Source organism: Bacillus spongiae (assembly GCF_037120725.1).
GTDB classification, from domain to species: domain Bacteria; phylum Bacillota; class Bacilli; order Bacillales; family Bacillaceae_K; genus Bacillus_CI; species Bacillus_CI spongiae.
This window is the reverse complement of sequence record NZ_JBBAXC010000015.1, coordinates 25,478-83,148: the sequence shown is the minus strand read 5'-3', so window position 1 is coordinate 83,148 and position 57,671 is coordinate 25,478. Positions and strand designations below refer to the sequence as shown.

50 protein-coding genes, 1 pseudogene, 2 riboswitches and 2 other annotated features (1 of these 55 cut by a window edge) are annotated in these 57,671 nt (G+C 35.4%); of the genes and pseudogenes, 15 read left to right on the top strand and 36 right to left on the bottom strand.

Features of this window, described 5'->3' with window-relative positions; translation table 11 throughout:
- The 3 genes from trpE to WAK64_RS16895 form a co-directional block, all read right to left on the bottom strand.
- Positions 1-397, bottom strand: the beginning of a protein-coding gene (gene trpE / locus WAK64_RS16905; protein WP_336588174.1) for an anthranilate synthase component I. Its footprint begins 1,001 nt before the window's first position; only the first 397 of its 1,398 coding nucleotides appear in the window; it begins with the start codon at positions 395-397; its stop codon lies off the left edge, out of view.
- Positions 398-460: 63 nt separating this feature from the next.
- Positions 461-703 (bottom strand) — a binding site (T-box leader).
- Positions 704-761: 58 nt separating this feature from the next.
- Positions 762-1,014: a binding site (T-box leader), on the bottom strand.
- 54 nt (positions 1,015-1,068) lie between these two features.
- Positions 1,069-1,710, bottom strand: coding sequence for an MOSC domain-containing protein (locus WAK64_RS16900; protein WP_336588203.1), 642 nt, complete (start codon positions 1,708-1,710; stop codon positions 1,069-1,071).
- A gap of 7 nt (positions 1,711-1,717) precedes the next feature.
- Positions 1,718-2,560, bottom strand: coding sequence for a GNAT family N-acetyltransferase (locus tag WAK64_RS16895; RefSeq protein WP_336588173.1), 843 nt, complete (start codon positions 2,558-2,560; stop codon positions 1,718-1,720).
- Between the two features lie 302 nt (positions 2,561-2,862).
- Between WAK64_RS16895 and WAK64_RS16890 the strand changes: the two genes are divergently transcribed.
- Positions 2,863-4,686, top strand: coding sequence for a terpene cyclase/mutase family protein (locus tag WAK64_RS16890; RefSeq protein WP_336588172.1), 1,824 nt, complete (start codon positions 2,863-2,865; stop codon positions 4,684-4,686).
- Positions 4,687-5,211: 525 nt separating this feature from the next.
- Here WAK64_RS16890 and WAK64_RS16885 read toward each other — a convergent pair.
- The 3 genes from WAK64_RS16885 to WAK64_RS16875 form a co-directional block, all read right to left on the bottom strand.
- Complete coding sequence (locus tag WAK64_RS16885) at positions 5,212-5,661, bottom strand: YhfM domain-containing protein (RefSeq protein WP_336588171.1); 450 nt, start codon at positions 5,659-5,661, stop codon at positions 5,212-5,214.
- A 378-nt stretch (positions 5,662-6,039) separates the two neighbouring features.
- Positions 6,040-7,431, bottom strand: a complete 1,392-nt coding sequence (locus WAK64_RS16880) for a sensor domain-containing diguanylate cyclase (RefSeq protein ID WP_336588170.1) — start codon at positions 7,429-7,431, stop codon at positions 6,040-6,042.
- Positions 7,432-7,852: 421 nt separating this feature from the next.
- Complete coding sequence (locus WAK64_RS16875) at positions 7,853-9,196, bottom strand: FAD-binding oxidoreductase (protein ID WP_336588169.1); 1,344 nt, start codon at positions 9,194-9,196, stop codon at positions 7,853-7,855.
- A 586-nt stretch (positions 9,197-9,782) separates the two neighbouring features.
- Here WAK64_RS16875 and WAK64_RS16870 point away from each other — a divergent pair.
- Complete coding sequence (locus WAK64_RS16870) at positions 9,783-11,075, top strand: right-handed parallel beta-helix repeat-containing protein (RefSeq protein ID WP_336588168.1); 1,293 nt, start codon at positions 9,783-9,785, stop codon at positions 11,073-11,075.
- Between the two features lie 300 nt (positions 11,076-11,375).
- Here WAK64_RS16870 and WAK64_RS16865 read toward each other — a convergent pair whose 3' ends face one another.
- The 3 genes from WAK64_RS16865 to WAK64_RS16855 all read right to left on the bottom strand — a co-directional run bounded on the left by WAK64_RS16865 (position 11,376) and on the right by WAK64_RS16855 (position 14,349).
- A complete protein-coding gene (locus WAK64_RS16865) occupies positions 11,376-11,885 on the bottom strand; it encodes a MepB family protein (protein ID WP_336588167.1) in 510 nt (169 codons plus the stop codon).
- Positions 11,886-12,565: 680 nt separating this feature from the next.
- A complete protein-coding gene (locus WAK64_RS16860; RefSeq protein ID WP_336588166.1) occupies positions 12,566-14,101 on the bottom strand; it encodes a right-handed parallel beta-helix repeat-containing protein in 1,536 nt (511 codons plus the stop codon).
- A gap of 11 nt (positions 14,102-14,112) precedes the next feature.
- Positions 14,113-14,349 carry a hypothetical protein gene (locus WAK64_RS16855; protein ID WP_336588165.1) on the bottom strand — a complete coding sequence of 79 codons (237 nt, stop codon included), beginning with the start codon at positions 14,347-14,349 and terminating at the stop codon, positions 14,113-14,115.
- A gap of 152 nt (positions 14,350-14,501) precedes the next feature.
- Here WAK64_RS16855 and WAK64_RS22475 point away from each other — a divergent pair.
- Positions 14,502-14,591 (top strand): annotated as a pseudogene (locus tag WAK64_RS22475) (DDE-type integrase/transposase/recombinase); the annotation flags it as partial.
- Positions 14,592-15,045: 454 nt separating this feature from the next.
- Here WAK64_RS22475 and WAK64_RS16845 read toward each other — a convergent pair.
- Positions 15,046-16,515, bottom strand: a complete 1,470-nt coding sequence (locus WAK64_RS16845; protein WP_336588164.1) for a S8 family serine peptidase — start codon at positions 16,513-16,515, stop codon at positions 15,046-15,048.
- 756 nt (positions 16,516-17,271) lie between these two features.
- On the opposite strand from WAK64_RS16845, the gene WAK64_RS16840 reads away from it, so the two are divergent.
- Together WAK64_RS16840 and WAK64_RS16835 are read left to right on the top strand one after the other, a co-directional pair.
- On the top strand, positions 17,272-17,826 hold the full coding sequence (locus WAK64_RS16840; RefSeq protein ID WP_336588163.1) for a PadR family transcriptional regulator: 555 nt from the start codon (positions 17,272-17,274) through the stop codon (positions 17,824-17,826).
- 108 nt (positions 17,827-17,934) lie between these two features.
- A complete protein-coding gene (locus WAK64_RS16835; protein WP_336588162.1) occupies positions 17,935-18,429 on the top strand; it encodes an anthrone oxygenase family protein in 495 nt (164 codons plus the stop codon).
- 488 nt (positions 18,430-18,917) lie between these two features.
- Here WAK64_RS16835 and WAK64_RS16830 read toward each other — a convergent pair whose 3' ends face one another.
- The 4 genes from WAK64_RS16830 to WAK64_RS16815 all read right to left on the bottom strand — a co-directional run bounded on the left by WAK64_RS16830 (position 18,918) and on the right by WAK64_RS16815 (position 20,912).
- Positions 18,918-19,460, bottom strand: a complete 543-nt coding sequence (locus WAK64_RS16830; protein ID WP_336588161.1) for a histidine phosphatase family protein — start codon at positions 19,458-19,460, stop codon at positions 18,918-18,920.
- Positions 19,461-19,796: 336 nt separating this feature from the next.
- On the bottom strand, positions 19,797-19,898 hold the full coding sequence (locus WAK64_RS16825) for a YjcZ family sporulation protein (protein ID WP_336588160.1): 102 nt from the start codon (positions 19,896-19,898) through the stop codon (positions 19,797-19,799).
- A 101-nt stretch (positions 19,899-19,999) separates the two neighbouring features.
- Entirely contained in the window at positions 20,000-20,188 is a 189-nt protein-coding gene (locus WAK64_RS16820) for a hypothetical protein (protein ID WP_336588159.1), read from the bottom strand.
- Positions 20,189-20,537: 349 nt separating this feature from the next.
- Positions 20,538-20,912 (bottom strand): ASCH domain-containing protein, encoded by a 375-nt coding sequence (locus WAK64_RS16815; RefSeq protein WP_336588158.1) that lies wholly within the window; start codon positions 20,910-20,912, stop codon positions 20,538-20,540.
- A gap of 328 nt (positions 20,913-21,240) precedes the next feature.
- Between WAK64_RS16815 and WAK64_RS16810 the strand changes: the two genes are divergently transcribed.
- A complete protein-coding gene (locus WAK64_RS16810) occupies positions 21,241-22,884 on the top strand; it encodes a M4 family metallopeptidase (RefSeq protein ID WP_336588157.1) in 1,644 nt (547 codons plus the stop codon).
- Positions 22,885-23,143: 259 nt separating this feature from the next.
- On the opposite strand, the gene WAK64_RS16805 is transcribed toward WAK64_RS16810, so the two are convergent.
- Positions 23,144-24,178 carry a serine hydrolase domain-containing protein gene (locus tag WAK64_RS16805; RefSeq protein ID WP_336588156.1) on the bottom strand — a complete coding sequence of 345 codons (1,035 nt, stop codon included), beginning with the start codon at positions 24,176-24,178 and terminating at the stop codon, positions 23,144-23,146.
- A 286-nt stretch (positions 24,179-24,464) separates the two neighbouring features.
- On the bottom strand, positions 24,465-24,827 hold the full coding sequence (locus tag WAK64_RS16800; RefSeq protein WP_336588155.1) for a DUF6176 family protein: 363 nt from the start codon (positions 24,825-24,827) through the stop codon (positions 24,465-24,467).
- A gap of 555 nt (positions 24,828-25,382) precedes the next feature.
- Between WAK64_RS16800 and WAK64_RS16795 the strand changes: the two genes are divergently transcribed.
- The gene (locus WAK64_RS16795) at positions 25,383-25,517 is read left to right on the top strand and encodes a hypothetical protein (protein WP_336588154.1); all 135 of its coding nucleotides are present in this window, start codon (positions 25,383-25,385) and stop codon (positions 25,515-25,517) included.
- Between the two features lie 194 nt (positions 25,518-25,711).
- Here WAK64_RS16795 and WAK64_RS16790 read toward each other — a convergent pair whose 3' ends face one another.
- Together WAK64_RS16790 and WAK64_RS16785 are read right to left on the bottom strand one after the other, a co-directional pair.
- A complete protein-coding gene (locus WAK64_RS16790; protein WP_336588153.1) occupies positions 25,712-25,837 on the bottom strand; it encodes a YjcZ family sporulation protein in 126 nt (41 codons plus the stop codon).
- A gap of 240 nt (positions 25,838-26,077) precedes the next feature.
- Positions 26,078-26,362 (bottom strand): hypothetical protein, encoded by a 285-nt coding sequence (locus WAK64_RS16785; RefSeq protein ID WP_336588152.1) that lies wholly within the window; start codon positions 26,360-26,362, stop codon positions 26,078-26,080.
- 170 nt (positions 26,363-26,532) lie between these two features.
- Between WAK64_RS16785 and WAK64_RS16780 the strand changes: the two genes are divergently transcribed.
- The 4 genes from WAK64_RS16780 (at position 26,533) to WAK64_RS16765 (ending at position 32,913) form a co-directional block, all read left to right on the top strand.
- A complete protein-coding gene (locus WAK64_RS16780; RefSeq protein ID WP_336588151.1) occupies positions 26,533-27,252 on the top strand; it encodes a class I SAM-dependent methyltransferase in 720 nt (239 codons plus the stop codon).
- 382 nt (positions 27,253-27,634) lie between these two features.
- On the top strand, positions 27,635-28,153 hold the full coding sequence (locus tag WAK64_RS16775) for a hypothetical protein (protein ID WP_336588150.1): 519 nt from the start codon (positions 27,635-27,637) through the stop codon (positions 28,151-28,153).
- 1,312 nt (positions 28,154-29,465) lie between these two features.
- Complete coding sequence (locus WAK64_RS16770) at positions 29,466-31,016, top strand: hypothetical protein (protein WP_336588149.1); 1,551 nt, start codon at positions 29,466-29,468, stop codon at positions 31,014-31,016.
- Between the two features lie 346 nt (positions 31,017-31,362).
- Positions 31,363-32,913, top strand: a complete 1,551-nt coding sequence (locus WAK64_RS16765; RefSeq protein ID WP_336588148.1) for a hypothetical protein — start codon at positions 31,363-31,365, stop codon at positions 32,911-32,913.
- 41 nt (positions 32,914-32,954) lie between these two features.
- Here WAK64_RS16765 and thiE read toward each other — a convergent pair whose 3' ends face one another.
- From thiE to ku, 3 genes are all read right to left on the bottom strand, one after another.
- On the bottom strand, positions 32,955-33,581 hold the full coding sequence (gene thiE, locus WAK64_RS16760; RefSeq protein ID WP_336588147.1) for a thiamine phosphate synthase: 627 nt from the start codon (positions 33,579-33,581) through the stop codon (positions 32,955-32,957).
- A gap of 52 nt (positions 33,582-33,633) precedes the next feature.
- Positions 33,634-34,422: a bifunctional hydroxymethylpyrimidine kinase/phosphomethylpyrimidine kinase gene (gene thiD / locus WAK64_RS16755; RefSeq protein WP_336588146.1), complete on the bottom strand. Its 789-nt coding sequence runs from the start codon at positions 34,420-34,422 to the stop codon at positions 33,634-33,636.
- A 254-nt stretch (positions 34,423-34,676) separates the two neighbouring features.
- Positions 34,677-34,789: riboswitch (TPP riboswitch) on the bottom strand.
- A 119-nt stretch (positions 34,790-34,908) separates the two neighbouring features.
- Positions 34,909-35,733 carry a non-homologous end joining protein Ku gene (gene ku, locus WAK64_RS16750; RefSeq protein WP_336588145.1) on the bottom strand — a complete coding sequence of 275 codons (825 nt, stop codon included), beginning with the start codon at positions 35,731-35,733 and terminating at the stop codon, positions 34,909-34,911.
- Between the two features lie 96 nt (positions 35,734-35,829).
- On the opposite strand from ku, the gene ligD reads away from it, so the two are divergent.
- On the top strand, positions 35,830-37,650 hold the full coding sequence (gene ligD, locus WAK64_RS16745) for a DNA ligase D (protein WP_336588144.1): 1,821 nt from the start codon (positions 35,830-35,832) through the stop codon (positions 37,648-37,650).
- 71 nt (positions 37,651-37,721) lie between these two features.
- Here the strand turns inward: ligD and WAK64_RS16740 are convergent, their stop codons facing one another.
- The 8 genes from WAK64_RS16740 to WAK64_RS16705 all read right to left on the bottom strand — a co-directional run bounded on the left by WAK64_RS16740 (position 37,722) and on the right by WAK64_RS16705 (position 47,058).
- The gene (locus tag WAK64_RS16740; protein WP_336588143.1) at positions 37,722-38,156 is read right to left on the bottom strand and encodes a hypothetical protein; all 435 of its coding nucleotides are present in this window, start codon (positions 38,154-38,156) and stop codon (positions 37,722-37,724) included.
- Positions 38,157-38,809: 653 nt separating this feature from the next.
- Positions 38,810-39,691, bottom strand: coding sequence for a phosphotransferase (locus WAK64_RS16735; RefSeq protein WP_336588142.1), 882 nt, complete (start codon positions 39,689-39,691; stop codon positions 38,810-38,812).
- A gap of 276 nt (positions 39,692-39,967) precedes the next feature.
- On the bottom strand, positions 39,968-41,215 hold the full coding sequence (locus WAK64_RS16730; protein WP_336588141.1) for a MerR family transcriptional regulator: 1,248 nt from the start codon (positions 41,213-41,215) through the stop codon (positions 39,968-39,970).
- A 412-nt stretch (positions 41,216-41,627) separates the two neighbouring features.
- Complete coding sequence (locus WAK64_RS16725) at positions 41,628-41,951, bottom strand: hypothetical protein (RefSeq protein ID WP_336588140.1); 324 nt, start codon at positions 41,949-41,951, stop codon at positions 41,628-41,630.
- Between the two features lie 453 nt (positions 41,952-42,404).
- Positions 42,405-42,656, bottom strand: coding sequence for a DUF7660 family protein (locus WAK64_RS16720; RefSeq protein ID WP_336588139.1), 252 nt, complete (start codon positions 42,654-42,656; stop codon positions 42,405-42,407).
- A 400-nt stretch (positions 42,657-43,056) separates the two neighbouring features.
- Positions 43,057-44,049 (bottom strand): diaminopimelate epimerase, encoded by a 993-nt coding sequence (gene dapF, locus WAK64_RS16715; protein WP_336588138.1) that lies wholly within the window; start codon positions 44,047-44,049, stop codon positions 43,057-43,059.
- 254 nt (positions 44,050-44,303) lie between these two features.
- Positions 44,304-45,578 carry an EAL and HDOD domain-containing protein gene (locus WAK64_RS16710; RefSeq protein ID WP_336588137.1) on the bottom strand — a complete coding sequence of 425 codons (1,275 nt, stop codon included), beginning with the start codon at positions 45,576-45,578 and terminating at the stop codon, positions 44,304-44,306.
- Between the two features lie 193 nt (positions 45,579-45,771).
- The gene (locus WAK64_RS16705) at positions 45,772-47,058 is read right to left on the bottom strand and encodes an NCS2 family permease (protein WP_336588136.1); all 1,287 of its coding nucleotides are present in this window, start codon (positions 47,056-47,058) and stop codon (positions 45,772-45,774) included.
- 259 nt (positions 47,059-47,317) lie between these two features.
- Here WAK64_RS16705 and WAK64_RS16700 point away from each other — a divergent pair, with 259 nt between their 5' ends.
- Entirely contained in the window at positions 47,318-47,545 is a 228-nt protein-coding gene (locus tag WAK64_RS16700) for a hypothetical protein (protein WP_336588135.1), read from the top strand.
- 982 nt (positions 47,546-48,527) lie between these two features.
- Here the strand turns inward: WAK64_RS16700 and ribH are convergent.
- The 6 genes from ribH to WAK64_RS16670 form a co-directional block, all read right to left on the bottom strand.
- Positions 48,528-48,992 carry a 6,7-dimethyl-8-ribityllumazine synthase gene (ribH, locus tag WAK64_RS16695; RefSeq protein WP_336588134.1) on the bottom strand — a complete coding sequence of 155 codons (465 nt, stop codon included), beginning with the start codon at positions 48,990-48,992 and terminating at the stop codon, positions 48,528-48,530.
- A 14-nt stretch (positions 48,993-49,006) separates the two neighbouring features.
- Complete coding sequence (locus WAK64_RS16690) at positions 49,007-50,197, bottom strand: bifunctional 3,4-dihydroxy-2-butanone-4-phosphate synthase/GTP cyclohydrolase II (protein WP_336588133.1); 1,191 nt, start codon at positions 50,195-50,197, stop codon at positions 49,007-49,009.
- Positions 50,198-50,209: 12 nt separating this feature from the next.
- Positions 50,210-50,875, bottom strand: coding sequence for a riboflavin synthase (gene ribE, locus WAK64_RS16685; protein ID WP_336588132.1), 666 nt, complete (start codon positions 50,873-50,875; stop codon positions 50,210-50,212).
- A gap of 1 nt (position 50,876) precedes the next feature.
- Positions 50,877-51,968: a bifunctional diaminohydroxyphosphoribosylaminopyrimidine deaminase/5-amino-6-(5-phosphoribosylamino)uracil reductase RibD gene (gene ribD, locus WAK64_RS16680; protein WP_336588131.1), complete on the bottom strand. Its 1,092-nt coding sequence runs from the start codon at positions 51,966-51,968 to the stop codon at positions 50,877-50,879.
- A gap of 106 nt (positions 51,969-52,074) precedes the next feature.
- A riboswitch (FMN riboswitch) is annotated at positions 52,075-52,209 on the bottom strand.
- Positions 52,210-52,514: 305 nt separating this feature from the next.
- Positions 52,515-54,065 carry a gluzincin family metallopeptidase gene (locus tag WAK64_RS16675; RefSeq protein ID WP_336588130.1) on the bottom strand — a complete coding sequence of 517 codons (1,551 nt, stop codon included), beginning with the start codon at positions 54,063-54,065 and terminating at the stop codon, positions 52,515-52,517.
- 72 nt (positions 54,066-54,137) lie between these two features.
- A complete protein-coding gene (locus tag WAK64_RS16670) occupies positions 54,138-54,752 on the bottom strand; it encodes a TetR/AcrR family transcriptional regulator (protein WP_336588129.1) in 615 nt (204 codons plus the stop codon).
- A 718-nt stretch (positions 54,753-55,470) separates the two neighbouring features.
- On the opposite strand from WAK64_RS16670, the gene WAK64_RS16665 reads away from it, so the two are divergent.
- Both WAK64_RS16665 and WAK64_RS16660 read left to right on the top strand, forming a co-directional pair.
- Positions 55,471-55,941 (top strand): helix-turn-helix domain-containing protein, encoded by a 471-nt coding sequence (locus tag WAK64_RS16665; protein WP_336588128.1) that lies wholly within the window; start codon positions 55,471-55,473, stop codon positions 55,939-55,941.
- Positions 55,942-56,172: 231 nt separating this feature from the next.
- On the top strand, positions 56,173-56,547 hold the full coding sequence (locus WAK64_RS16660; RefSeq protein ID WP_336588127.1) for a DUF1330 domain-containing protein: 375 nt from the start codon (positions 56,173-56,175) through the stop codon (positions 56,545-56,547).
- A gap of 245 nt (positions 56,548-56,792) precedes the next feature.
- On the opposite strand, the gene WAK64_RS16655 is transcribed toward WAK64_RS16660, so the two are convergent.
- The coding region (locus WAK64_RS16655; protein ID WP_473700450.1) for a fibronectin type III domain-containing protein at positions 56,793-57,671 on the bottom strand (879 nt) is incomplete at its 5' end.

Below are 57,671 nucleotides of genomic sequence, written 5' to 3'. Positions count from 1 at the left end.
CTGGCATTCCTAATTGATCTTGAGGCACACCCCCAATTTTTTCCGTTTGACGGATAACATCGTACGCAACATAGCCAACTCCTCCTCCAATAAAAGGAAAGGGTAACGAGATATTCTCGCATTTTTTTATCGTTTCAAATAAAGTTCTAAGAAGACTGCCTGTTTTTTCAACTCGTTTATTGTTTATCGTAATTTCTGATTCAGGCCCTACTCCCTTCACTTCTCCATAAGGATTTCGCCCAATAAAGGAATATCTACCACTCTCTTCATGTTTAGCGGAGCTCTCTAAAATAAATTTTTGTTCACCGGTAATTTTTTGGAATAATTGAATTGGAGTATATAAATCGCCTGCTAGCTCGATCAAATCATACTGTATCATGTCTGTTGGTTGTGTCATTGTATTTCCTCCTATTTACGTTCGAATATATATAAAAAATCCTCCATAAACACAAATGTGCTTATGGAGGACGAATAGACCGCGGTGCCACCTCTCATTGGAGTATGTATATACTCCCTCTTTTAGGTACGGGACAAATCATCCGATACCCTATCCTTTTAACGGTGGAATTCCGGGCCTTCCTACTCTTGTTCAAAAAGCCTCTCGTAAGTCCATTCCATTCCATGTATCGTACTAAGCTCTCAGCTATACTTAGTTCTCTGTAACGCGTCCATGGAATATACTACTCTTACTCAACAATTTACTTTATTCAGTTTAGGTAACGTGTCATTTTCTTTTAAAAAACACAAAAAGGGTCCCCATCCTAAAGGATGAGGAACCCGTGGTGCCACCTTTTTTTATGATCAAACATTCATTTGATCAACTCCATCGGTATCAGGGCGAATTGCCGTTAATACCAGTCTCTTGTAACGATGAGACATTCGCCAAAGCCTACTCCAATTGTTTCGGTTTGGAAGCTCCGAAGTCCATTCACTTTCTTCTCCACACTGGTTCGCACCAACCACCAGCTCTCTTAAGCTTCAAAAAAAGTTACTACTCTTCATCTACGCTATGTTATGCCGATTTAAGATGTATTTATCATAGACCATTTTTTTTTCGTTGTCAACAACTTAATTCGACATTTTTTTCATTTTCGCTTCAATCTTCTTCTTCCAATCCTCTGCAAGATCAGGTTGGTCAAGAAGGCGTTGCAACTCATTTTTATCGTTATTTTCATGAAAAAGAATTTGATTGGCACGTAATATACTAATTTCATTTTCCTTACGTTCCACTAATTCAATAGGCGATTGGAGAGTTATCTCTCCTCCTTCTACTACACGAAAAAAATAACCTGTGTAGCCTTTTTCAACAATATACTGTAATAATTTCGGCGATTGATTAAACTTAGAAATCGTCGCACAAGGAATTCTTCCTTGTGAAACTTGTAAAAGACAATCACTCACCTTATAGATGTCGCCAATCATCACGTCCCGTTCCCTCATACCACACAGTGTCATATTTTCACCGAAGGCAGGCAGGACAAGAGAATGTCCCAAATACGATTTCCAAAAAGCATAATGCTCAAAAGGGTAGGCACAAATGACTCTATCTACACCCCCATGGAATGTATGGTTAGCGACATCATCCCCAACGATTCCATGTTTACTTACTTGCAGTACTTTTACCGGTTCTTTTTGGATTCCTGATTTGTATGCTTGATTTTTATATGTTAACTGTTTCGGTAGCCCGATGGCTAATGAATGAATGTTCATTTTCACTTTATGCAAACTCAATATGGACAGAGTCACATACTGGTTGATAGCCTATTTCCATATATATTTTATTGGAGGTTGGGTAGTTTAAATCAGTATATAACGTGCAAAAATCGTATTTCTCTAATAGTTTCAAAGATAACGACTTTACGACTGAACTACCGTAACCCTTTTTACGATAGGCGTCCGGTGTATAAACAAAGTTAACACTACAACCTTTTTCTGTATGTCTTGCTCTCCTTGCCATCGACACAGGAACCCCGCCAACTTTCCACAAGTATACCGATTCCTCTTTCTCAATCATCTCCACCGCTCGTTTTTGTGCGTCTTCAGGAGTGATTTCGCCTTCACCTGTATCCTCAACAAACCCTATAATCCAGTTGGCAACGAGGTCTATATCTTTTCGATTAGCAAGAATAAACTCTCCTTCTGACAACGGAATGTCTGTAACTTGATGAAGATCATAAATTCTTTGTTGCATTTTCGTCTGAAACGGTTTACCTGTAATCTGCTCCCACTGCCCCGCAAAATGAATCGCACAATTCTTTTCAGCTACGACTCCCGGAATAGAGATCTTTTTCTCGAGAAGGTAGTGAATCATTTTTTGATGAACGTCTATTTCTCTTCCTTTAGTACAAGTTAGAATCAGTGCATGGGGAGGTGTCATCACGTAGACCCCTATAAGTTCTTCCTCATAAACAGCTGCTAAGAAAGCATCTGGATAGCGATCATATTCAAGCATTTGATTAATAATACCAATCGGCAAATTATTCTTTGCTTCATTTTTTAGTAAATAATCATAGACTTCATCCTTAAACGTTTTAGGATCTTCGAATTGTTTGATTTTCATATTTTTCACCTCAAGAAATTACATTCGACATTTATTATATTTTTCCTGTTCCATTCAATTATTTTATTGTACCATACTAATTTTCAGTATTATCAAATAATTAATTACTATTCCAAATTTCATTTTACCTTTAGCTTACGAACATTCATTATATTAAGATGATTTTTTGCGTATTGTTCATTCAAGAAAAACACTTTTCAGCATGATTCATATGATGGTAGTAGTAGCAATAGAATACTACCTATTTATGTCGATTCTTATTTAAAAGAATCGTTCACTCTTATGTAAAGGATTGGTTTGGTTTGATTGATAAAAATCGTTTGTTAAAAGAGATCCAAAAACGTGTACAGGTGATTAAAGAAAAACAATCGGAAAATGGTGCCTGGTATTTATGTAGTGATCCCGGGGTATTGTATGACTCTTTTTTCGTCATGACGTTAAGAGCCATCGACCATTCTGATGAAGCGTTTATCCAAGATATCGTCGAATATATTTATACTCAACAAGATGACAATGGTGCCTGGAAATTGTATGAAGATGAAAACCCAGGAAACTTAACCTCTACTCTCTCCGCCTATAATGCGCTCCTCTCTTCAGGATATTTTAAACAAACGGATGAAAATATGAAAAAAGCAGAAAAGCAAATTCTTTCAATGGGAGGAATAAATAATGCGCATTTTTTAGCTAAAGCAATGTTAGCAGCTAATAGTCAGTATAAATGGTGTTTACCCGTCCCTATCTATAGTATTTTCATCCCACAAACTTTCCCCTTAAATTTTTTTGATTTAAGTTGCTATGCTAGAGTTCATTTTGCTCCGATGATGATTTTAAATACAGTGAAACCTCCTGTCAGAGCGGAATCATCTCCAGATTTATCCCACCTCATTCTCCCTTCATCGAACGTTAAAGAAACATTACTTTCCTATCGACCTTCGCGAAAGTTTATCCACCCGATTAAAAGAAGTGCCTTATCTAAAACAGAAAAATATATTCTTGAAAGGATAGAACCAGATGGGACTCTTTATAATTATACGTTAGCAACTTTTTTAATGATTTATAGCTTATTAGCACTTAACCATGATCCATCTGATCCACTTATTCTTAATGCCATCTCATCGATCAAAGCAAACGCTTGTCAATTAAACGGTCTTAAACATATAGAGAATGCGCCCTCAACCATATGGGATACTGCTTTACTTAGCTATAGTTTACAAGAAGCAGGAGTTCTACGTGATGATCCTGTAATCGATCAATCTGTAAATTATTTAATTCGCTATCAGCAAACCGAGAAAAGTGATTGGGCTATTCATAATCCCAATATTGCTCCAGGCGGATGGGGATTCTCTGAGAATAATACAAAGAACCCTGACATTGATGATACGACGGCAGTGCTCAGAGCAATCTACTTACAATCGAAACAAAACCCAAATATTATGAACCAATGGCAAAGAGGATTACATTGGGTGCTCTCTATGCAAAATGACGACGGGGGTTGGCCAGCTTTCGAGAAAAATGTGGACAACTTTTTAATTGGTAAGCTACCTATCCAATATGTGAAAGAAGGAGCATTGGATGCCTCCTCTGCTGATTTAACCGGTAGAACACTTGAATTTTTAGGGAATTATGTACATTATACGAAGGATGATCTGTTTATTCAAAAAGCCATCGAGTGGTTAAAGAAAGAACAAGAAATGGATGGTTCATGGTACGGAAAGTGGGGCGTTTGTTATATTTATGGTACATGGGCTGCTATTACAGGATTATGTGCCGTCGGTGTTGATAAAGACGACCCAACTATCCAAAAAGCGAAAAATTGGTTGCTCTCAATTCAACAACAGGATGGAGGATGGGGCGAATCCTGTTCTTCTACTATTAGGCGACGATATACTCACCTTCCCTACAGTACGATTACGCAAACAGCTTGGGCATTAGACAGTTTAATTGCTATCCATGATTACCCTACAGACGAAATAAATAAAGGAATCGACTGTTTAATGAGCCATACAATCAATTATACGTATCCAACAGGCACAGGATTTCCCAACCTAACTTATTTTCATTACCATAGCTATAGCGATATCTTCCCTTTATTAACGTTAAGTCATTATTATCAGAAATATTACTAATAATGGTTGGCACCTATGACTACCTGAGTTTATGGTAATAATTTCATAGATTGTAGAGAACTCCCTCCTCTCATTTTCCTCTAATTGAAAAAAATACCCTACCCGATGTATTTTATTCCTATCCCCTAATTTCACTTCCTATAGATTTTAGACAAACAATGGGGAATGACCATACGAATTAGGTCATTTTCCTCTTTGACAAAAGCTCTACTATTTCCATGCACCTAAAAAGTCGTCACTCCAATTGCGTTAAATGATTACATTATCTTGCATGTATTTCTCAAATTGCAAACCGGTTTAAATGTTGGTTATTGACTTGTCTTGAATTTACCGCTTTAAAGGAGTTGCGACAAGTAGTTAGACGATTACTTAAACTGGTAAGCTTGAATTAGACAAGCATTTATCCTTTGAAAATAAGTGAAATGAAAGCTTATTTCAGCGTGACGTGTCAAAATCAAATAACACAACAGTTCTCATGCTAAGAAGTCCATTATAAAAGACATTAAACAAAAGGTCTTTTAATTTCTATTTAACTAACGCAATTAACTTATCAGTCATTTCTTTTGGAACAGTATAAATTGTAGTGGTTTCATCCGTATTCATTAAGGTACTTTTTTGTCCCTTTTCACCTAACCACAAATGAAAACTTTGCTGATTATCATTTGTGTAGACGACATCCAAATAAAATTCAGGATTAAGGATATTCACGTCGCCCGGCTCTTTCATTGCTGCTGAAAATATACTTTTAAATGTTTCAAAAACTTTATCTTCTTCAAAAACCGTTGGATTGACTCCTTTTGACTTTGAAATACTAATTTTTTCAATTTCACCTTCTATTATTAAGTTATCATTGTCTTCTGATTTTAAGTCAGATATATTTGGTTCTGTTTTCTTAGTAGGATTTTCTTCGGATTGGCACCCAAAAAGAATAACAGACAATAATGTTATAGATAAAAACAGGATAATCTTTCTCATTTTGTAACCTCCAAATCGTCATTTACTACTATTCAAATTAGACGAAGAAAACCATTTAAAGTTTCAGTTAATTGTATTTTATCAGAAAATTATTTCCCATCCATTTTAGTCAAAAACAACACGAAAACAGCCTTACTTAAAAAGGAAGGTTCTACTTATTCTGACCATTGGATATTGAATGGTAAAGATTGTGTTCTCTCCTTTTCATCTTACTAGCATAATTACTTCGATATCTATCATCATTTACTTAATTCAACAAACTACATGATAAAATAATAATCTGCTCATAAGTGAGCAGATTATTATTTACTTCATTTTCCTTTTCAAAAAAAGCACTAAATGAATACACCTTATTTTATAAATAGACATATGCTTTCCTCAGATTCCGAATCCATAGTTAGCTATTTCTTTGTAAAATTCAACTTGATTCTTTCCTAGTGACTTTGCTCGGTACAAAGCCTTATCTGCTTGTACCATTAATGTATCTAAATCGGTTCCATCGTTTGGATAAATACAAACCCCTATGCTACTTGTCGGAAAGAAGGGTTGCCCTGCGATCTTAAATCCTTCAGAAAGATACTTTTGAATCCTTTTGATTACTTGAAGAATATCCTTCTCTTGTTGAAGGTTTGGTAATACAAGCAGGAACTCGTCACCACCTAAACGGGCTAGTATATCTGCTGTTCGAATGGACTGTTTGATGGTCTGACCAAATAGGCGAATAAATTCGTCACCAACATCATGACCATAACGGTCATTCACCTTCTTAAAATTATCTCCATCAATATAACACAATGCCATACTTGCATTGGCATTATCTACATTTTCTTTCATGTCCTCAAATACACTTTTTACGTACCGTCGATTGGGAAGTTTCGTCAAACTATCATGGTAAGCCATGAATTTCAATTCTTGTTCCAGCTTCTTACGGTCTGTTATCTCTCTTGAAACATATACGATAGACTCGATGGTACCTTGTTGGTTATAAATCAAATTTGCCTTCATTTCTATCCATATCTCGTTCAAAGTAGACGTTGAGAGTAAACACTCAAAAAGGCTATCTTCTTCATGATTTATCACATTCAATACATATTGATTCCATCCATCCCGAAAGGTGGACATGATAAATTCATTCCAGTTTCGACCAATCATCTGCGTAACATTATACTCTAGTAACTTTTCATGTGAAGAGGATGCATAAGAAATCTCCCCTTCTCTGTTCGTAATCATAATGAGATCATGAGTATTTTCTGTAATAAGTCGATACAATTCTGCTTGTCGTTGAACCTCTGAGTCGTCATCTTGATTCTCCATACTATCTGGTTGAAGTGAAGTGTTTACGGGAATCCGTTTTCTTTCAGCAGGAATGGAATAGATCGTCTCTTCATCGCCATCCTTTTCTAAACGTTGTTGCGGTGAAAGGTTTCTAATGATGGCAACGATATAGAGACATTTCCCCTCTACAATAACCGGTGAGAGTGATATTTCAGCAGCATGATAATGAAAACATGAACCTTCATATGTATGGGCCTTTTGAGTAGTAAAAACATGATCAAATAGCTTCTCTATCCGTCTTTCCCTTTCATTTGGAAAGACTTCTTCCACTGTTTTGCCTCGTAACGGTTCTCCAAACCATCTATTCGCTTTCTCATTCGCAAAGTAACATTGATAAATAGAATCAGCTCTTTCGATTATATAAACAAAATCGTCCATTTGATCAAATAACAGTCGACACCCTTCTGGTGAAGGTAATTGATTTAATTCACTCATGCAGATGCCCCCTCGTACCGCTATAAGTAATTGTTTAGCGTGATGATGACGGTTTTGAAAAGCTAATTACTTACTATTCATTATGGATTATGAGCCTTTAATTCATTCACCCATTCATTTTTAGGACGGTTACCTCTTCTCTATCCTTCACGTCTCTATCCTTCACCAGCCTACCCTATCCTTTTGGTTGTACTTGAACAGGCAACATCTATTCCTTTTTTCTTTATGTACCTACATGCCACAAAAAATCATAATCGAAAAAAACCCTTAACCCACTTATTCCTGTTTAAGATATGCGAAAAAAGTATCCATTTTGAAATCATTCAAAATGGATTATACTGTCTATTATCATATTGGATCACATCATTTTGAGTCCTTCCTTCTTTACCTATTATGGAAAAACTGTTATTGATGTTTGATTTTAACAAGAAGAAGCAGGAGGAATACTTTGGGCAAAATTAAAAATATTATCAGGATCATATTTTGCTTTGACCTGTTGAAGTCGTTCAAAGTTATCACCATAGTATTCTTGACCATAATTTTTTAGTCCTAAATCTGGTACATTGACATACGAACCGATTACATATGGGCTAAGTTCTGTTCGTGTTTGTTGAACTAATTCAATGTTTTTCTCAGCTTTTGATTCCTTTGTCCATTTAGCATTCCATTCCATATAATATTTTGTACTCCGCCAGAAGAAAGCAGTCTGATTAGTTGGGATACTATTCATTTGTCCACCTGAATTAAGGAAGAAGAAATTAGATGTTCCTGTTGTATTTTCGAGGAATTCTCGAATGGTGTTAAGTCCTTCATCAGGCAAGGACAGCTCAACCCAACTAGAAGACCACGCAGAGTTTTCGACGTCAAATAACGGTTCATTAGGAATCCAAAACTCTATAGCTTCTAGTAGTGTAACCTCTTTAACCAAAACCTTGATAGGCGTTCCAATCGCAGTTAGAGGAGCAATCAATTTTTCTAGCTCTGTTTTTCCGCCTAAAAAAATCCCCCTTGAACTTAGTAATCCATTCTCTTCAGAAAAGACCTCTAAAACGGAACCTAATCTTACATCAACAGTTGGCGACCATTGTTGCCAACCATCGATTACTTCCTCTAATTGTTCCCACGGCCATATTACTTCATAAATCCCTACTTGAAAAGGAGCTGAGCGGACTTTAAACGTATAGGATGTAATAATTCCAAAGTTTCCGCCTCCACCACCTCGGATCGCCCATAATAGGTCAGGATTGTTATCTTCATCAACAGTCAGAACGTCACCATTTGCATCAACAATCGTGGCTGCTATAATATTGTCTGAAATTAAACCCGTTGTCCGCTGAACAGCCGTTATTCCACCACCCGTACTGATTCCACCTATTCCAACGTTTGGGCTGTCTCCAAAAGGAGCTAATACCCCCTTCTGAGCAAGTGCCTTCACAAGAGGTCCTACACGGATTCCGGCTTCAACCGTAGCCGTTCCATTTTCTTTATCCAGTTGGATGGTTCTCATTTGACTAACATCAATGACCATTCCTCCGTTTACTTGTGAAAAATCCTTCGCTAGTGAGTGTCTGCCACTCCTCATCCGAATCGATACATTATTCTCGCGTCCCCACTTTACTGCATTAGAAACATCTTCAATTTGCTGAGCAAACACAAACACGATGGGAAATGCGTTAGTAAAAGGATTCCAATTCATACGTGCTTGATCATACCCAGGGTCATTAGGATAAATTACCTTTCCTGTTAATTTTGTTTTTTTATCCATTGTATTCACCTCTAAATTTGATTCATCAATAATCTACTTATTCATTAAAAAACCCTCATTACATATAAGATATGGGTATTCATTCATTCGGTGACCTCTCATGATTACATGAATTGAATAATAAATCTTAACTTCCTCGTTTAGGTAAAATTTTATAGTTAATATGTCAAATCAATTTCGTTGCTATGGTTAAATATCCGTTCTCTTTTTCAATTGTCCCTTTTGTTTGAACGACATTGATTAATTTTTAGCTACATCTGTACAGACAAAATGACGAACAAATCGCACACAAAAAGGTTCTTAATGTAAGTTGTAAGGAAAGTATTCTCAACATGGTTATCTTGATGAAAAGGAAAACACTTAAGTAAACATTCAAAGTAAAGAGGGTTCGGTAAGGGCAATAGACGAATCGAAAATGGAAAATAGGGTGTGGGATGTAATATAGGAAAAAATTCCATGATTGTGAAGAGGCGTTTGTTTGTTGAGCAAAAAATGAAAGCAGAATACCTCTCACTAAAAGGAACGTAACAATATTTTTCTTCATAATGTATAGGAGTGTAATGTATGTAAAAAGTGAGGTGAAAAAGTGGGTGTTTCAACACGAAAAAATTTATTGTTGCTGTTTATAGCGATTGTTATTCTCTTCTTTTTAACTGTCTTCACTATTATTGGAATAGTCATTTTTAATGCAAAGACCATTGTGGTACCTGATGATGTTGATGGGATTAATCTTGCTTTGGCCGAAGCTGAGGAAGGCGATATTATCTTAGTAAAAGCCGACGGCGGTCCATATTTTGAAGAGGTCTCCATTGATAAGGATAATATAAAGCTGATTGGGATTGGGAAAGAAAAGCCTATTATCAATGGAACTAACATGTTAGGAGTAGGAGTAGAGATTAATAATTCTAACGTGCTCGTACAGAATTTTATTATTCAAAATTTTGCTACTGCCATTCGTATTTTTGATTCAAATCACAACATGATTAAGGAAAATGACGTTAGGGGCAATGGTTTTGATGGTGTATTAATAGATACTTCAAATAGGAACATAGTGAAAGGAAATCATATTAAAGACAACGGTGACGATGGAATTCTCTTAGCCAGTTCAGACATCAATATGATTAAAAAAAATAACATAGAGGGTAATGATCAAGGGATATTAATAAATAATGAATCCATGAACAACGTCATGGGTGGAAATGAGGTAAAAGGGAATACAAATGAGGGGATCAGCATAGAAGAAACCTCTACTAACAACACACTTATAGGGAATCAAGTTATGGATAATGGATTGGATGGTATTAGCTTACAAAATTCACTTAGCAACCTATTTATAAAAAACACGGTTAATGATAATGATGTTCATGGAATAAGTTTAGTCAATTCAGTTCGTAACCAATTTAAAGGGAACACGGTTAATGCTAATAGAGTTGATGGGATTTTATTAACCTCCTCTAACGACAACGTCTTGAAAGGGAATACAGCTAATAATAACGAAACAGGCGATGGAATTTTTCTCTCAACTTCTAACGGTAATACGATTAAAGGGAATAAGGTGAATGGGAATGGTAGTAGTGGGATTATCTTATCCCTCAATTCAGATACCAATATGGTTTTAGATAATTTCGTCCTAGATAATGGAAACAATGGGATCTTCCTAAACGTATCTAATGAAAACTTAATTCAAGGGAATAAAGCAAATGATAATGATCTTACTGGTATTTTATTAACCTCAGACTCGAACGGCAATGATGTCTTTTTTAATCGTGCATTTGGTAATGACAATTTAGATATAAGAGACCTTAATGTAATGCCACCTCTTAACACCTTTATAGGGAATATTTGTGATTTTTCTAGTCCCCCTACTATTTGTGAATAGCATCCATTCGGGTGCTTTTTTGGTTGACGTCGGATTCATGACGCGAAGCTAAACACTTATCATTACTGGTTTAACTTGTACTCAACATTACGATATGTCTTAGTGCTTCTAGATATTTAATGGTTATATCTTTGACCTTCTTTACTAAGTCCTCTATGTATTTTTGATGCTCATATAATTTATTATTTGCAAGACTATTTCTAAAACTCACTCTCCGCCAAACGCCATTATCATAGAAAATTCAAAAAATATAATTTGAGAGTTAAATGAAATAGAGAATAATTTGTTTTAGCGACTCCATTACTGAGAATACAGTTCTAGTATTTTTTGTATGGGTAAATTATCAGTATTACTCATATCAATAAAATAAGGTAGCTGCCATTCTTGTGTTTTAATCGCTACTTTGCTCGTCGGACTATCCCAACTAGGATAAACTCTCATTGCCATTTTGCCATTGGTAGTATTTGTTTTAAAAATATTTTGTTTATAAAGAATTCCTTTTGGGAAAATAAATTGACCAAACTCATTAATATTCATCGAGGTATTAATAACCAATAAATCAGGTGCCTGTTCATATGAAAAGGGTTGATTTTTATTATTTTCATCTTTTTCCCAAAAGGAAACAAACTGACCTACTTTAGTGGGTGTTTTTTTTGCGATTCTAAAGCGAACTGACCTAGAAGCTAGTTGAAATGTTCCAGCACCATAATTAGAATTTTGTTTTTCTTCTTGAATCGATTTTAACGTTAAATGATTAGGTTCATAAATAATTTCATTTAAATGAGTTAATGCTTTTAAAAAACCTGTCACTTCTCTCCTCCTCAATTTTTCTTTTATTTAATAGGTTCGTTCCCTCTCATTGAATGTTCTCTATCCCTTTAGATAGTACGGTTTTGATTCTTATGACTAGGAGTTGCCTAGTTCTCTTCATCTTGCTTACCTAATTTATAATAAAAGGTTATATTATAGCGCTCTTACACAAGCCAAAGTGCTTCGCTAGGTCTATTCTTTCATGCTATCGTTTTCAATTACTATCCCTTACTCACAGCAATTCACCTAACTTCATTTCGGTCTCTAATTATCCTTATGTATTCCTATAGCCTATTCTAGATTTAAGGTGCTCTTTAAGTATACATCTTTCTGTTTGTTAAAGTGTATAAATAAGCGAACGTTTGAGATCAACTTTATGTATTATGCAGATTGATTAGATAATAGAATTTTAAAGTTTAAATAAAGTTCAGTGTATGGTTCTAGTACAATTACTGAAAATTTTCTCAGCTATTGAAAAAAACACCCTACCCGATTAAAGTTCATTCGATTAGGGTATTTGGGTTATAAAAAATGCTAATTGACTTATTTTCTGTGTCAACTATCTGGGGGATATGAGAAAATCCGTGAATAGAAAATTTTCAATAGATCCCTTTTGGATTACTTAAGATGAGTTGTCATTGACCTTTATTAAACTAACAAAAAAAAGAGCCTGTTGACTCTTAATTTGGACAATCCACTGGTCCAAACGATGTCCCACACTTATTTCCTTGAAAGATATTATTGTCATCATCTTGAATATCAAGGATGAAATTGAAGAATGCTCGATTGTTAAGTACTTGATTGCCCGTTGAGTCAACATCTAAAAATAACCCGACAGCTCCATTAGAAAGAATATGATTTTTCTCAATCGTATTATTAAGACTTTCTTCAAACATAATTCCGTCACCTTCGTTTTTTGTAATCGAATTATGGCTGATTACATTCTCTTGCGCAAGTGTTCCGTCTTCATCTTCTGTAAATCTAATCCCAATTCCATTTCGATGGATAGTATTGTGATTAATGGTGTTGGCAATGGCACCCCCAAAAAGAATACCTTCTTCAATGTTTCCAATAATTTTATTATTTATAATCTTAATTTCTTGATCAAAGGTTTCTAGATCGTTCCGAAGAAAGATACCAATTGTATTTTCCTTGACTACGTTTCGTTTAAACATGATATTAAAGGTTCGATCCGCAATACGAATTCCATTCCGCTGATTGCCAATCATTTTGTTATTCATCACGAGATGATCCAGAGTATCTTCATCTACAAGGAGCCCATCCTCCCCATTGTTAAGTAATCGATTACCTATGACAATATTATTCTGAGTATCATCATCGATAATAAGACCTGTCTCTCCATTTTCAATAGCTACATTCCCAATCAGAATATTAAAATCTCCATCAATTTTAATGCCGTCTTCATCTATTGTTCTAATCACTTTATTTCCAATTAATATATTTTCACTCCCATCAACTTCAAATACATCCTCACCTGTACTATCAATAATCTTATTTGCAATAAAAATTTCCTGGTCTTGAGCGTCAATCCCTGTATCATTTCTTTCCATCACATTCCCTAAGGTCAGACTATTAGGAGAGGAGATAAGAATCCCAAAAACTTCATTATCATTACTTTCATTTCCAATCACGATATCCTTTTCGGAAAGGTCGATTCTTATGCCATCGAGGTTCTGATTGGTTTTATTGCTTAACACAAGATTTCTCGATGATTCGAATGCGAAAAACCCAAATTCTCCATTGCTTATTAACTTATTTTTCACAAAGAGATTCAGGTCGGAGGAATTTTCAACAATGATTCCATTTCCACCCCCAAATCCATCGAAAATGTATTCTTGAATCGTTAACCCTTTCACTCTTATTCTTGATGAATTTGAAATGGATATCCCGTTACTTCCTGCAGGTAACGTGGAGCCATCTAAAACCGGTTTTCCGATCCCGATAATGGATATCCCCGTTTTATTCATAATTTCCACCGGTTCTGCGTAAGGACTTAACGAGTCTGTCACGAGAATAATATCTCCAGGCTCCGATTGATCCACTGCAGATTGAATCGTGGTAAACTCAAAGCCATCTCCTACTATAAGGACCTTCTGTTGGAACAAGAAAAATCCTATTATGAAGAAGATGATTAACAGAAAGGAGAACAAGAATAAAACAAGAATTGGTTTAATTTTAACTTGTTCCCAATTCATCTCTTCACCTCCTAATGCTTGCCGCGACGTTTAGACACACACGCCCTCACTAATTGCCAAATCAGTACTAAAATAAATAGTAGGATGATGAGACTTAAAATAAGAACGACAATAGCAGCTATACTCCAAAAAAGCTCAATAAGCACTAATGAAATGCCAATCACGAAAAAAAGACCTAATGAAAATAAACCAACAGCTATACCTGCACCACCACAACCACTGCAATGTTTTGAAAATTCATCTCCCATTCAGTTATCCCCCTTAAAAACATTCATTTTTTGCTCCGTAAATATTATGTGAGGAGGCCTTGTACCATTCGAGATATTTATTCATTTCCTCTCCTATAGATTCAGATAGTAGATGTTAATAAAAGAGGGAGCTTTATAGGAGCTACATACAAGTGAAAGTAAAAGGAGCCTGGATGTACCCTTATCGTGCAGTGGATTCAGCAGGGCATATGATTGATTTTTACCTAAGTGAATCAAGAGAATAACAAGCAGCTAAGCGACGTTTAAGAAAACCTCGGCTAGTTCTCATGTTAGTAAATCTCATGTGATCACGGTGGATCAAAATTCTGCGAATTCTGCAGTGATTCAAGAGGTAAAAGAAGAGGGAAAGATACCAGGAGGCATTCCCATAAGACAGAAAAAGCACCTCAACAATAGGGTCGAACAAAGTTACCATTTTTTTTAAAAAAGCGAGTACGCTCCTTGTTGAAGTTTAAGTCATTAGAAACAACTACTTCAATATCAAATGTCGTGGAGACGATACATATGGTTAGAAAAGGACAGCTTCACCCACAGGGGAAGACTGTCCAAAATGAAGTTGATTTTATCCATACCTTTTTAAGGATGGTTTTATAAATGGTTAATAGCTCTGAAATAGATAGTCTATTTCTCTACTAAATTGTTACTGCACCAGAACCCTTTTTGGTACAACAATCCCTATTTCTTTACATCCATCAATGCTCGATAAGCATTGGCTTCCCCAGAACCATATAAAGCATCTTGACCTGGTTTTCCGTAGTCAATAGCTGTTTGTTTAATAATTGCCGATACTTGTGAAGGTGTAAAATCAGGGTTTGCAGCTTTAATGACACCCGCAATCCCAGCTACTTGAGGAGCAGCCATCGATGTACCCGCCTCATAAGCATAAGGCATAGCAGGCATACTTAAGTAGGTTGGCCATGTACTAAGGATTAAGTTTGTAATATCCGCTGTGGCTGGATCAAAGGTTTCAGCATATTTAGCACCAAGGTCTCCTCCAGGAGCTGCTACATCAATCGCACTATGTCCATAGTTGGAGAAAAAGGCAAGTTCCTGTTTGGACCATTTGTTCGAAGCAGACACATTGATCACACCAGGCATTTGTGCCGGTACAACAGTTGTTGGTCCCTTGAATGAGATTCCGAATGGTTCGTAAGTGACGTTTAAGAAATCACTAACCTGCTTCTTGTCATCCAAGTTCAAGCTTTCATTCCCACTCGCTGCTACTACTATTACATCATTCTTCAGAGCGTATTGGATCGCGCGTTTCCATAATAACGTATCAGCCGTTGTTTTATAGGTTTCTCCTTGGATGATTGTTTTCGAAGAGTTATAAAGTCGAAGAGACATATTAATCACGTCTACATTATCGTTCGTAGCTGAAATAATGCCATCAATAATAAAGGATGGAAGAGTCTGAGGAAGTTCCGAATAGAATACGCGATAGGTACGAATCCCTAAGTCTGGTCCAACCCCTTTGACATTTCCATTTGCTGCAATGATTCCAGACACATGTGTCCCATGTCCATTTCGGTCCACGATGTCATTCGGATCTCCGGTTTCCGTTGCATCCATTCCGGGAGGGACGAGGTTTTGTCCACCGAGAAGATTCTTCTGCAAATCTGGATGTGAAGGATCAATCCCTGTATCTATAACCCCTACTACCGCTTTGTGTACAATTTCTCCCTTATCATTTTCATATCCACCAGTTTCAATTTCATACGATTTCTCATTATTCGTTACCCTTTGAATGTCCCATTGCAAGTCCCATAGATTTCCTTGCTCATTGATGAATGCTTTTTGTGAAAGGTTCGGAATCGTTGCTGGTTGGTTTAATGCAAGTGGCACTTCTTCATTGGCAACTTCAATGGATTGCACTTTTTTTAGATTACTTAGAAAGGCAGGTTCATCGGACTGTGCTTGGATCCCTCCCACTTCTGGGAGTACTTTCACCACTTGCCCACCTGCTTTCTCGATTATTTCTTCATATTCCTTTGGCAACTCGCTTTCAAATGCAATCACATACAGGTTTTTCCCCTGTTTTTCCGTTACTTGTTTTTCTGCAGCTAGGCTAAATATTGCTCCTCCTGTTACGAATCCGGTTGCTAATGTCACGGAAATTAAGGTTTTCACAAAAACTTTATTCATGATTTTCCTCCTTTTTCACATGGAATTTATCAACTTTCTCTATACAATTTTAATATAAACTACACTTTTTATTCCATTTTTGGAAATGTACTTTACGAGAGTTTAATCATTCGCTAGTGTTGATTTAAGATACTGTTTGATCGAAAATCTTGTTGAAATATTGGCAGGATTTTTTCTTTTTCAATATGCCCCCTTATAGTAGACACATGTAAAAAGAGCTTTAATCTGTTGCTAGGAAGGGGGATCAATTTAAAACCTAGTAATCTTTTCAAAATTATCGATGGTTTTCTAAACATCTCATTCTATACAGCTACTTTGTCATCTAGCTAAAATATTAAGAAGTGGATACTACAAATAGTAAAACGTAAAGAATGCCCTTCAGAAAAGCAGATTGAGGATGACAAACTAAAGCAGAAAATAGTAGTTTGCCATTAAAAATATAAGGGTATCTATGCTTTAGATGAATACAAGTTTGGTTAACGAGGACATATGATGTTCACATTAATCACAAAAAAGTTCCACGATTACTAAGCGAACTAGGGTTGAGTACCATGATCAAGATCGTTTATTTGTGTATTTGACCAGATTGTTTAATAGCGTATAAAATAGCGTGCTTCTGAAGTAAGAGAACCCACTTGTATTTATTTAAATACACTTAAGATAAGTTGACTGGTATGAGATGGAATAGTATATTAAACGCATATTCATTATTTAAATTTGAGTAGTTCACTTTTAGTAGTAGAAGGAGTAATGATTATGAATAAAGCACAGTTTATTGTATTAGGTATCTTGGAACAGTTAGGACAAGGAAGTGGTTATGACATTATACAAATGTATGAGCTAAAAAAAGTAGATCAGTGGTTAGATGTTAAAATAGGTTCAATTTATCACGCAATAAAGCAGTTAAACAAAGATGGATTTATTCATGAAGTGGAAAAAAAGCAAGCAGGAAAATACCCAGAAAAAACAATATATACTGTAACAGAAATGGGAAAAAAGCGATTTGATTTGTTGCAGGAAAAGGCATTTTTAGGATTGTTTCCTGACTTTTACGGATTTAAATTAGCATTGAAATTTAATGAAAGACGTACAAAAAATGAAATTAAAGAATATGCAAATATGGCAATTAAAATTATTGATGAAAAACTTGGAGCTATGGCAGAACATTTGAATTCACTGGACTCAGAGAATCCTCAATATCAATATGATTCTTTTTTTATCCAGCATGAGAAACGTTTATTTGTAGCTGAAAAAGAGTGGATTCAAGATGTAGTTAGAAATATTGACTTTATTATATCCGTACGTAAGTGAACTTCAATAAACAGAGAATAGAAGATCAAATAATGTACATTGACAATCTATTCAAATTTGAATATAATTGCATTACTAATCAAATTTGAATAGATTGGGGTGATGTTTATGAAAACAAGCTATTTTGAAAATGGTACTTTGGCGATAGCGTTATTCATCATCGGAATTATGTCAGGTTTTTTCTATACTTACACCATTAATGTGAATTTAGCAATGCTTGAAGTGAGTGGTGAAATATATGCTACTGTACAGTCTTTGTTTAATGAAAATGTTCGTCACTTTATATTTTTTATCTTTTTCTTTGGAGGTGGGCTGGCATCTGTCATTGCATTGATAGCTAATATAAAACACTATAAAACGATATCTTTTTGGTTGATTGCTCTTGCTGGTGTCATCTACATTTTTGGTATCATTATTTTCACTGCTCAAGTGAATTTACCACTGAACTATGAAACGGAAAGCTGGAATCCTCAAGTACTGCCTGAAAATTGGGAACAAACCCGTGATGCTTGGAATCAAGCTAACGCACTTCGCCTCCTATTCTCCACACTTTCTTTCGTACTCTATATAATCGTTTTGGTCATTCGTGCATCAAAAAAATGAATATCATTTTTCGGACACTTTTTTTCAATAAAAGGTGCTGTAAAAAATAATTGAAATGAATTTCAGTTATTTCAAAAGGCAGAAAGTAAATGAAATAACTACAGATGAAAGCCGTCCACTTCGTATAAGGTTTGATATAGGCAGACTGATCGTAATTGAATTTCCACGTGGACATTCAATCATAATCAGTACTTCGAATTGCAAATATGCTCCCAAAAAATTTTCTCCACACACTGTTATAAACTATAAAGGGAAAATATCCGTAGAAGACCGAACCTTATATAAAAACAAACACCCTCCAAGAGACAAAATTCAAAGAGATGATGGAATTCGATATCAATACATCTGTAAATTGATTAATTAAATAAAGAAAAAACCCTTTCTTGTATTCACAAGGAAGGGCTTTCTAATGGAGTGTATGAATTACATAATGTAGCAAGGTAATGGTTAACACACTCGTTTCACCTATAAAATTGTCAGAAACAACTTCATTTCCACACTCGTTCGAGCTCTGCTTCCTCCCCAGTAAAGGTTAAACAATATACATCTGGATTCGATAATGCTCTCCACTCCTCAAATCCAAAGGATGAATCAAAATATTTTAAGATTAAAGCCATCAAGTTTCCATGAGTGACTAGAACAGTCGTTTTGAATGGACTATTAATTACGTCTGTTATCACTTTTATAGCTCGACTCATCGCCTCATCACTAGATTCTCCACCTTCATAACGAAGATCAAGATCAGTAAATGACTCTTTCAGCATCTGCAACCAGTCCGGATGATTTACTGAACTAAGTACTCTTTCAGAAAGCCTCTTGTCCTCTTTGATTTGTACATTGACCTTTTCAGCAAAAGGTTTGATAGAATCCACAGCTCTTAAATAAGGGCTAGAAATTATCATATCCACCTCTTTTTGTAGCAAAAATCCAGATAATTCTTTCGATTGTTCAAATCCTAATGGCGTCAAGCTAGCATTTGGAGATTGACCTTTTGCTTGGCAATGTCGAACAAGATAGATTTTTTTCACCATGAATAGTTTCCTCCAATGTTGTTTCAGTAAATGAATAATTAAGCCATTATATAGAATTTTCCCAACATTTTCAATACTTTTTTCTATCAAATTCATTTTTTACTATATATTAGAAATTTTATTTCTACGATTCTCTCTATACTCTTTTCGTTCCAGGTTATTATCTAATGCTATTCTCACCTTACACTTACAAGCTGAGATTAAATCCTAAATTTTCACAACTATAATTACCCATTTATATGTAGTTTTTTTAGCATGAAGTTACTTGTAAAGGAATCTTTTCGACTATCTCTACAAGTAACTTAAGCTAAAGGATCAACATGTCATACTATAACATTAATATGCTCCTCCAAGAAATGCTGCTCCGACAATGATTAACAGAATAAACAGAACTACGATTAAAGCAAAACCTGCACCGCCACCATATCCTTCTGCCATTAAAATCCCTCCCTTGATTTAATTAGAGTTTGATTTAGACTTCTCTATCTCTATAAAAGTATGCCAATATAGGTGTGTTTGACTGTGCTTTTTCCCTACTGTTAAAAAATCCTTCTCAGCAAGCTTAGCACCACAATGGCACGGATAAGTCTCCTAGGGCGAAAGATTCTCCTACCACCTGCGCCTCTTAGCCACACACCTCCGGCTGATTGCCCAATCATAACACCATCAACATAACGACCGTTATAATCCATTACTCTTACTGGTCGTCCCATATACCGTGAAAACAATGTATTCTCCCCCTTTCTATCCTTTTAATTAGCATATGCACGTCCACTTTTCTTTGAGTAGGCTGCCTACGATGCGCTACGCCCATTTACATGGATAATTCACTCTTTCTGCTTATCACTAATAAAAAATCCTTACTAGATTTCCAAACATGAAGTCATTTTTTCTATTGAAACATCTTTAGATCGATCATTTAATGTACTTGCACATAAAGAAAGAGCGAGTTACTACGCAGTAACTCACCCTTTCCATTATTAATTCCCTTCATATGCTCTAACCTCCCGTGCATAGAGGTTCATTTATAAAGGAACTTATTTTATTTGATTAAAACTTGCAGGAGAATTTCCCACTTTACTCGTCTATGCCATCACGTATCATCAATTCTTCAGGGAGATTCACCCATATAACAGCACCTTGAGGGTGATGATATCGAATCGGTTCTTTAAAGATACAAGGGTTATCAAGAACCCAAGCATGTATGTTTTTATATGGTTTTGTTTGATCCTTCACCATGGGGACTAGATGAAATGCTTCGCTTTTCTTGTATTCCTCAAAGCTTAACTTCTTACAACCAATTAAGTCAGCTGTCCCAAAAACCTTACCCGTCCCACTTTTAATCAGCGCTATTTTTCCTCTTATATTCGTGTTTGACCCTCTAATTTCCCATGTTTTATTCCCCTGTAATATGTGATCAATCCAAGGGGACTTTATTAGTAATCCTTTCAACGGAATCCCTCCAATGAATAATGAATTTATACTCTATCAAAATACTAACTACTTTTACCTTAGAATAGTCCTCCCTATAAATCGTAGTCTAGCTATTGGTTTTTAGGTACTCACTTTTCGATTGACTTATAGAACCGTTACGATAATATTCTTACAATACTAAACTAGTTATTTAGAATCAATTTATTGAAGATAATTGACGAAAGTTTTGAATTTTTGTAATATTTTAATAATCGTTTGTCGAATTGGGTCTTTTTACTGTATTCTCACTATACATTATATTCTAGTTCCCACCTACAAACGTATAGATAAAAAATGAGGTGTGATAATGAAAAAGAGAAAAAAATTAGTTACAACCGTCATTGCCAGTTCACTTGCATTAGGCACGTTTACCACTCCTGCTTCACTTTCTGTATTTGCTAAGACTCCTAATCTAGGAGAAATGAAAGAGGAGAAGGTACACTGGAGTCAGAAAGTTCAGGCACCTGAATTTATTTCAGGAAATTTAACAGAACCTTCCGACCAAGAACCAGAAACAATTTTATTTAACTACATCGATCAAAAGGAGAAGCTATTTGCAATTAAAGGTTCAGCAAAAAACTCGTTTGTCATTAAAGAGAAAAAACAGGATGAACTAGAATTTACCTTTATTCGTTTACAACAAATGTATAAAGGAACGCCAGTATTTGGCGCCACTCTGACAGCACATATTGACAAAGATGGTGTCCTCACAGCCCTTTCTGGTACGATTCTACCTGAACTAGATAAAAAGCAGGCGTTAAGGATGCAACAAAAAGTCACGAAAAATCAAGCTGTGGACATTGCTGAGAAAGCTTTGAAAGAAACGCTATCTACTGCGCCAGCTTTTGAAAGCAAGCCAAAGGCAGAGCTTGTTGTTTTCAATGATGGAGAAGTTACAAAATATGCCTATGTAGTCAGCTTTCTTTACCATTCTCCTGAACTAGGAAATGTGGATTATTTTGTTGATGCGATTTCTGGAGAAATCATGACGAAAACGAATAATATTCATGCAATAAATGATACAGTCGGTACTGGAACAGGTGTGTTAGGGGATGAAAAGTCACTAAATACATCCTTTAACGGCTCCACTTATTTATTAATCGACAACACCCGTGGTGACGGAATTTTCACTTATGACGCAAACAATTCCTTCAGCGCACCAGGCACACTTTGGGAAGATAATGATAATCAATTCACTGCTAAGTATGATAGAGCTGCCGTTGATGCCCATTATTACGCAGGCGTTACATACGATTTCTTTAAAGACTCCTTTGATAGAAATAGCTTTGATGACAAAGGTGCTGCCATTAAATCGACTGTTCATTATGGTAATGACCTCAATAATGCATACTGGAATGGCACTCAAATGCTTTATGGAGATGGAGATGGGACAATTTTCGCTGAACTATCAGGTGCACTTGATGTGGTTGGACATGAATTAACCCACGCTGTGACTGAGCATACTGCTGATCTCGTTTCTGGAGGGGAATCAGGAACTATTAATGAGTCCATGTCAGATATATTTGGAACGTTAATTGAATTCTACGAAGGAAATGACCCCGACTGGGTACTTGGAGAGGATGTTTTCACTCCTAATATACCGAATGATTCACTACGTTCCTTGTTAGACCCAACCCAAAATGGCAGCCCTGATCATTATTCAAATCGAAGTACTGATGCAAGCTCTCCTTATGTAAATATTGGGATACTGAATAAAGCGGCCTATTTATTGAGTGAAGGTGGGACTCATTACGGAATCACAGTTGCTGGAATTGGAACAGAAAAGCTAGGAAAAATATACTACCGAACATTAACACAATATTTAACAAGCACTGCTACTTTTAGTCAACTTCGTTCTTCACTTATTCAATCAGCTACTGATTTATATGGTGAAGGCAGTGCGGAAGTTGCTGCTGCAACAGCAGCCTTTGATGCGGTTGGAATAGAATAAGTAACTAATTAAAGGAAATTATTACAATCAACTAGGTGACTTACTGTTTTAAGAGTTAGTGAAGACAGGGTTATAGACTAATTTAATTTATAATAAAGGAGTCATTTTGATAAAGGATTACTCAAAATGGCTCCCTTCCTTATATAAAAAAATCGATTTTAATCTACCAATGTTATATCAATTAAATCTATACAGTAAATAAAATCAAAAAACAAATTGCGAAATTTTTTTCCCCTTCCCTTTCATTTCATTACACATTTTATGACATTAGAGATTGATATATTTCACCGATAATTCCTTCCATTTGATGAACACCCAGCTCTGCATTCGTCATAATGACGGCACCTTGCTCTATCCGTGGAAGTGCTACCATCATACATTGAAAGCCTACACCCCAACCGAGTGATGTGATTTCTAATTCTTTTTTAGTTCCTTCGAGAAACACACCTAACCCAGTCCAACCTTTTCCTTTTTGCGGTGTGATCATTTCATTTGCTAACTTTTCTGAAATACCAAGTTTACTTTTTCCTTTTAGAGCATTCATTAGCTCGATGACTAAAGCTGCTAAATCCAACGAGGTGGTCCATAACCCTGATGCTGCTGGGTAAGGATATATTGGATATTTCCCCTTAACTAATGCCCCGCTTTTGTTATGCCCACAAGAAAATTTATTTTTATCTACCTCTAGCATCGTTTTAGGAAAATGGCTATTTGCCATTCCTAATGGCTCAAATATCAATTCCTGTGCCACTTGATAAAATGGCTTTTTCATCCCTTCTTCTATTAATTGCTGAACAACACAAAAGCCTGCATCTGAATAATGAAATTCATTTTCTGGTTCGAACTGTAATTCAATAGGAGCATTACAATAAGGCGTTTCTCCCTTTAATAAATCAACCATTGAGATCCCTACACTTGAATTAAGTTCAGCAAAACTTCCAACAGGGTCCATCAGGCCAGATTGATGGCTAAGTAAATGTCTTAATGTTATTTTTTTATTTTTAGTGAAATTATTTTCAGCTACCGACCAGGCTTTGAGTCTTCCATTTACATCTGTGTCTAAATCCAAAACCCCTTGTTCTATTAGCTTTATAGATAGCATTCCAGTTAAAAATTTGCTAATGGAACACGCATTAAAGATCGAATGTTCCGTTACTTTTCTATCACTTCCTACCTCTAGTAAACCGTAATTTTCTGTTCCGTCAATTTGTCCGTTTTTTATCAAGGCCATACTTAAACCAGGCACATTATAATGTTCCATTCGTTCTTTAATAGCTATATTTTTCACTATCATGATTTCCTCCCGAGTCACTTGGTTCATTTATTATAACACGAATGTACGTTCTCTTTGTGAACAACTCAATATAACTTAATACCTTTCCCAAAATAAACTCAACCAAGTTCGCTTTAACTTACGTGAACGATCTCATGCTGAAAGACAATAGCTAAAACGCAATACTACTTTTATTGACATGACCACTAAATCTCTGTATTTACAATAAAAAGGACAGACCAAAAAGATATTGTTTGGTCTGTCCTCTTGCTATCTAACTAGCTTCTACCATTATTTAAGCTATCTTTTATTCGTCCATCACTTTACTAATATGATCAGGAACCATCATCACTTCAGTAGCGATTGCTGGCATCTCCTCATCTTGAACAATACACTCTTCCCAATATTGAAAATGCTCTTTTATTATTTCATTTTTCTTATTTGTTTCTTCATCTGACAGTTGTACTTCCTTTTCTTTCCCTTTTACTGCATACCAATAAAGGTATTCTCCATCTTCACCTTTTTCACGAAACATCGTTTCAACTACTAGGTTTTCATTCTTTAAAATAATCAATACCTTATCCATATTTTGATTTAGCATATCCATCCACTGATCAACCTGCTTTGATTTTCCTTCTTTAATGCGATATTTACTTAATCGAGCATTCATTTTTTATCGTACCTCCATATTATGTATATCTATTTAAATATAGCATAATTTCTCTCACTAGACAGCGATTTTACAAACTAGACAACATCTCTACCTCGATGAGGTTTTAGCTTTTATTTTCTCTAGTAAGGGAAACTAGTAAGATCCATCTTTCTCTCCATGTATTGAAAATTCCATTGAATAATCATCAGAATAGAAGTGTTCGGCCAAAGTAAAGAAACGACTCGCTTTCCATTTCCTAGACCTCCCTCTTTTGGAAAAAAATCCTAACGTCACATATTCGTACGACTTGAATAGACCATCATTTTATTCTCTAAACAATGGCTGCTTCTTCATCTTTCAAGAGTATCACTTCGTATGGAGTTTCTATTGTTCAAAGCTTTATGATTCTTCGTTAGACAAAGTGATTCGTATTTCGTTCAAAATTTCAAAAATAGAGACAATCATCTAAGCAAATAAAAGGTCTTGGCCATATTGTATAAGGAGGAATGAAGTTTTGTGGGTTAATGAACTGTTCTTGTCATTACACATGATACGTCTGTGGAGGTGATTGAAATGCCAATTTTCGGACACGGAGTTCGATATTTCGGAAGGTACGGATTAGGTAGACGTGGATTCAGAGGATATGGGTTTTATCCTAGATTTGGTCGGCGTGGATTTGGGAGACGTGGATTTAGACGCTATTATTAATACACAGTAGTGAACGCTACAAATAAGAACCCGAAAAATGGACTTAAACAAGCTGAGTCTCCATTTTTCGGATTCTTTTTTATTGACCTCTAATTTGCGTGAACGATGTTTAATTTATTTCACTTTCATAACAGCCTCTCTTTTTCACAAACAATAGTAAAAGTGCCTATCCTTTGATAGACACTTCTAAAAAATTAATATACAAACGCTGCTCCAACAATGATTAATAAAATGAACAGAACCACGATTAAAACGAATACACCTTGATTACCGTATCCACCTTCATAACCATAGCCTCTACCACAGCCGCAACCACACATAAAGATTCACCCCCATACCTTATAGTAGGAGATATTCTCCCTATACTATAAGGTATGAGACAACTTCTGCTTGTGTATAGGCCATCTATCATAGAGTGTTCTCAAAATTAAATTTAACTTTGGCCTGATCACTATATAAACCGTTTCAAGAGTGTTTTCATAAAATAAAAGGAATGCCAAAAACCTCAACTTGAGCAACTAACCTAGTTGAGGTTTTTGATAACCTTCTCCCTTTACGGATTACCAGAAGAATAATGAAGCTAAAGCAACTGTGGCGATTACACCAAAGGCGATTCCAACCCCGAATCCTAATCCGAATCCACCATAAGGGTAACCGTAGTAGCCATAGCCGTAGTCGTAACCAATGCCATCATATGCATATCCACGGCCTCTCGGTCGAACAGGTGAGAGATATACATGTGACCTTGATACCCGGTTAATACGACCATAATGCATTCTGCCATTTCGTTCTCTAATTCTTACCACTTGTCCTCTATAACGATTGCATAATTGATAGTGACCCAAGTTATTCCCTCCTTCTACATTCAATTTGTGGAGTCGTTTGTAGTATATTCATAACAGCTTGTAGTGCTTGTTCCATCGCCTATATTTCAACTAATTACTCGAATATCAACTTCCCTTTGATGTTTGCATATAATAAATAGCTATCGTTACAACAGAACGGAGGGAATAACTTGAGCAAATTTAGCTACCTTGATATGTTGGCACAGCTCGGTATTGGAGGGGCCCATCCAGGAGGATTCAGTGCTTCGAAAGATATTCTTAGCAGTGAACTCCTCGAACCGGAAACAAGAATTTTGGATGCTGGTTGTGGAACAGGACTTACATCCTATTTTCTGGCAGAGGCATTCCAATGTGATACAGTCGGAATTGATTCAAACGAAACGATGATTGAAAAAGCAAAAACACGGATCAAACAAGGACATAAACTTCAATTCATCCAAGCTTCTGTAGAAGATCTTCCTTTTGAAGACAACGACTTTGATATCATTGTTACGGAGTCCGTGCTTTCCTTTGTTGATACTTTAAAAGCGATAAAAGAATTTCATCGTATTTTAAAAAAAGATGGTGTCCTACTAATCAATGAAATTGTAAAAAATGATAAATTATCCAATGAAGAGGAACAGCATTTAAAGACTTTTTATGGGATTAAAAAATTACGTAACCTTAAAGAATGGGAGTCTCTATTATTGACCTCTAACTTTCATCAAATAGAGATGACTCCTATCATTATATTTAATGAGGGGGATGTGGAGGAAGGTGTTGAATTCCAGCTTTCTGAAACACTTCATCCCGATGCATTTACTAAGTTGGATGAACATGAACAACTTCAGAAGAAGATTCGCCCTTATTTTAATGAAATGATGATTCGGTGTGAAAAACGAAGTAATTAAAAACATTATGAATGATCAAATAACTTGCGTTTCGTATCGACGCAATGTTAAAGAGTCGAAGTGATATTCATTGTTCAAATACTTTACTCTAAAGAGGAAAAAACTAAACTTTTCCTCTTTTTATTGCAATGAAGCAAAACATCGTACATTTATCCTCCAAACGGAAAAAGTTTCGCAAGTACTTGGTGTAGATTGTAATAAATAGTTGAGTTTTAAAGGATTTGATTGAGTTCTGCAAGTAAACAGATTGAGATCGCAAGTAGAGGGTGTAATTCCACATGAAAATGTACTTCAACTTCTGCAAGTAAAGTCTTCATTTCACTATGTATTTTTTCTTATTTCAGTAGCAAACTATTCTTACTTTGAAATAGGAGGATTAAGAATGAATCGATGGGTACTTCTTGGAATAATCATTTTTTTATCACTCTCACCCTACTCTGTTTATGCTGAAAATTGGATGCCTGATCATTATGGTAGTAATGGTGGATTGGCTGATGACAATTTAACAATCGAAAAGGTTCTTCATTACGCTATTCAAGATGAATACTTAGCCCAAGCAAGATATGATGCTATACATAAGAAATTCGGACAAGTCATTCCATTTGTTCAAATAAAAAAAGTAGAACAGCAACATATTCATGCTCTCCTTCATCTATCTGACCTATACAATATTTCACCACCAGAAAATAATGCTGCTGATTTTACGCCCCCTCCGACAACATTACGACAAGCATTTCAGGCAAGCGTTCAAGCAGAAATTGATAACATCAATATGTACGAGAAATTTATTTCGGATGAAGGGTTACCTCAGGAATTAAGAAATACCATGAATGATATAGCTAAAGCCTCCAGAATACACATTTCAACGTTAAAACGTGGTGCCGATAATTATTACCCTTAAAATAGTATGGTAAAGAAGCTTATATCTTATTTATCAAATGATTCTAACATAATTTTCATCAATAGATTCCTTTGTGTAGAAAACTTCAATCAATGAAACAATTTGATATAAAGCAATCGGTGAAATAAACAAAAGGCCTGACAATTAACCTTATAATCACTTCCATGACAACCGTTTAACTATTATTCCACTACGACATTTTATCACGGTGCTTTCCTTTACATATTTCATGCACCAAAGAATAATCATTCTTCTTCAACTTTATATCATATACAGATTTTTTATGTAAAAATAACAGCATTGTTATAGCAATCACACGAAACGAAAAAACACCAAAGGGTACCCTTTGGTGTTTTACATTTATTAACATTTTCACTAGATCTAGATAATATGTCCTACATTTGTGCTAAAAAACTCATTTTTACAAACGTCCTCGAATAAACAAGCTGTTCTGTCCTTAAAGGATTGAGAAGGCTTTAGTAAAATAAGTGTTTTTTATTTCATACATAGGACAACAATATAATAATTAATTTGAAATTATATTAATAAATATTGCTTAGTAAGCTAAACTGTCCGCATTATTTGGTTCTGAAACAATGAAAGCCCTACCTCTCTTTCATCCTTACGGCTCCTAGGCCGTGCCAGCGTGATTCAGCTATTAATTGAATAATTATTAAAATGGAATTAAATGAAGTATATTAATATGGTGGAAGCAAAATTCGTGGTTTCATCGGCAAAGTGACTGTGAGAGAATCACTACCGGAAGTCATAAGTGTGAGATTCTTATGGAAAAAACTAATGTTTATATGTTCTGCCCCCTAAATATTTAAATTTGTACTATAAAGTCATCGAACGCAATCGATGGCAAATATGTTCCTTCACTTCATTATGGACATTTTAGCCAGAATTCATTATATATTAATATCCTGTATTTGTCAAACTCCTTCATATAATAATTCTATTTTCTCTGTATTTCCCGATTTCTTCTAGTCTCATACGTTATCAATTTCAGGATTGCTGTGTTCCCATATAATCCATCCTTTTCCCTTCTTTCAGTATACTGACCTTTTCTTGAATAACATTTTTGTATCTAGGTAACATTCGAATGTTTAAAACTTCAGTAAATTTCTTTTTGATTATGTTAAAACCACGCTATTTAATAAAAATATCTTCTCTTTATTTTTGACTAATAAAAATTGAAATAGGTTATTCACTACTAATTAAAATTAGTCCAAACTTATTATTCTGATAATTTAAAAAAATAAAAACTTATCAAAAATATGGTAAAATACAGAAATAAAAAAGGAGGACAATGATGAGAAAACTCAAAACATTCGGCATTCCTATTGTTCTTTGTAGCTGCCTTTTCTTAGTCTTATACTTTCAGCAATTGAATGAAATTAAGCAGCTTCCTAATGATGAATGGAGCCGTTCTTTACCATTGGATGTTTCGTTAAGTGAAAGCAAACAAGTGTTTCATAACGACAATAAGATGTATTTGACTTCATCTACTGATGTCCAAGTAGTCGAGTTAAACCAGCAGATGACCACCCAAGGTGACACCCTTCCATTAAAAGTGGATAAAGGAAAGGGCTTTTGGACAAACGAAGAAAAATTTGTATATCTCAACAAAAAGAGGGTCATTTTGTCAGACCTTTCTTCCGAAACGGTCATAGCTGAGAATGTATCAAACGTAAAGGGAGCTGATGAGCAGGTTGTCTATTGGACTGATAACACCCTTTATCGTTTAAATCCAGATACTGGTGAAACGACTTTACTTTCTACCTTTGAAAATAATGTGGAAGACGTGTATTTTCTAAATAGTGGAGAAATACTCGTCTTAATCCCTAATGATTGGAATACTAAAGCAAATCTATATTTATTAAATGATCAAGATGATTTACCTATTCTGTTATCCAGCATTAACACCGGCCAACAATCTATTATTGACGGCATTAGTGGAACCATTCAAGAAAATGGACATATATTCCTATTAATGGAAAAAAACGGACGATCACAAGGAAATATCACTTATTATTCCTATAAAATGGAAGGCACTATCGAGGACTTTATCAACAATACTGTTCCGTTGGAAAAAATCAATTTTTATGATAAAGACTCTCAGCACCAGTTTGAAAATTCTCATTCCTTATCGAACTTTCGCATGAAGGATAAAACTACTTTTACTTTCCTAGCAGAAGGACTTGGGGTTACCAAAAAAAATGACACCAGTTTATACCTAGGGGAATTGAAAGGGAATAAAGTCGAAAGTCGGTTAATATCAACAACAGATCACGTTGCGAACGATCCATTTTATGCAAATGATTTATCTTCAATTTATTGGTTAATCTATAACGGTGAGTCGCACAAATTATATTTTTCGTCAACTGATGAAGCCGTCATTAAGGATAGTTTAACTTTATCGAAAGAGGATTATTCAAATGCTTTTTATAATAGTTTCTTAATGTTATTTAGTGGGTTTATTGTATTATTAACATCATTTTATGTGTACTTGCCATCTTTAACATTTTTGATCTACTTAAATATTTTTAAACCAAACGTTTTGGAATCAGAAGGTATTCATTTAGTCGAATACGTATCAATTGGAATGTTTCTAGTTATGCCTATCTTCTATTTAGCAACTGCAATGGATAGCTTTTTCTATTCCATAGCCCCTTCCTATTTAACCTTTGATGGGAGCCTTTGGGTTATTTCATTCGTTCTCTCTCTTATAACGACATTGGTCTGGAAATGGGGTCGTGACCCTGATTGGACTGCCATGTTAGGTAGTTTTTACTTTATGATTGTGTACATGCTATTATTTATGATTAGTGTAGGTCCTTATTTCTTTGATTTGTTTTAGAAAATGATGGAGGGGTGCAAAATACATCCCTCCTTTTCTCACTAGAGCCACGTAAATTTCCGTTTTATTTGCTTTGTCTCTTTTTTTTGTATCTTCTTTTTTCACGATAGCCGACACAATGGCAACCCCATCAATTTGCAATTCCTTTATATTCCCTTCCTTCGGTTTACTGACCTTTTCTGAATAACATTTATGTATCTATATAAAAGAAATAGTATCTTCTACTCTATACTATTGACTCATACAAATTGAAATAGATTATTTCTAAACTTTTTATTCTGATTATTTTAAAAAATGAAAAAATATTAAAAATATGGTAAAATACAGAAATAAAAAAAGGGGGACCATGATGAGAAAACTCAAAACATTTGGCATTCCTATTGTTCTTTGTAGTTGCCTTTTCTTAGTCTTATACTTTCAACAATTGAATGAAATTAATCAGCTCCCTAATGATGAATGGAGCCGTTCTTTACCATTGGATGTTTCATTAAGTGAAAGCAAACAAGTGTTTCATAACGACAATAAGATGTATTTGACTTCATCTTCTGGTGTCCAAGTAGTCGAGTTAAACCAACAGATGACCACCCAAAGTGACACCCTTCCATTAAAAGTAGATAAAGGAAAGGGCTTTTGGACAAACGGAGAAAAATTTGTATATCTCAACAAAAAGAGAGTCATTTTGTCAGACCTTTCTTCCGAAACGGTCATAGCCGAGAATATAACCGACGTAAAGGGAGCTGATGAGCAGGTTGTCTATTGGGCTGATAACGCCCTTTATCGTTTATATCCGGATACTGGTGAAACGACTTTACTTTCTACCTTTGAAAATAACTTGGAAAATGTGTATTTTCTAAATAGCGGAGAAATAGTCGTCTCGACCCCTAATGAATGGAAAACTAAAGCAAATCTATATTTATTAAATTCTCAAGATGATTTACCTATACTGTTATCCAGTGTTGATACAGGATACCAATTTTCAATTAATGGCATTAGTGGAAATATTGAAGCAAACGGAAAAATATTACTATTAATAGAAAAAAACGGACGAAAACAAGGGAATATCACATATCAATCCTTTATAATGGAAGGCACTATCGAGGACTTTATCAACAATACTGTTCCATTGGAGAAAATCAAGTTTTATGATAAAGACTCTCAGCACCAGTTTTATTCTTTTCATTCCTTATCAAACTTTCTCATGAAGGATAAAACTACTTTTACTTTCTTAGCAGAAGGAATTGGGGTTTTCAAAAAAAATGACTTCAGCTTATACTTGGGGGAATTAAAAGGGAATAAAGTCGAAAGTCGGTTAATATCAACAACAGATCACGTTGCGAATGATCCATTTTATGCAAATAATTTCTCTTCGATTTATTGGTTAATCTATAAAGGGGAGTCGCACAAATTATATTTTTCGTCAAATGATGAAGCCGTCATTAAGGATAGTTTAACTTTATCGAAAGAGGATTATTTCAATGCTTTTTATAATAGCTTCTTAATGTTATTTAGTGGGTTTATTGTATTATTAACATCATTTTATGTGTACTTACCATCTTTAGCATTTTTGATCTACTTAAATATTTTTAAACCAAACATTATGGAATCAGAAGGTGTTCACTTAGTCGAATACGTATCAATTGGAATGTTTCTAGTTATGCCTATCTTCTATTTAGCAACTGCAATGGATAGCTTTTTCTATTCCATAGCCCCTTCCTATTTAACTTTTGATGGAAGCCTTTGGGTTATTTCATTCGTCCTCTCTCTTTTAACGACATTGGTCTGGAAATGGGGTCGTGACCCTGAATGGACTGCCATGCTAGGTAGCTTTTACTTTATGTTTGTGTACATGCTATTACTTATATTTAGTGTAGGTCCTTATTTCTTTGATTTGTTTTAGAAAATGAAGGAGGAATGCATCGAGCATCCCTCCTTTTCTCACTAGAGCCACGTAAGTTTCCGTTTTAATTGCTCTGTCGCTTTTTTTGTATCTTCTTTTTTCATAATAGCCGACACAATGGCAACCCCGTCAATCCCCAATTCCTTTATTAAGTCAACATTTTCTTCTGTAATCCCACCAATTCCGACAACCGGTATAGAAACTGATTTTTTAATGGCCACTACCTCATCAAAACTAATGGGAGTAGCGTCTGGCTTTGACGAAGTTTTAAATACTGAGCCTACTCCAATATAATCTGCTCCATCCCTCTCTGCTTGAAGTGCTTCCTGAACGGAATGTACAGAGACCCCGAGAATCATTTTGGCAGGAAGAATTTTCTTTACTTCTCTCGCAGGAAGATCATCTTGTCCTAGGTGTATCCCGTCTGCCTCTACGAGCAAGGCGATATCAAGTCTGTCATTAATAATAAGGGGAATAGATGTTTCAGATAAGATTGCTTTCAACCTTTTCGCTTTATTAATGAACTCCTTACTTGTGGACTCTTTTTCTCTGAGCTGAATGATCGATGCCCCCCCTTTCATGGCACCAATTATTTTCTCTTCTAGTAAGGTTAATGGAAGAGATTCATCTGTTACCAAATATAAGCCATAATCGATATTATTCTCCATGTATTAATTCCCTCTTCTATAATTTTATTATTCTCCAAACAAGTTATATGAATTACCTTGTGTAAAACGGATGAAAGTGATGTGTAGGACCATTTCCTTTTCCAATAGAAAAGCTTTGTTTAATTGCTTCTGTGACATAATCTTTACCCTTTGCAATGGCCGTTTCTAATCTTTCTCCATTTGCGCAATAGGATGCAATAGCTGACGATAATGTACACCCTGTACCGTGAGTATTCTTCGTCTGAATTCTTTCTGCTTGAAACCACCTGAATGCTTTTCCATCATAGAAAAGATCATCAGCGTCACCATGTAAATGTCCACCTTTTAGAAGAACCGTTCCTGGACCCATTTCATGTATTCTCTGACAGGCCTCCTCCATCTCTACTTTGTTTCGAATTTTCTGATTCACTAACACTTCTGCTTCTGCAATATTGGGAGTTACGACTGTCGCGAGAGGAAGTAATTTCTTTTTCAACATATGTACAGCAGCCGGATCTAGTAAGGAGTGACCGCTAGTTGAAACCATAACGGGATCTACAACCACCGACTTTATCTTCCGCTTAGAAATCTCTGTTGTCACCGCTTCAATAATTTCAGCAGTCGATAGCATACCAATTTTCACTGCATCTACATGAATGTCATCAAAAATGGCATTGATTTGATCTTTAATTACATTTAATGAAATGTTTTCAACTGAGCGAACCTCTTGCGTATTTTGAGCAGTAACAGCTGTAATAACTGACATCCCAAACACCCCTAGTGCTGAAAACGTTTTTAAATCTGCTTGAATGCCTGCTCCTCCTCCAGAATCTGAGCCTGCGATTGTTAGAGCTGTTTTCACATTATATTCCTCCAATGATGATTGAAATGATGATGAATGAACCTGAAGATTATTGTTCTATTGAGGACACAGTAATGTTTTTCTTAATCACTTGGTCAATTCTTAAATAACGTGATTACAGCTGTTACCTTCTGTAAGAACAATAAAAACCTCCGATGTGTTAACACTGGAGGTTTATCGTGAACTAAATGAAAGAACGAATAGTAGCCAAAAGCTACCTGTCAATCATGCAATTTTTTATTATGCACTCTTCGCTATCATATTGGACACTTCCCTACGCTGGTACAAACCAGATCAGGTTAAGAAGGGTCAAAGACATTAAGGTCTTACTCTCAGCCGGCCACTTCCGGCACCCCCAGTGTTCATTCAATATTAAATTCATTCATACTTTACCATACCTCATATCATAAGTGAAGAAAAAAGTTGTGGAATGGTTCAAGTCTAGCTAAGCACATAAGTCGGATAGCATTACTTTTAAGACACGGATTACAAAGCTTTTGCTTTCTTAGACCTTTTATTCGTTGTTTTCTTTTTCGGCTTGGATTGGTCAATTGACGCTTGCAATGCAGCCATTAAATCGGTAACATTATCGGCATTTGCCCGACTTTCTGCTGGTAAAACCGTTTGTTTTTCTTTCGACTTTTCCTCAATTAAGCCTTCAAGCTTTTGCCTATACTCATCGTGATACTTTTCAGGTGAGAAGTCAGTAGTGAGTTGATCAATAAGTAAAATAGCGGTATCAAGTTCCTTTTTCGTTACATTTTTTTCTGAAGGAATGTTTGGAACTTCCTCTACCTTGCGGACTTCATCAGGATAATGAATCGTTTCAACAAGTAGGATGTTTTCATATACCCGAATCACACTGAGTTGTTCTTTTGATCGAATCATCATTTTGGCAATTCCTACTTTTTTTGTTTTTACTAACGCCTCTTTTAGTAGACCATAAGCTTTTTTTCCTCCTTCACTCGGAGACAAAAAGTAACTTCGGTCAAAATAAATAGGGTCGATTTCCTTTAATTCGATAAAATCAACAATCTCAACACTTTTTTCTTCTTTACTTTCTTTAAGCGCCTGTATTTCATCGTCGCTAATTTCGACAAATTTCCCCTTCGCGACTTCAAACCCTTTAATAATGTCCTCCTTATTTAATTCCACTTCACATGCTGGACATACTTTTTCATATTTTATCGGTGTATGGCAAGCTTTATGAAGACTTCTTAACTTTATATCGCCATCCTCAGTAGCTGCATGAAGTTTAATCGGAATATTCACCAACCCAAAACTAATACTTCCTTTCCAAATTGTATGCATATAAAACCATCCTTACTTTTTTCTTAGTTTGGTTAAAATAATGCCCTTTTCATTCTATATAAACAATGGTAAAAGTGGCATACTAAAAAAAAGAAGGTGATTGCAACGAAACCAATGTTACCTACTCTTGTTGAACATCCACCAACAAAAGGGCAATGGCATTATGAGGTGAAGTATGATGGCTTTAGGGGAATCATGATTTGGTTAAGTGATCAAAAATGTTTGTTAAGTCGGAATGGAAAAGACTTATTGGCACTTTTCCCAGAAATTAAATCCTTTTTCGAAAAATACCTAACCGAGGAATCGGTTATTTTAGATGGAGAAATCGTCGCCTTAGAGAATGATTACAAAAGTTCTTTTTCGTATGTACAACAACGAGGGCGCATGACATCAAGAAACAACATTCTCCAAGCTGCACATAGACGTCCATGTGAATATGTCGTGTTTGATCTGCTTCGTCTTAATGAGATGAACGTAACATCGACTACTTATAATGAAAGAAAAGAACAGCTTAAACAATGGTTTTATTCTTTTAGATTCCCACCTCACTCTACCTTAAGATTAGCTAAATCTTCCGATTCTTTTCAATCTATTTGGAAAAACGTACAACGATATGAAGGGGAAGGAATCGTTGCTAAAAAGAAAGGGAGTTCATGGATAGAAGGGAAGCGGTCAATCGATTGGCAAAAGTTAAAGAATCGAAAAACGGCTATTTGTTTTATTACAGGTTGGAATCGAAAAAATGGTTTTTATGAAGTCAGTGTGTGGGAACAAAATAAAATTAGAAAAATTGGATCCTTTTCAGCAGGTCTGTCTTCTTCTAATAAGCATATTTTAAATGAAATTATTAGAACAAATGGGAAAGAAATTTCTAATGATTATTTTTCACTTCCTCCTTCGATTTGTATAGAGGTATTCTATTTGCAATGGTATAAAAAAGAGTTACGGGAACCAAGGTTTTCTCGATTTTTGCTTCAAGAAAACCATCATAATTGTACTCTACTTCAATTTTATATAGATGAAGCAAGCTTCCCCAACACGACAAAAATCACACATAAAGAAAAGGTTCTTTGGAAAGAGCCATTACTATATAAAGGGGAATATTTGCGCTATTTACGTAAAATTAATCAACATATGATACCGTTTTTGAAAAATCGTGCACTAACCGTTGTTCGATACCCCGAAGGAATCGATGGAGAAGCTTTTTTTCAAAAAAATTGCCCTTCCTATGCTCCTTCATTTATTAAAACGATTGATATTCATTCTACTTCCTTTATTATTTGCAACGACCTTCGTACGCTTTTATGGTTAGGCAATCAATTAGCAATTGAATTTCACATTCCATTTTCGACGATGAACAGCCACATTGTATCCGAAATCGTATTTGATTTAGATCCTCCCTCTCAAGCTGATTTTCCATTAGCGATAAAAGCCGCTACTATCATCAAACGTGTGCTTGACTCGCTCCATTTACACGCTTATGTAAAAACGTCAGGAAACAAAGGCTTACAAATATTTATACCACTAGCTCCTAAGTTCACCTGGAAGGAAACAAACCAATTTAATGCTTTTGTAGCTCAGTATTTAATTGAACAAGATCCTCGTTCCTTTACAACGGAAAGATTCAAAGCAAAACGGGGCAGGCGATTGTATGTGGATTATGTTCAACACGGAGAGGGAAAAACAATCATTGCCCCTTATTCTATGCGTGGAAATAAAGAGGCACTCGTTTCCACACCTATTTTTTGGGAAGAGTTAAAAGAGCAACTCACGCCAAAGACCTTCACCTATGATTCCGTGCTCTCTAGACTCGAATCACTCGGATGTCCTTTTAGTGACTATGAGCAAAAGCGGAATGACCAGTCATTTTACAAAGTTATTCAATTTTTAAAGAAACAAAATAATACTAAATTATGACGCTATGTTAAATGTTGTTTTTTATAGATTCCTTATTTCAGGAATCTTTTTTCTTTTTTTGAGAAGTGAGTTTACTCAAGGTTTCCTGAGATTGTTTTAAAAGCTACTTCATCTTCATTATTAAATAGTTTAATCTTGTCGTATTCTTTATCTAAACTTACTTCGTAAAACAGTTGGTTTTCAATTTCTGAAGAATAATCAGTGGTTGTATCCGTTTCATAAGAAAGATGAAGGTTGTTACCATATGCTTCTACGTTAAAATTGTTAAAACTATAAGCTGAATCTCCCTGGTCAATATTATAACCGTTTAAATAAACTAGAAGGGAATTACTCTGTTCATCATTGTATAAATGTACACCGTTCTCTTTACTAACGCTGTTAAAAAAGCTTTGTACCTCTTTAGCCAATTCATCTTCCGTTTTCTCAGAAAACGATAGTGTGTCGTTGGGTTGGCAACCGTACAATAAACCAACACTCAAAAGCAATAAAAACAATGGCTTCTTCATAATACTCCCCTTTTCAATTATTTATATCGAAAATTTTGTAATTTCAGTTTATGATATGGTTCGACAATTGGGATTACATTTCCTTTCATTAACCGTAACTTCGTTAACTTAGTGCCTCCTGAACCTGAGGTGAATCTCATCGAACTGGAAAATGCTACGACATTCGACAATGTGAACAAAACCATCACGTTAAACGTGACTATTACACAATTGAATAGAGATCCAGTCATCCTTCTTACGGGATACGATGTGCTGAGTAATAAAACGCTTGAAGGTACGTACAGCAAAGTAACTGGCTTTGATGCACCAAAACACCTCACTTAATTTATATATTCCCTTGTTTTGCTTAACTGCCCTATAGTTTAATACCAATTTTTTCTAAACTATTAAATCTTACAACAACTTTTTCAAACATTATAAAAGCGCGAATATAGATCATCGCGCCATTTTCTTAAAGGATCGAATTTTTTTGCCACCTGTTCTAATGTTTCACCTATTTTTAAAGTACCCCAGCTAACCGCCCACAATCGTTATCATTTCAAAGTTGTCATAATAGTTTATTTTATTGATGTACGAATATGACGTACGCAGCAACCAGCAAAAATAGACAACTTCCATTTTTTTCTCTTTCATCCATAATATATTCCATTAAGTCAAACCCCTTCAACAACACTATTTTTCTGAATAGGCAACCGTCTTCTAATCTCCTGGATTAACAAACTTTTTTCTTCACCTGGAATGGCGTCAACTGAGAGTTTTCGGGCTGCGACAGGAAGTAGCCATGGTTCCGCATCATGGTAAGTCAGCCCTGTAAGTCTTGTATATTCATCCATAAAGATATGAATAATTATCTCCCTTTTTGAATCAAAAAATTGACGTGTATGATTGGGCAAATGATCTGGTAAGATTGCATATCTTATCATTAATATAAATTCAGCAATATCTACTTCAGGATTTCCTATCGCGGCATCCATCCAATCGATCATAACTGGACTACCATCGTTTCTAATTAAAACATTCCCAGGGTTCGGATCGCCATGACAAAGTAACTGCTTTGTAGGCAAGCTATTCAATATAAAAATGACGGACTCTTTCTCAGCAAGAGTTAGTCGATCACTACTTTTTATTAAAAGGGTCAAATACTCTTTTTGTGGTGACGGAATTAAAGGAGAGCCGATATCGATTTGAACATGTATTTCACTTAATATGCGGGCAATTATCCGAATGTCCTCAGGATTTATGCCAGTCTCGCTATAGGCTTGTTCCGTTAACTGGGACATGTATCGTTCCAATAGAGAAGTCCCGTGAACACGTTCAAAAACAATTCCAGCTCGATCATTCACAGATAATAGCTCAAACGGTTGGGGTACAGAAAGTCCCATTTCAAAAGCAAAAACACTATTATCGTACTCCCGTTTCATGGCTTCTTCATTCGTATTTTCCTTCGCAAGTTTTATAAGCTTATGACTACCTTTCCATTCAAACGTTTTAGCACAGCCCCCTTCACCTATCATTCTTCCAAGTTCAACCTTCATGACTATCCACTCCTCTTCTTGGCCAGCTCCCAGCTCTTCATATTGTCAACCTTTCAATTTCATGTTTTATCCTCTTGGCTTAACTTAACTTCGATAGCTTTTAGAAAAGGGTTCCATCGACCTTCAGACAGAATAAGGTGAAGGAAATATTTATTAGACCAATCTTGAGTTTTTTCATATGTTCCCCTCCTTTATAGTAAGTTTAATTCATCGGGAAAAGGCAACATCAAGGGGGTATTTACGTTTTTTTTACTGTGAAATGAAAAAAAGGTCGGGTTAACCCAACCTTTTTCCATAATAAAGATATGTATGTATTTTCTCCCCTTCTTGTAATGGTAACTCATACTTTCCAGGGGACTGATCTACTGGAATAGAGTTCATATCGTCGACAAGGTCATAACCTAAAGCCCTTATTTTTTCTTTAATGTTGTTAAGTTGAAGGTTTTGTCTGTAGGCGGGGTTGATAACATTTTTTATGTGATAGTTTTCGTACGTTAAATATGCTCCAATTAAATTATTCTCTTTTTTTAAATAATGCTGTACTTTCTCTAATAAAAAGCTTTCATGTTGAAAGCTATGCTCTGAACTACCTGTATCCATTAAAAAATCAACGGCTTGATTTTTTAATGGAATATGTAGAAAGTCAGAACAAATAAATAAAATATTTTTCTGTTCTTCATAGGTTTCTAAGATGTTCTTTAAAACGTAATGTCGCTTGTAATTATGATCCACCGCAATGTAGAGGCAATCTTTAGGCAGAGAGTTGTATAGACGCCTTAACGAGAAACCAATTCCTGTACCAAGATGGAGCAATGTTTTATGACTTAATTGCTCAAAATCAACTCTTCTATAGACCCAGTCAACAGCTTGATAGATATAATCTAAATATTTTTCATCTGTTTCCTTAATGTAATCTGATATAAAATAGTTGAATTCCTTTAACATATGGTTTGGACTTTTAACGTGGTGAGCATGTTGAATGGTTTGTGGAGTAAAAAGAATTCCGTCTTTAATAAAGTGTTGATGCTCGCAGCTACATTGAAGAACACCATGTAAAATTTGATTGTTAACGATATCTCCATTTTTGATGCTTAAAGTAACGCCGCATTTTTTGCATTCTAAAAGTGAGAGCACTGATAGGCTAAGACCTATTTTTTTGTATTTAGGTTTATTCGATGCAGTTAAATGGGTAAGTTCATTCTGTAAATTTTCTCTCACTTCTTCGTATTGGGCTATTTTATGCTCAATCGTATGTAGCTTTTCTAAAAAAATCTCTTTGTAAAATTCATTATTTTCAAGTGCGGATAATTTACCTAGCCTTTTATATTGAAAGATTGTTTTTATTTCACTTAATGTAAAACCGAGATTCTTTAGAAAAATAATATCTTTCACATCGTTATGGCATTGCTCATCAAATTGATATTGTCCCGATGCTTTCTCAGGTGTTAGTAAGCCAAGGTCTATGTAGTGTCTAGTTGTATTTATGCTTATTTTATTTTGTTTCGAAAATTGTCCTATTTTCATAGTCAGTCACCTTCAACTTGTTTTTGAAATCACATTATGTCTATTATATAACGTACAATTTTAAATTTCCCTTCACATATATACATGATTAAAAAAATCTATATTCTTTATTTATGGATAATCTACCATGGTTATAGGTCCTACACTATGAAACTACCACTACTATTTGTTGTATTTAAATACATTGAATTTCGCATTATCTCGAATTCAAATCTTCAAGATAATGGCCCTAAAATAAAAAGTACCACTAATCTAAATTAGATTAGCGTCCGATAGCCTTTTAATTCGAGACAACTTTATTGAAGAATACTGATTTAATTGAAACATCCTGTCTATTCGTTCAACAGTTTCGGCCTTCCACCCTTCATATTCTTCTACAAAATGAAAAGTGCCTTATCAATGAAGAACCAAATTATTTAAACGTACATTTTTCTTTTATTTTTATAAAATCTTCTTCAAGAATCTCACTTTTTTCAGAAACTAGAACAGATTGAAAAGACTTGAATAACTTTTGAATTTCTATCTGTTTATTTATAAGTTCAATACTTTTATTATAAGTATCTTGATCTTTATAACAATTAATCTCTAACCATTTTGTGTCATTTTCTTTGCTCTTAAAATAAAGAGTATGAAGATCTATATGCTTTGCATAAATTTCTCCAGCTTTTTCTTGAATACTTAAATACTCTTCTTCTTTTTCTTTTTGAATGTGGTATTGATATATCTTTACAAACATATTCATCCCCCTAAAATTACAAATAAATGGGCTAGATAGACATCAAATTAAAGTTTTTGATATAAACCAATCCTGTTTCCGTACGGATTTTCAAAAGAGCACCAAGCAGCTGACACGCCTTCATTTGTATTCATTTCTTCCATTTTAATTTACAACATCCCCCCTCACATCCATTAATATGAAAACAATATCTTCTGATTTTTTTGAAGATAATGACACTTCAATAATTTCATAAGGAGGGTTTTCCATTAGTTCGATGATCTTATCTGCCCACTTTATAACTTCCTCTCCACCAACAATCCCCCATCAGGTTTATCATCTTAATTAATGGCACAATTCTAAAGATATTGAGCGCAACCCTTTTTCACTCATTCTGCCAAACTCTTGAATATCAGTAAATCTAGTCATTTTTTTGATTTCAACTCTTGCATCCATTAGCCCTTTGGTCAAAGATCATTCATACATAGTTGCAGCATAAAGGATGTCAGCGATTGTCTTCCAAGATGGTTGTTTAGGGATTGGCTGATTTGTATTTAAATAGTATCCGTCCATATCTTCCACCCACGCTTCCATAGCCTCTAAATAATCTTTAAGGGTAATGTTCTCCCAAGCATTACCCTTTGTTTGTAAATCCTTTCTCAAGTGAAGAAGAAATTTAATTAAATCTTCCCTACTCTTAACCTCTTCTACCTTATTGTGTAGCATTATTATCACCTTACTTAATTAGCATTGTTATTTATGAAATATACCATGATCATATATAATTAACATATACCTTCAGAATTGATGTTCTTGAAACGATTCTCAACTCTTTTACTCATTCATTTAAGTGTTTTCTTCATAGTCTAAACCTAATTTTAGCATATCGCCCAATTATAGGGCCTTAAAATAAAAATGACGCTAATCTGAATTTCAGATTAACCTCACTTGCCGAAGACTTGAATCGAAAAAATCATAATTTTCTTTATAAAAGGAATTTCCATTAACAAATTAGTTTTCTCATATTCGATTCTTCTATTAGATCATTTACCAGTTTTTTGATACAGTAAAAGAAAGCTTCTTATTATAATAAAGGCGACCACGCATTTACACGCAGTCGCTTTTTTTAATGAAAGATATGTTCGTCAACCACTTTTTGGGCATACTTTTCTAGGTTCCGATACGAGACTTGTTCATCAGTCTCTTCTTTTGAAAGGACAGAGAATTTATCCGGTGTTTTTAAGTCGACTGATATTGATGCTTTGAATACATACGTTGCATTGCCAATCAAATCGATTTTGAACTGGCCTTTTCTTACTTCATGAGGTACACATCTTACCATACCACCATTATTAAAAACATCAATTGATGTCTCAAAAGATTGCTTGGTAATCATTCTATAAATTAATGTTGAGGCACTCATGGCTGTCCCACAAGCATTCGTAAAGCCTACTCCTCTTTCAAAAGTTCTTACATAAATAGCCTTATCGCCAAGCGGATGAACAAAACTAACGTTTACTCCATCCGGGAATAAATTATTTGGCATATTTACTTTTTCAGAAATAACCTTTTGTTCATTCGAAATAATTTGGTCCGTATCCACCATAGCGATTAAATGAGGATTAGGGACAGCGACGGCAGTAAAACGAATCGTGTCGGAAAGTTCAGGAACCGTTTCATTTATTAATTTCTCTGCGCGTTCTATATTCAGAGGCAAATCGGAAAGATGAAAGGAAACCGGCGATATTTCTACTTTGTAAGTAGGTATTCCCTCGTAAATTTCTTTTTCTTGGGAAACCAATAAATTTGCCTTCATCGTTTCGATTAGTACTTCTGATAAACTTAATTTTTCACAAATGTATCTTGCGACACATCGTAAGCCATTTCCACACATCGATGCTTCAGAACCATCAGCATTAAAGACTCGCATTCTAGCTGCTGCCTGCTGACTTTCTAATACAAAGAGTATCCCATCCGCGCCAATGCTACTTTTCCTGTCGCACAGTGCGATGGCTAAATTTTCTCTATCTTGATCTGTCATTTGGTGATCATGTTCCATTTCATCAATTAAGATAAAATCATTCCCCGACCCATGACATTTAATTAATTGAATATCCATCTTGTCTCCCCCGTCCATTATAAGTCAATTGATTTTCTATAAGATTGCCACAGTTTATACTATTTCGCAATAATCAATTTATGTATATTCCTCCAATAGGTGATCCTCTGTATAAAAATATGGCATACTACATTAGGACAAATTAAACTCAAGTATGGTGCTTGCTCTTTATACAATTGAATACGACCACTCTCATTTAAAAGGGAAAATTCTTCATACTATTGTCCGATTCTTGACGACAGATGACGGTCGCCTCAATTAACATAGCTTGATTGACTAGACTTTGTTCGATTCACTAATTCATGTTTAAGTACACTCTCAGTCCATACGCAGGCTTCTTTAAAAGATGTAAACACAAATTGAGATGAAACCGTATATGTAGAAATAAAGCTTTCGACGTAATCCCATTCTCCTGATTCGCATGACTTAACCGCCTGTAATATATGATGAAGAAGATTGTCTTTTCCATTTAAAGCATCCTTAATTTCCTCATCTAAAGGTAAATCCTCTAAAATTTTCTTCATCGGGGTTTGTAAAACCGTATCCATTAATGAAAACATGCCTAAAAGAAAACAAGAAGATGAACCCTCATTTCCTAATAGTTTTTTCCCTATGCTTTCACATAATTTCCCCCTAGTTAAGCACATCCGAAGCAATTCTTCTGATAAATAATTGCTGCCACCCCATTGCTCCCTTACGGCTAAAATTGAAATCCACTTTTGAAGTTCATTTAACCCAATCAACACGATTCCTTGTTGAATGGATTTAATCGTTTTGGTTGTTTTAAAGGCCGGTGAGTTTATCAGCTTCAATAGTTTGTGAGAAAGTGACAAATCCTGCTCAATATACTTTGCTATTTTTGAAATATCGGGTTCCTTCGTGCTTAATTGTTGGATAACCTGAATATAAGAATAAAAATTGACGGGTATATCATTACTCTTTATTAAGACTGGTTTACTAAAAAAGTAGCCTTGATAGTAATGGTATCCAGCTTTTTTTGCTTCAAGATATTGTTCTCTTGTTTCTATTTTCTCAGCCAATAGTAACGTATTAAAGGCATTTGCCAAGCGTTCAATTAACTGTCTTTGCTTTTTGGTCGTGTCGTGAAAATCGACCTTAACAATATTTGCATTTTTCAATAATTCAACACTTAACGGGTTTTGTACATCCAATACAAAATCATCTAGTGCTACACGATAACCCTGCTTTCTCAATTTAATCACCGTATCGATTAATTTTTGGGAGGGTGTAATCTCTTCAAGAATTTCGATAAACATTTTGTCAGGTGAAAAAATACTGGCAAAATCAAAATGTAGCATCTCCTCAGTAAAATTAATAAAGCACGGTTTCCCATTTGTGACCGTATCAATTCCCATATTTATAAAGCTATTTACTAAAACATCTGCAGTAGCCTTATCACCATTTTCGTGATGATATACATCTATATGACGATTACGGTATAAAAGTTCATAAGCTACACATTTTTCATCTCGATCCATTATGGGCTGACGTGCGACATAAACTTCCATGGCAGGGCACTCCTTCAAAATCCATCATTTTTCAGTTACTTCGATCATATCAATCTCACTATCACTTGTCTATCGAATAATCGTTAAATAAAGGGACTTTTCAACAAATAACAAAACCATTCGACATTTCCTTTCACACCCCTATTCCAACAGAATTTATACATAACAAAAAAGCTCCCGAGGGAGCTTTTTGTTAAATATAATGGGCAACGAAGTTTATTAAAAATAAACCTGCGATAATATATAGGGAAAACGAGACTTCTTTTCCTCTTCCATTAGCAATTTTAAGAATTGGATAAAGAATAAATCCAATCGCAATTCCATCCGCAATACTGTAAGTAAATGGAATCATGGCAATAATGAAAATTGCCGGAAGAGCCTCTGTTAAATCCTTTAATTCTAACTGTCGAATATTTTGAATCATTAATCCACCAATCAAGATTAAAATCGGTGCAATGGCATGATTTGGAATCCATTTAATATATGGAATGAAGAGTATCGACACTAAGAATAAAACACCGGTTGTTAAGGAAGTTAATCCTGTACGACCTCCAGAAGCAATCGCTGCTGAACTTTCTACCGTGGAAACCGTTGGACTTGTTCCTAGTAACCCTGATGATAGTGCTGATATTGCATTTGCTTGAAAGGCTTTTCCATACTTGTTTGGCTGATTTAACATATCTACATGACCATGTACAAGTCCGATGTTTTCAAAAACGAGAACCATCGTTACAGAAAAAACAGCAATAGTAAACGGAAAGCTCATCATATTAGCAAATGAGAGGGCTCCAAAAACCTCCGTATAAGACTGCAATGAAACCGTCTTACTTTGTACAGAAGGTTCAATTTGGAACATGAAACCTAAAACTGTACCGAAAGCAATACTCCATAAAAAGCTTCCTGGTACATTTCTCAAAAATAAAATAAGCGTAACGAGTAAAGTAATGATTGTTGCTATTACAGTCAGTTCTCCTAAATTTCCTAATGCAATGATAGCATTGTCTCCTCGCACAACAATGCCGCCTTTTTCTAGTCCAATCAACATTAAAAACATACCAAGACCAACCGTTATAGCACCCTTTAATGAAGCAGGGATTGCCTCGCTTAATAACTTAGACAATTTCGAAAAGGCTATAATAGTGAACAATAAGCCCGAAACAAAAACCACAGCTAATGCCTCTTGCCAAGATAAGCCCATTGATCCAACTAACGTGTAGGTAAACATCGCATTGATTCCCATACCAGGTACAAGTAGAATTGGTGCATTAGCCCAAAGAGCCATCACTAAACATCCAAAAAACGATGCGAATATTGTCGCTAACACTGCTCCCTCATAAGGAATTCCTGCTTCTGTTAAGATCAATGAATTTACAGCGATGATATAAGCTATGGTCATAAAACCAATTAAACCAGCAATTAATTCTTGCTTAACCGTTGTTTCATGCTGCTTTAGTAAAAATATACCTCTTTCTCTTTTCATTTTATCTGTCCTTGTGAACAAATCCCTCTCCCAACCCGCCACTTTAACGTAGTAGCCACAAAAGAATATTCTATCAGACTACTCTCAATTTGCCAATGATTTATCCTATTTTCAAACATCAAATACGATTTTTCAAAAAAGACCTCCACCGTTATTCTTTATTAGCGCGTTATTTGTTAGAAAATTTTGAATTTAGAAGGATTTTTCATTTTTCCCTCGAAATGTTTATTAATCTATTCGTTTTAGAGAGGTGAATAATTTGGATAAAATCAGTTGCATTGCTTACTTATTGTTCCAAGCCGATGATCCAATTGTTAAAGAGGCAGCTCTGAAACTTGTCGCTGGCGATCTATCTCTAAAAGAAGTTAAAAACACCGAATATTGTCGTCCATACCTTGAGATTGCAGAAGCAAAGCTAAAAAATCACGACCAATTAACCACTGACGAAGTATGTCGTTTCGTAGAGGAATATTTATTTGTTCTATAATTTAAGTGGAATAAGAGAAGGGAACGCTATATTGCTATGGCGTTCCCTTCTCTTATTCCACTATACAGTCATAACAAAAAGGTACTTTTTGTTATTTCTCCTTCTTATTATCAACTGTTCAATCTCGCCTCTATTTTGTATCAAAAGGTATTGTCCCATCGCAAGACAAAAGAATCTAAAATACAAAAGGTGAATTTTACCTTTTAAAGAATAGTATATAGGTGCTTAATTAACGAAAGAGTCGTTTCAAGATTAGTGACTTTGAAAAAGTAGGAAGTATAAGAGGGATGATAAATAGTTAAATTAATAGAATTAGTGTTGGGAAAAGGTGATGCTGAAAGTAAAACAAGGAAAGGTGATGAACCCTTTTGGAGAATAAATATAGTAAGGTTTACATCGATTTCTATTATCCTCTTTATACTTGTATGACACCAAATGTTGTAGAATTAGGATGTTTAGAACAAGAGAAGAGCAACCTTAAACAGGTTTGGAAAGATTCTTAAAAACAACTAACCAATCTAACTAATTGACGCTATGTTGGAAATAGCTGATGAAACATATAATCATATTTAATAAATAACATTTCACTGACATTTTAGAGAGGAAGGTATCTATTAAATGCAGTCTCAAAAATATATAATTATTAAAATAATAGCAGATTTGGTTTCTTTAATTGCAATTACTGGATTATTGTATTCGATTTTTTTTGATATAAGCCTTGAGACAGATAAAATGATTACCATTATTTTGATTATATCTCTAATTTTATGTCTTACTTTAGATACAATAGCTCATTATCTAAAAAAAATTCAAAAAAGTAAATGAAAAACTCCTCTCATCGTGACAACGATTGATTGATTGATTGATTGTTTCCTATAATCAAACTAATCGCATTTCGTATATCTATAATCATACTGAATGGGATAAAAAGAAATTTTAAAGCCTTTTCCCGATTGCTATCGAGAAAAGGCTCCACCTACATTTATGAAAACGATCTCATCAAGTTAGCCATTTCTATTGCGGATACAGCTGCTTCCCAACCTTTATTACCTGCTTTCGTACCTGCTCTTTCAATCGCTTGCTCGATTGTGTCAGTCGTTAGGACACCAAAGATGACTGGTTTTCCCTCTGTCATCCCTGCTTGAGCTACTCCTTTCGCTACTTCATTACTAACGTAATCAAAGTGCGGTGTAGCTCCACGAATAACCGTTCCAAGTGTTATCACAGCATCATATTTTTGACTAGCTACCATTTTTTTAGCAACTAACGGGATTTCAAATGCACCTGGTACCCAAGCCATATCAATATCTTCCTCAGAGACCCCATGACGTTTTAGTGCGTCTTCTGCACCACTTAAGAGCTTGCTCGTAATAAATTCATTAAATCTACCAACCACAATACCAATTTTCAACCCTGTTCCAACTAAATTACCTTCATATAATGTCATTTTTTTCTTCCCCCTTATAGATTTAACAAGTGACCAAGCTTCGAATATTTCGTTTTTAAATAATGTTCATTCTCTTTTTTTGTTTTCATTTGAATTGGGATTCTTTCTGTTACTGATAATCCATACCCTTTAATTCCTGCTATTTTTCGCGGATTATTGGTTAACAACTTCATTTTTTTTACACCTAAATCTTTCAGTATTTGTGCGCCAATTCCATAGTCACGCAAATCATCTGCAAATCCTAACTGTTGATTGGCTTCTACCGTATCAAAGCCTTCTTCCTGAAGCTTGTATGCTTTCAGCTTATTGATTAAACCGATTCCACGCCCTTCTTGACGCATATATAATAATATGCCCTTTCCTTCTGCTTCGATTTGTTGTAATGCCGCATGTAGTTGGGGACCGCAATCGCATCGGTTTGAACCAAAAACATCTCCAGTTAAGCATTCTGAATGGACACGTACAAGCGTTTCCTCCTCGGATATGTCTCCTTTTACAAGTGCAATATGCTCTTTATTAGTCATGGTTTCTGTAAACCCAATTGCACGAAAATCGCCATACTCTGTCGGAAGCTGAATCTCAACCTCTCTTTTCACAAGCTTTTCTTTCATTCTTCGATAGGCAATTAAGTCTTGGATCGTGATGATTTTCAATCCAAAACGTTCTGAAAGAACCATTAAGTCTGGTAGCCTTGCCATTTGCCCATTTTCTTTAATAATTTCACAAATTACACCTGCCGGTTTGCAACCTGCTAAACGGGCTAAGTCAACAGCTGCTTCCGTATGGCCCGCTCGTTGTAAAACGCCGCCATCTTTTGCGACTAACGGAAAGATGTGTCCTGGCTTTTTAAACTCTTGTTTGCTGGCCTGGTCATTCATCATTTCAGAAATAGTAGCAGCTCTTTCAAAAGCGCTGATTCCAGTATGCGTAGAAATATGATCGATACTAACGGTGAACGCGGTTCCATGAGAATCAGTATTTTGCTCTGTCATTAAGGGAAGCTCTAGTTGTTTAGCCTTTTCATTTGAAATCGGCACACAAACTAATCCACGTCCCTCTTTGATCATAAAGTTAATGATGTCGGGGGTCACATTTTCGGCAAGCGCAACAAAATCCCCTTCGTTCTCTCTATCTTCATCATCTACAACGATAATCATTTTCCCTTCCTGTAAATCCTCGATTGCTGCTTCAATACTATGAAACAAGTTCATTCCCTCCTATTCAGCAAAGCCGTGCTTTTGTAAAAAAGATAAGTCCATTGATGAAGTAGACTCTTCCACACCCCTACTTCTAGACATTAAGCGATTCATATATTTAACGACCATATCACATTCAATATTGACCTCATCGCCAATTTGTTTTCTAGTTAAAATCGTGTCTTGCTGAGTTTGTGGTATAAGGGAAATAGAAAATGAATTTTCATCATCTAGAACAGAAAAGATTGTTAAGGAAGTCCCATCAATGGCTATGGACCCCTTTTCCATCATAAATGACATATACTTCTTATCTGCTAGTCTCATTTTCATATAAACAGCGTTCTCTCTATATTCTTTCGTTTCAACAATCCCCACTGTATCAACATGACCTGAGACAAAATGTCCACCAAACCGTCCATTTGCTCGCATCGCTCTTTCTAGATTCACATTTGTCCCTTTTGTTAAACTCTTTAATGAAGTAGCATGGTACGTTTCTGGCATAACATCAGCAATAAAGTTAGATGAAGTAAAGCTAGTCACCGTTAAACACACACCGTTGACCGCAATGCTATCACCAATTTTTATATCTTCAAGAACTTTACGACAATTCACTATTACTTCTAAAGATTCCCTTTTCGCCCTTATGTTTTGAATGACGCCAATTTCTTCAATTAAACCTGTAAACATATTACACCTCTGCGTATAATGGCTTTGCTATTATTTTTAAATCACTACCTAATTTCTCAATTTTTTCATATTCTACTTTTAGTCCGTCATCAATAGACTTGACTCCTTGTCCTCCAAATACACTTAAGCTATTTTGTCCACCAATCAAGGTTGGAGCAACATACATAATAAGTTGTTGGAAGGCTTTTTGAGCAAAGAAGGCTCCATGAATTTCAGCGCCACCTTCTACTAAAATTGAAGTAATCTTTCGTTTTCCTAATTCATTTAATACAAATGGAATGGTAACCTTTTCTGCTTTACACCTGACAACCTTCACGTCATGGCGCAATAAGTCTTTTTCTTTCGTTTCGGATGCATTTTTCCCGCAAAACACAATAGTCTGGCATCCATCAACCTGTACAATATTACTTGAAAGTGGTATTTGTAGATGGGTATCTAATACAATTCGAATAGGGTGATTACCTGATTGGGGCAGTCGCGTTGTAAGATGGGGGTTATCGTTTAAAATGGTTCCGATGCCTACTAGTATGCCGTCATGCCAATGACGATACTGATGTGCATCTTCCCTTGCTTTTTCTGATGTGATCCATTTGCTGTCACCAGTAGCTGTCGCTATCTTTCCGTCTAACGTTACAGCTGCTTTTAACGTTACAAAAGGGGTATCTGTTTGAATATAATGAAAAAAGGCTTGATTCAGCTCTCTTGCCTCATTCTCCAAAATACCCGTACGTACATCAATTCCAGCTTCCTTTAACTTTGTGACACTTTTTCCAGCTACAAGCGGATTGGGATCTAATGTCGCAATAAACACTCTGTTTATCTTTTTTGAAATAATTAAATCGACACACGGAGGAGTTCTACCTGTATGAAAACACGGTTCTAATGTCACGTAAAGATCCGCATTTTCAGCTTCCTCGCCTGCTTGTTCTAGAGCAAATACTTCAGCATGTGCATGACCTGCTTGTAAATGAACACCTGTTCCTATTACTCTTCCGTTTTTCACTACAATAGCACCGACTGTTGGATTCGGTGAGGTCTGCCCTTTTGCTGACATTGCAAGTGATATCGCTGTTTTCATATAGTATTCGTGCATTTTTCAGCTCCTTTCAAAACATTACTAAAAAACAACCCCGAGTGATAGTTCACTCGGGGGCTTTGGCATGACTAAATAAGCATAAAAAACATAAATTTTTTATGCGCGATTCCTTCTCCCATCCAGACTTTCACTGTCGGCTTTGGAGTTTCACCAAATCCACCGCCAAAGGCGGGTCACGGACTAAGAGCATTTGCTCATCACCGCCGGTTGGGAATTTCACCCTGCCCCGAAGGAATTCTATTCGATTATTGGTTATCAGAAATGTACTTTTCTTTTTCTAAAAAAGTATGCTTTAAAGAAAGTTAAGTATGTAGGGCTGGGTACAGACTCTCTTTAAACGTAGTCTGAAGTTGTTTATCACCCACGTTTAACCTATATCCTGACCCAAAACCTACCATTCCTGATACCTGAATAGTATCATTTCATGATAAAAAGAGCAAGATTTAAATCCTGCTCTTTTTAACCAGATAATGTATACTCCCTACTACTAATTGAAATGAAAGATTATTTAAAAATACTAATTTATTACGCTCTATAAACCTATTATTTATCGCTCGTTTCACTTTCTATTTTCGATAATGACTTGGCTAAGTAACCAAATGTATGTTGTCTATCACACACTTTCTCGACACGTTGCTTCCATGAAAATAATTGATTTGGTTTAATCAATATTTCAAGTAATTTCTCAAAGACTTCTGTTTCTTTATAAAGGCTCTCAATGTGGAAATATTGTCGAATCATATCCCTACTCGCTAACGCAAAATTATAATCTTGAAAAAATATGGGGTATTCAATATAAAACATTTCACTTGCTGGATGAAAAGTGTCACCTTGATAGCCAAAAACATCTTCATAACATTTGTTCGCTAGCTCTTGGAAATTCTGTTCAGGATTCAGATACATTTTATATTCAACTAAACTATGGTAATAATTCATTTTCACCATTAGTAAATTCATTAATTGATTTGCACCTTCTATTTGAGCATAATCTTCCTCTTGAAGTTTAAAGTTATTTTTTAGAAACTCTTTATCATACGAGATGGTTTGGAATAATTCAGCAATACTCTCAGCTGCTATGCTTGAGTGAAATCGATAGAGCTCTGGAAATTGATACGAACTATAGTAACCGTCGATGGCATGCCCCATCTCATGTATTCCAGTAACGAATGCTGAAAATGAATCTCGTTTTCCGACAACTACTTTGATTTCTTCTGGGTTAATATTTGTACAAAAACCACCATATGGAATTTCAAGGCTCTGTATTGTCACGGGAATTTGCTCTATCGAAATGTCTAAACTATTTAAAACATCCTTAAGAACGTCATACATACGTTCTGCTGTAAATTCTTCACTTTGAATTTGATGAAAATTAAAGGCTGTAAAATAAAGATCATAATATTGTAAAGCTTCCCATCCAAATTTTTCTTTTATGCGATGATTCCAAGACGACGAAGAGCTTCTTGTATTCTTTAAAAACTCGTTCATTTCTGATAAATACATCTCATAATCAATTTCCTTTAAGCTACATCTAAATTCATAATAATGGTTAAACCCTAAGTCCCGGGCCAATTTATTACGCATGACAATTAACGTTCTAAATAACTCCTCATTTCTTTCACCAATTTCTTTAGACTTTGATAGCAGCTTATGGCGAAGTTCACGGTCAGGACTATCTATCATGGTGGAGTGAGCCCTACTTATGTTGTACTCCTCTCCATCAAGGAAAAACGTACTTTCTAAGAGGCGCTTTTGCAAAGATTGTTGAATCTTCACCAATTCTGGATGACTATCAAGTGAATCCTTTATCATTTGGGATAAGAATACTTCTAACCTTCTGAACCAAATGGGGTCATCCTTCATTGTTTCTTGCCACGATAATATGTTTTCTTTCAATTGTTCATTCGTCATTAACATATTCTTTATTTCTAATATTTCATCAAGTCTCGTGCTTTCTTTTCCCTCAGCATACATCTCATAATAAAGTCTCTCTTCTTCTTGATATAGTTGATCAAGTTTTAGTATCTCTTCGTCATAGGCTTTTTTCCAATCGTTACGCTCTCTAATATGAAGGAGACGAGTAAAGTTTATTTCCATAGAAACTCCTTTAAGATAAATTCATTTTATACGTTTCTCCATTCGCATCGCTCTGTCCTAAACGACTATGTTCTATGCTTGTAATGCTCCCTTTAAATATTCGAGAAACATTACATATTGCTCTTTCATTTTTAAGCTTTCTTTCGGTAAGTGCGAATCATCTACCGCTAACCCATCAACAAATGAGACAATGGTTCTGGCAAGAATTTCACTAGGAAAACGTTCTTTAAATTCCCCATTTCTTTGTCCTTCAGCAATAATATCGGCAAAGATTTTTACCCCTAGCGTATAACGTTCATTCCCATATGCTCGTCGACGTTCATCTCTTCTGCCAGTTAGAAAGAACTCTAGCTTACTAGGAGCTAGTGGGTCCATTGTATCAGTAGGTTCCATTTGCTCCCCAAACATCCTTAATAGGAGCAAATTCCAATACGACTCTACCTTGCCTTCAAGTATCTTCTCTGTTTCCTGGACTACTCGATGCAAATCTTCCTCTAAAATGGTTTCGAATAGATTCTCCTTGTTTGAAAAGTATTGGTATAATCCACCTTTGCTCATTTTTGCCGCTCCCATTACATGTTCCATTGTTGTTCTTTCATAGCCCTGTTCAATAAATAGCTTCTTGGCAGCGCTTATAATGTTTGCCCTTCGTTGCTCTCGGTGCTCCTTACTTACTTTTGGAGACATACCTATCCCCCCTAAACTTCATTTAAATCTAACAAATAAAATCGACGCTAACGTCTATATTTATTATTATAAAGACGGTAGCGTCGATTTTCAATGTATAGGAATTAATTTTTTTGAACAACCTTTATGTATTACAACCACTGACTTTTGTCTGTGGTTATTTTATTGGTTATAAATTTAATAATAGTAGAGCTCTCATGTTATATTCTAAATCTGATACTAATACAATAACCAACAAGATAAATAAAACCAATATTAAGGCCATATTATTAAATACATCCATCTTTTTTCATCCCCTATAGTCTTTTACAATATACTATGCTAATAGATTCCATTTGGTATAGGACAGGTGATCTAAGACAAGCATACATTTTTAGTAGAATGATAATGATATTTTCATCTAAACCTTATTTTTTAAAAAACGCTAAGCTATATATCTTTCTCGAATTCAATAATTCAAGATAATGGCCCACTACTTAAAAACTTACTCCTAGTTTTTATGTCTATCATTTGCTTATTTTTTTCTAGCTTATAGTCAAGGCTCATTTAAACCTTACAATTGGAAAGGTTGTAGCAATACAAGTTGTTCGCTCTTCAGGGGAGTCACGTAGATAACTTCAATAACTATTTTTGCTGCAGGAGAACTCCGAGACAGAAATTGACATGGTTTAGGTCTTTTGTTAATCTTGACTTAAATTATGTCAAGGAGCTATAAAAAATGAGTACTAACAACCTTTTAAATGCGAAAACCATATTAGAATACCTCGTAATGGTCAATGAACGGTCTTATTCAGCGATTGGTCGGGAGTTAAATATTACTCCTCAACAAATTTCAGATTGGATTAAGAAACGCAGGCCCATTCCGCAAGAAAGATTAAAATCCCTTAGTGACTATTTTGAAATCGATGAATCGTATTTAGTGGATGAGAAGAATTTTACCAAAAATCTCGATCCCATTAATAAGATCGATATCCAAATGCTGCTCATTAAAAAAAGAATAAATGACGGTGTTGAGGAGACAGAATCTTACCTAGAACAAATCGAGAAGCTTCATAAGGAAAAAGCGAAACAAATTCGTATCGGAAGATTGGCTTCGATACTTCATCATGATGATGAAGAAATAGACCGAGGAATCGACTTATTCTTAACAGAAATGGAGCAACTGATTAGAGAAAAACGAACTGACTAATAGAACCAAGAATCGATTAAAGGGCTGCTTTCCAGACTAACAGGCATTAATTTATAACTATTCTTACTTCGGAATAACTTTAAGACATAAAATACGCCATAACATTTGACGTATTTTATGTCTTTTGTTATTATCGACTTAAATTACGTCAAGGAGTGAAAAGATATGAGTGATAAGAACACTAAAATCATCCGTTACACCGAACCATCCCAACTCGCTGGCATGAGATTTATGCAACGACGTATTGAGGGTAGTATCATCATGCTGAACCTCCTGCGATTTCGTGATGTTGCCGATTACACAGCCAATCCTGAACTAACACCAGAGGCCCCAATTAGCGGTGCAGAAGCTTTCAACCGCTATATTGAGCACACGCTCCCATTTCTCCGTGAAAGCGGGGGTGAAGTCATGTTTCTTGGCGATGGCGGAGAGTTTCTTATCGGTCCCGAAGACGAAAGATGGGATCTTGTCATGATGATTCGCCAGAATAGTGCACAGTCTTTTCTTGCTTTTTCAAATAATCAAGACTATCTAGCCGGTATCGGACATCGGAATGCAGCAATTGAAGATTCACGCCTTCTACCGATGACAGAACTTCCGATTTAGATGGAGGAGAGCATATTAATATCGGCAAGCTAAACAAATGGGGTGTGTTGTTTTCTAGGCTTTAATTATTAGAACTAATGTGAATAGTTTGGTTAAAGCGGTAATAGAGGACAATTTAAGCCTGTATCTGTCCCCTCGATTTTTTAGAGTTCCGAACCAAAGTTAAAAATAACCCAGAAACAAGTTCAGTCTTGTTTCTGGGCTACCTGATGTTACGTATAATAGTATAGGAGAGTGTACAGCACTTAATCTATATCTACTTGAGGCGTTGCAAATACTTCATTGGACGGCTGTAGAGGTTTTCCTTCTACCCACGCAAATACCGTGTAGTAATACGTCACTCCATTTTCTACATCTGTATCTGTATACGTTACTGTATTCGGATCTATTTGACCACTAATTATCGTTGTTGATTCTCCGGGGGTTGTTGATCTTCCAACTAAGTATAATTTAGCCCCTTCCACTTGATCCCATTCCAATGTCACTTTAGAAGCTGATGCCACAGCCTCGACTTGATGAGGTTCAGGCGTTGCAGATACTTCATTGGACGGCTGTAGTGGTTTTCCCTCTACCGACGCAAATATCGTGTAGTAATACGTCACTCCATTTTCTACATCTGTATCTGTATACGTTAATGTACTCGGATCTATTTGACCACTTATTATCGTTGTTGATTCTCCAGGGGTTGTTGATCTTCCAACTAAGTATAATCTAGCTCCTTCCACTTGATCCCATTCCAATGTCACTTTAGAAGCTGATGCCACAGCCTCGACTTGATGAGGTTCAGGTGTTGCAGATACTTCATTGGACGGCTGTAGAGGTTTTCCTTCTACCCACGCAAATACCGTGTAGTAATACGTCACTCCATTTTCTACATCTGTATCTGTATACGTTAATGTACTCGGATCTATTTGACCACTTATTATCGTTGTTGATTCTCCGGGGGTTGTTGATCTTCCAACTAAGTATAATCTAGCCCCTTCCACTTGATCCCATTCCAATGTCACTTTAGAAGCTGATGCCACAGCCTCGACTTGATGAGGTTCAGGCGTTGCAGATACTTCATTGGACGGCTGTAGTGGTTTTCCCTCTACCGACGCAAATATCGTGTAGTAATACGTCAC

Bases quoted from the DNA above. Each gene is read 5' to 3' on its own strand.
- WAK64_RS16900 (WP_336588203.1), bottom strand. From the start codon at position 1,710: ATGAACATTCATTCATTAGCCATCGGGCTACCGAAACAGTTAACATAT.
- WAK64_RS16895 (WP_336588173.1), bottom strand. From the start codon at position 2,560: ATGAAAATCAAACAATTCGAAGATCCTAAAACGTTTAAGGATGAAGTC.
- WAK64_RS16885 (WP_336588171.1), bottom strand. From the start codon at position 5,661: ATGAGAAAGATTATCCTGTTTTTATCTATAACATTATTGTCTGTTATT.
- WAK64_RS16880 (WP_336588170.1), bottom strand. From the start codon at position 7,431: ATGAGTGAATTAAATCAATTACCTTCACCAGAAGGGTGTCGACTGTTA.
- WAK64_RS16875 (WP_336588169.1), bottom strand. From the start codon at position 9,196: ATGGATAAAAAAACAAAATTAACAGGAAAGGTAATTTATCCTAATGAC.
- WAK64_RS16860 (WP_336588166.1), bottom strand. From the start codon at position 14,101: ATGAATTGGGAACAAGTTAAAATTAAACCAATTCTTGTTTTATTCTTG.
- WAK64_RS16855 (WP_336588165.1), bottom strand. From the start codon at position 14,349: ATGGGAGATGAATTTTCAAAACATTGCAGTGGTTGTGGTGGTGCAGGT.
- WAK64_RS16845 (WP_336588164.1), bottom strand. From the start codon at position 16,515: ATGAATAAAGTTTTTGTGAAAACCTTAATTTCCGTGACATTAGCAACC.
- WAK64_RS16840 (WP_336588163.1), top strand. From the start codon at position 17,272: ATGAATAAAGCACAGTTTATTGTATTAGGTATCTTGGAACAGTTAGGA.
- WAK64_RS16835 (WP_336588162.1), top strand. From the start codon at position 17,935: ATGAAAACAAGCTATTTTGAAAATGGTACTTTGGCGATAGCGTTATTC.
- WAK64_RS16830 (WP_336588161.1), bottom strand. From the start codon at position 19,460: ATGGTGAAAAAAATCTATCTTGTTCGACATTGCCAAGCAAAAGGTCAA.
- WAK64_RS16825 (WP_336588160.1), bottom strand. From the start codon at position 19,898: ATGGCAGAAGGATATGGTGGCGGTGCAGGTTTTGCTTTAATCGTAGTT.
- WAK64_RS16810 (WP_336588157.1), top strand. From the start codon at position 21,241: ATGAAAAAGAGAAAAAAATTAGTTACAACCGTCATTGCCAGTTCACTT.
- WAK64_RS16805 (WP_336588156.1), bottom strand. From the start codon at position 24,178: ATGATAGTGAAAAATATAGCTATTAAAGAACGAATGGAACATTATAAT.
- WAK64_RS16800 (WP_336588155.1), bottom strand. From the start codon at position 24,827: ATGAATGCTCGATTAAGTAAATATCGCATTAAAGAAGGAAAATCAAAG.
- WAK64_RS16795 (WP_336588154.1), top strand. From the start codon at position 25,383: ATGCCAATTTTCGGACACGGAGTTCGATATTTCGGAAGGTACGGATTA.
- WAK64_RS16790 (WP_336588153.1), bottom strand. From the start codon at position 25,837: ATGTGTGGTTGCGGCTGTGGTAGAGGCTATGGTTATGAAGGTGGATAC.
- WAK64_RS16775 (WP_336588150.1), top strand. From the start codon at position 27,635: ATGAATCGATGGGTACTTCTTGGAATAATCATTTTTTTATCACTCTCA.
- WAK64_RS16770 (WP_336588149.1), top strand. From the start codon at position 29,466: ATGATGAGAAAACTCAAAACATTCGGCATTCCTATTGTTCTTTGTAGC.
- WAK64_RS16765 (WP_336588148.1), top strand. From the start codon at position 31,363: ATGATGAGAAAACTCAAAACATTTGGCATTCCTATTGTTCTTTGTAGT.
- thiE (WP_336588147.1), bottom strand. From the start codon at position 33,581: ATGGAGAATAATATCGATTATGGCTTATATTTGGTAACAGATGAATCT.
- ku (WP_336588145.1), bottom strand. From the start codon at position 35,733: ATGCATACAATTTGGAAAGGAAGTATTAGTTTTGGGTTGGTGAATATT.
- WAK64_RS16740 (WP_336588143.1), bottom strand. From the start codon at position 38,156: ATGAAGAAGCCATTGTTTTTATTGCTTTTGAGTGTTGGTTTATTGTAC.
- WAK64_RS16735 (WP_336588142.1), bottom strand. From the start codon at position 39,691: ATGAAGGTTGAACTTGGAAGAATGATAGGTGAAGGGGGCTGTGCTAAA.
- WAK64_RS16730 (WP_336588141.1), bottom strand. From the start codon at position 41,215: ATGAAAATAGGACAATTTTCGAAACAAAATAAAATAAGCATAAATACA.
- WAK64_RS16725 (WP_336588140.1), bottom strand. From the start codon at position 41,951: ATGTTTGTAAAGATATATCAATACCACATTCAAAAAGAAAAAGAAGAA.
- WAK64_RS16720 (WP_336588139.1), bottom strand. From the start codon at position 42,656: ATGCTACACAATAAGGTAGAAGAGGTTAAGAGTAGGGAAGATTTAATT.
- dapF (WP_336588138.1), bottom strand. From the start codon at position 44,049: ATGGATATTCAATTAATTAAATGTCATGGGTCGGGGAATGATTTTATC.
- WAK64_RS16710 (WP_336588137.1), bottom strand. From the start codon at position 45,578: ATGGAAGTTTATGTCGCACGTCAGCCCATAATGGATCGAGATGAAAAA.
- WAK64_RS16705 (WP_336588136.1), bottom strand. From the start codon at position 47,058: ATGAAAAGAGAAAGAGGTATATTTTTACTAAAGCAGCATGAAACAACG.
- ribH (WP_336588134.1), bottom strand. From the start codon at position 48,992: ATGACATTATATGAAGGTAATTTAGTTGGAACAGGGTTGAAAATTGGT.
- ribE (WP_336588132.1), bottom strand. From the start codon at position 50,875: ATGTTTACAGGTTTAATTGAAGAAATTGGCGTCATTCAAAACATAAGG.
- ribD (WP_336588131.1), bottom strand. From the start codon at position 51,968: ATGCACGAATACTATATGAAAACAGCGATATCACTTGCAATGTCAGCA.
- WAK64_RS16675 (WP_336588130.1), bottom strand. From the start codon at position 54,065: ATGGAAATAAACTTTACTCGTCTCCTTCATATTAGAGAGCGTAACGAT.
- WAK64_RS16670 (WP_336588129.1), bottom strand. From the start codon at position 54,752: ATGTCTCCAAAAGTAAGTAAGGAGCACCGAGAGCAACGAAGGGCAAAC.
- WAK64_RS16665 (WP_336588128.1), top strand. From the start codon at position 55,471: ATGAGTACTAACAACCTTTTAAATGCGAAAACCATATTAGAATACCTC.
- WAK64_RS16660 (WP_336588127.1), top strand. From the start codon at position 56,173: ATGCAACGACGTATTGAGGGTAGTATCATCATGCTGAACCTCCTGCGA.